The 56,325-nt window shown below is 59.2% G+C and carries 53 protein-coding genes and 6 pseudogenes; 20 read left to right on the top strand and 39 right to left on the bottom strand.

All coding sequences use genetic code 11. The annotated features are described in order from the left end of the window. Positions 1-323: 323 nt before the first annotated feature. From QO231_RS16455 to QO231_RS16445, 3 genes and pseudogenes are all read left to right on the top strand, one after another. A complete protein-coding gene (locus tag QO231_RS16455; RefSeq protein WP_316778793.1) occupies positions 324-1,361 on the top strand; it encodes an IS110 family RNA-guided transposase in 1,038 nt (345 codons plus the stop codon). 270 nt (positions 1,362-1,631) lie between these two features. Then, positions 1,632-1,868: pseudogene (locus QO231_RS16450) on the top strand (IS6 family transposase); the annotation flags it as partial. A gap of 68 nt (positions 1,869-1,936) precedes the next feature. Continuing rightward, on the top strand, positions 1,937-2,962 hold the full coding sequence (locus tag QO231_RS16445) for an IS110 family RNA-guided transposase (protein ID WP_316778790.1): 1,026 nt from the start codon (positions 1,937-1,939) through the stop codon (positions 2,960-2,962). Positions 2,963-3,288: 326 nt separating this feature from the next. Here the strand turns inward: QO231_RS16445 and QO231_RS16440 are convergent, their stop codons facing one another. Continuing rightward, complete coding sequence (locus tag QO231_RS16440) at positions 3,289-3,876, bottom strand: mobile mystery protein B (protein ID WP_316778787.1); 588 nt, start codon at positions 3,874-3,876, stop codon at positions 3,289-3,291. A gap of 68 nt (positions 3,877-3,944) precedes the next feature. Between QO231_RS16440 and QO231_RS16435 the strand changes: the two genes are divergently transcribed. Continuing rightward, positions 3,945-4,298: a c-type cytochrome gene (locus QO231_RS16435; RefSeq protein ID WP_316778785.1), complete on the top strand. Its 354-nt coding sequence runs from the start codon at positions 3,945-3,947 to the stop codon at positions 4,296-4,298. A gap of 24 nt (positions 4,299-4,322) precedes the next feature. Here QO231_RS16435 and QO231_RS16430 read toward each other — a convergent pair whose 3' ends face one another. From QO231_RS16430 to QO231_RS16400, 7 genes are all read right to left on the bottom strand, one after another. Further along, a complete protein-coding gene (locus QO231_RS16430; protein WP_207013790.1) occupies positions 4,323-4,520 on the bottom strand; it encodes a heavy-metal-associated domain-containing protein in 198 nt (65 codons plus the stop codon). A 23-nt stretch (positions 4,521-4,543) separates the two neighbouring features. After that, on the bottom strand, positions 4,544-6,877 hold the full coding sequence (locus tag QO231_RS16425; protein ID WP_316778778.1) for a heavy metal translocating P-type ATPase: 2,334 nt from the start codon (positions 6,875-6,877) through the stop codon (positions 4,544-4,546). 61 nt (positions 6,878-6,938) lie between these two features. Further along, positions 6,939-8,252 (bottom strand): APC family permease, encoded by a 1,314-nt coding sequence (locus QO231_RS16420; protein ID WP_316778775.1) that lies wholly within the window; start codon positions 8,250-8,252, stop codon positions 6,939-6,941. After that, positions 8,252-8,923, bottom strand: coding sequence for a TVP38/TMEM64 family protein (locus QO231_RS16415; protein ID WP_316778772.1), 672 nt, complete (start codon positions 8,921-8,923; stop codon positions 8,252-8,254). The genes QO231_RS16420 and QO231_RS16415 overlap by 1 nt, the downstream gene beginning before the upstream one ends. Before the next feature lies 1 nt (position 8,924). Beyond that, a complete protein-coding gene (locus tag QO231_RS16410; RefSeq protein WP_263765598.1) occupies positions 8,925-9,311 on the bottom strand; it encodes a DUF302 domain-containing protein in 387 nt (128 codons plus the stop codon). Positions 9,312-9,377: 66 nt separating this feature from the next. Further along, positions 9,378-9,863: a DUF305 domain-containing protein gene (locus QO231_RS16405; RefSeq protein ID WP_316778765.1), complete on the bottom strand. Its 486-nt coding sequence runs from the start codon at positions 9,861-9,863 to the stop codon at positions 9,378-9,380. 290 nt (positions 9,864-10,153) lie between these two features. Then, the gene (locus tag QO231_RS16400) at positions 10,154-10,645 is read right to left on the bottom strand and encodes an EF-hand domain-containing protein (protein ID WP_316778762.1); all 492 of its coding nucleotides are present in this window, start codon (positions 10,643-10,645) and stop codon (positions 10,154-10,156) included. Between the two features lie 180 nt (positions 10,646-10,825). Between QO231_RS16400 and QO231_RS16395 the strand changes: the two genes are divergently transcribed. Next, positions 10,826-11,551 (top strand): response regulator, encoded by a 726-nt coding sequence (locus tag QO231_RS16395; protein ID WP_316778759.1) that lies wholly within the window; start codon positions 10,826-10,828, stop codon positions 11,549-11,551. Further along, the gene (locus QO231_RS16390; protein WP_316778756.1) at positions 11,548-12,951 is read left to right on the top strand and encodes an ATP-binding protein; all 1,404 of its coding nucleotides are present in this window, start codon (positions 11,548-11,550) and stop codon (positions 12,949-12,951) included. Before QO231_RS16395 ends, QO231_RS16390 begins: the two co-directional genes overlap by 4 nt. 601 nt (positions 12,952-13,552) lie before the next feature. Here the strand turns inward: QO231_RS16390 and QO231_RS16385 are convergent. Together QO231_RS16385 and QO231_RS16380 are read right to left on the bottom strand one after the other, a co-directional pair. Continuing rightward, a pseudogene (locus QO231_RS16385) lies at positions 13,553-14,137 on the bottom strand (Tn3 family transposase); the annotation flags it as partial. Positions 14,138-14,191: 54 nt separating this feature from the next. Next, positions 14,192-15,155, bottom strand: a pseudogene (locus QO231_RS16380) (IS5 family transposase). A 380-nt stretch (positions 15,156-15,535) separates the two neighbouring features. Here QO231_RS16380 and tnpA point away from each other — a divergent pair. Beyond that, the gene (tnpA, locus tag QO231_RS16375; protein ID WP_394356613.1) at positions 15,536-15,970 is read left to right on the top strand and encodes an IS200/IS605 family transposase; all 435 of its coding nucleotides are present in this window, start codon (positions 15,536-15,538) and stop codon (positions 15,968-15,970) included. 80 nt (positions 15,971-16,050) lie between these two features. On the opposite strand, the gene QO231_RS16370 is transcribed toward tnpA, so the two are convergent. After that, entirely contained in the window at positions 16,051-17,073 is a 1,023-nt protein-coding gene (locus QO231_RS16370) for an IS110 family RNA-guided transposase (protein ID WP_316778750.1), read from the bottom strand. Between the two features lie 460 nt (positions 17,074-17,533). Here QO231_RS16370 and QO231_RS16365 point away from each other — a divergent pair, with 460 nt between their 5' ends. Then, positions 17,534-18,883, top strand: coding sequence for a Fic family protein (locus QO231_RS16365; RefSeq protein WP_316778745.1), 1,350 nt, complete (start codon positions 17,534-17,536; stop codon positions 18,881-18,883). Positions 18,884-18,906: 23 nt separating this feature from the next. Here the strand turns inward: QO231_RS16365 and QO231_RS16360 are convergent, their stop codons facing one another. Beyond that, on the bottom strand, positions 18,907-19,191 hold the full coding sequence (locus tag QO231_RS16360; RefSeq protein ID WP_316778742.1) for a hypothetical protein: 285 nt from the start codon (positions 19,189-19,191) through the stop codon (positions 18,907-18,909). 96 nt (positions 19,192-19,287) lie between these two features. Here QO231_RS16360 and QO231_RS16355 point away from each other — a divergent pair, with 96 nt between their 5' ends. Together QO231_RS16355 and QO231_RS16350 are read left to right on the top strand one after the other, a co-directional pair. Beyond that, the gene (locus tag QO231_RS16355) at positions 19,288-20,673 is read left to right on the top strand and encodes an IS701 family transposase (RefSeq protein WP_316778739.1); all 1,386 of its coding nucleotides are present in this window, start codon (positions 19,288-19,290) and stop codon (positions 20,671-20,673) included. Between the two features lie 75 nt (positions 20,674-20,748). Then, a pseudogene (locus QO231_RS16350) lies at positions 20,749-21,039 on the top strand (DUF1403 family protein); the annotation flags it as partial. Here QO231_RS16350 and QO231_RS26290 read toward each other — a convergent pair. Further along, a pseudogene (locus QO231_RS26290) lies at positions 20,990-21,116 on the bottom strand (IS5 family transposase); the annotation flags it as partial. The pseudogenes QO231_RS16350 and QO231_RS26290 overlap by 50 nt on opposite strands. A 584-nt stretch (positions 21,117-21,700) precedes the next feature. Here QO231_RS26290 and QO231_RS16345 point away from each other — a divergent pair. Then, entirely contained in the window at positions 21,701-21,916 is a 216-nt protein-coding gene (locus tag QO231_RS16345; protein ID WP_316778733.1) for a hypothetical protein, read from the top strand. A gap of 219 nt (positions 21,917-22,135) precedes the next feature. On the opposite strand, the gene QO231_RS16340 is transcribed toward QO231_RS16345, so the two are convergent. Then, positions 22,136-22,486: a hypothetical protein gene (locus QO231_RS16340; RefSeq protein ID WP_316778731.1), complete on the bottom strand. Its 351-nt coding sequence runs from the start codon at positions 22,484-22,486 to the stop codon at positions 22,136-22,138. A gap of 102 nt (positions 22,487-22,588) precedes the next feature. Here QO231_RS16340 and QO231_RS16335 point away from each other — a divergent pair, with 102 nt between their 5' ends. Next, a complete protein-coding gene (locus QO231_RS16335) occupies positions 22,589-23,470 on the top strand; it encodes an ArdC family protein (RefSeq protein ID WP_316778728.1) in 882 nt (293 codons plus the stop codon). Between the two features lie 131 nt (positions 23,471-23,601). Here QO231_RS16335 and QO231_RS16330 read toward each other — a convergent pair whose 3' ends face one another. Next, positions 23,602-23,808 (bottom strand): hypothetical protein, encoded by a 207-nt coding sequence (locus QO231_RS16330; protein ID WP_316778724.1) that lies wholly within the window; start codon positions 23,806-23,808, stop codon positions 23,602-23,604. Between the two features lie 846 nt (positions 23,809-24,654). Between QO231_RS16330 and QO231_RS16325 the strand changes: the two genes are divergently transcribed. From QO231_RS16325 to QO231_RS16305, 5 genes are all read left to right on the top strand, one after another. Continuing rightward, positions 24,655-25,206, top strand: a complete 552-nt coding sequence (locus QO231_RS16325; RefSeq protein ID WP_316778721.1) for a hypothetical protein — start codon at positions 24,655-24,657, stop codon at positions 25,204-25,206. Then, positions 25,203-27,656 carry a relaxase/mobilization nuclease domain-containing protein gene (locus QO231_RS16320; RefSeq protein WP_316778718.1) on the top strand — a complete coding sequence of 818 codons (2,454 nt, stop codon included), beginning with the start codon at positions 25,203-25,205 and terminating at the stop codon, positions 27,654-27,656. Before QO231_RS16325 ends, QO231_RS16320 begins: the two co-directional genes overlap by 4 nt. Beyond that, positions 27,653-29,665, top strand: coding sequence for a type IV secretory system conjugative DNA transfer family protein (locus QO231_RS16315; protein ID WP_316778715.1), 2,013 nt, complete (start codon positions 27,653-27,655; stop codon positions 29,663-29,665). The genes QO231_RS16320 and QO231_RS16315 overlap by 4 nt, the downstream gene beginning before the upstream one ends. A 457-nt stretch (positions 29,666-30,122) precedes the next feature. After that, the gene (locus tag QO231_RS16310) at positions 30,123-30,719 is read left to right on the top strand and encodes a pyridoxamine 5'-phosphate oxidase family protein (protein WP_316778712.1); all 597 of its coding nucleotides are present in this window, start codon (positions 30,123-30,125) and stop codon (positions 30,717-30,719) included. Between the two features lie 140 nt (positions 30,720-30,859). Beyond that, a complete protein-coding gene (locus QO231_RS16305; RefSeq protein ID WP_316778709.1) occupies positions 30,860-31,480 on the top strand; it encodes a tyrosine-type recombinase/integrase in 621 nt (206 codons plus the stop codon). A 158-nt stretch (positions 31,481-31,638) separates the two neighbouring features. Here QO231_RS16305 and QO231_RS16300 read toward each other — a convergent pair whose 3' ends face one another. Genes QO231_RS16300 through QO231_RS16290 form a run of 3 tightly spaced genes read right to left on the bottom strand, consistent with a single transcriptional unit; the run spans position 31,639 to position 33,978 of the window. Continuing rightward, positions 31,639-32,169 carry a GFA family protein gene (locus tag QO231_RS16300; protein ID WP_316778705.1) on the bottom strand — a complete coding sequence of 177 codons (531 nt, stop codon included), beginning with the start codon at positions 32,167-32,169 and terminating at the stop codon, positions 31,639-31,641. Positions 32,170-32,185: 16 nt separating this feature from the next. Further along, on the bottom strand, positions 32,186-33,421 hold the full coding sequence (locus tag QO231_RS16295) for an NAD(P)-binding domain-containing protein (protein ID WP_316778702.1): 1,236 nt from the start codon (positions 33,419-33,421) through the stop codon (positions 32,186-32,188). Next, a complete protein-coding gene (locus QO231_RS16290) occupies positions 33,418-33,978 on the bottom strand; it encodes a carboxymuconolactone decarboxylase family protein (RefSeq protein ID WP_316778699.1) in 561 nt (186 codons plus the stop codon). The genes QO231_RS16295 and QO231_RS16290 overlap by 4 nt, the downstream gene beginning before the upstream one ends. A gap of 144 nt (positions 33,979-34,122) precedes the next feature. Between QO231_RS16290 and QO231_RS16285 the strand changes: the two genes are divergently transcribed. Then, entirely contained in the window at positions 34,123-34,824 is a 702-nt protein-coding gene (locus tag QO231_RS16285) for a winged helix-turn-helix transcriptional regulator (protein ID WP_316778696.1), read from the top strand. On the opposite strand, the gene QO231_RS16280 is transcribed toward QO231_RS16285, so the two are convergent. The 14 genes from QO231_RS16280 to QO231_RS16215 all read right to left on the bottom strand — a co-directional run bounded on the left by QO231_RS16280 (position 34,821) and on the right by QO231_RS16215 (position 47,970). Beyond that, the gene (locus QO231_RS16280; protein ID WP_316778693.1) at positions 34,821-35,825 is read right to left on the bottom strand and encodes an NAD(P)H-dependent flavin oxidoreductase; all 1,005 of its coding nucleotides are present in this window, start codon (positions 35,823-35,825) and stop codon (positions 34,821-34,823) included. The two genes, QO231_RS16285 and QO231_RS16280, sit on opposite strands and share 4 nt — an antisense overlap. Positions 35,826-35,939: 114 nt before the next feature. Beyond that, entirely contained in the window at positions 35,940-36,506 is a 567-nt protein-coding gene (locus QO231_RS16275; RefSeq protein ID WP_316778690.1) for an OsmC family protein, read from the bottom strand. Positions 36,507-36,997: 491 nt separating this feature from the next. Further along, on the bottom strand, positions 36,998-37,624 hold the full coding sequence (locus tag QO231_RS16270; protein ID WP_316778687.1) for a CoA transferase subunit B: 627 nt from the start codon (positions 37,622-37,624) through the stop codon (positions 36,998-37,000). 124 nt (positions 37,625-37,748) lie between these two features. Then, on the bottom strand, positions 37,749-38,447 hold the full coding sequence (locus tag QO231_RS16265) for a CoA transferase subunit A (RefSeq protein ID WP_394356610.1): 699 nt from the start codon (positions 38,445-38,447) through the stop codon (positions 37,749-37,751). Positions 38,448-38,461: 14 nt separating this feature from the next. After that, complete coding sequence (locus QO231_RS16260; RefSeq protein ID WP_316778684.1) at positions 38,462-39,295, bottom strand: BKACE family enzyme; 834 nt, start codon at positions 39,293-39,295, stop codon at positions 38,462-38,464. Beyond that, positions 39,292-40,095, bottom strand: coding sequence for a dioxygenase family protein (locus QO231_RS16255; protein WP_316779006.1), 804 nt, complete (start codon positions 40,093-40,095; stop codon positions 39,292-39,294). The genes QO231_RS16260 and QO231_RS16255 overlap by 4 nt, the downstream gene beginning before the upstream one ends. A gap of 105 nt (positions 40,096-40,200) precedes the next feature. Beyond that, a complete protein-coding gene (locus tag QO231_RS16250) occupies positions 40,201-41,262 on the bottom strand; it encodes a maleylacetate reductase (protein WP_316778681.1) in 1,062 nt (353 codons plus the stop codon). A 40-nt stretch (positions 41,263-41,302) separates the two neighbouring features. Further along, positions 41,303-41,602: a Dabb family protein gene (locus QO231_RS16245; RefSeq protein WP_316778678.1), complete on the bottom strand. Its 300-nt coding sequence runs from the start codon at positions 41,600-41,602 to the stop codon at positions 41,303-41,305. 89 nt (positions 41,603-41,691) lie between these two features. Next, entirely contained in the window at positions 41,692-42,777 is a 1,086-nt protein-coding gene (locus QO231_RS16240) for a Gfo/Idh/MocA family protein (protein WP_316778675.1), read from the bottom strand. 22 nt (positions 42,778-42,799) lie between these two features. Then, positions 42,800-43,792 carry an inositol 2-dehydrogenase gene (gene iolG, locus QO231_RS16235; protein WP_316778672.1) on the bottom strand — a complete coding sequence of 331 codons (993 nt, stop codon included), beginning with the start codon at positions 43,790-43,792 and terminating at the stop codon, positions 42,800-42,802. A 56-nt stretch (positions 43,793-43,848) separates the two neighbouring features. After that, the gene (locus QO231_RS16230; protein ID WP_316778669.1) at positions 43,849-44,727 is read right to left on the bottom strand and encodes a sugar phosphate isomerase/epimerase family protein; all 879 of its coding nucleotides are present in this window, start codon (positions 44,725-44,727) and stop codon (positions 43,849-43,851) included. Between the two features lie 71 nt (positions 44,728-44,798). Next, positions 44,799-46,007 (bottom strand): sugar ABC transporter permease, encoded by a 1,209-nt coding sequence (locus QO231_RS16225; protein ID WP_316778667.1) that lies wholly within the window; start codon positions 46,005-46,007, stop codon positions 44,799-44,801. Between the two features lie 32 nt (positions 46,008-46,039). After that, positions 46,040-46,849 carry an ATP-binding cassette domain-containing protein gene (locus QO231_RS16220; protein WP_316778664.1) on the bottom strand — a complete coding sequence of 270 codons (810 nt, stop codon included), beginning with the start codon at positions 46,847-46,849 and terminating at the stop codon, positions 46,040-46,042. 56 nt (positions 46,850-46,905) lie between these two features. After that, entirely contained in the window at positions 46,906-47,970 is a 1,065-nt protein-coding gene (locus QO231_RS16215; protein ID WP_316778661.1) for an ABC transporter substrate-binding protein, read from the bottom strand. Between the two features lie 170 nt (positions 47,971-48,140). Here QO231_RS16215 and QO231_RS16210 point away from each other — a divergent pair, with 170 nt between their 5' ends. Next, on the top strand, positions 48,141-49,100 hold the full coding sequence (locus QO231_RS16210; RefSeq protein WP_316778658.1) for a LysR family transcriptional regulator: 960 nt from the start codon (positions 48,141-48,143) through the stop codon (positions 49,098-49,100). Positions 49,101-49,502: 402 nt separating this feature from the next. On the opposite strand, the gene QO231_RS16205 is transcribed toward QO231_RS16210, so the two are convergent. The 7 genes from QO231_RS16205 to QO231_RS16175 are packed head-to-tail and all read right to left on the bottom strand — an operon-like array spanning position 49,503 to position 55,725. After that, positions 49,503-50,501 (bottom strand): ATPase, T2SS/T4P/T4SS family, encoded by a 999-nt coding sequence (locus QO231_RS16205; RefSeq protein WP_316778656.1) that lies wholly within the window; start codon positions 50,499-50,501, stop codon positions 49,503-49,505. Position 50,502: 1 nt separating this feature from the next. Beyond that, the gene (locus QO231_RS16200) at positions 50,503-51,807 is read right to left on the bottom strand and encodes a TrbI/VirB10 family protein (protein WP_316778653.1); all 1,305 of its coding nucleotides are present in this window, start codon (positions 51,805-51,807) and stop codon (positions 50,503-50,505) included. A gap of 1 nt (position 51,808) precedes the next feature. Next, on the bottom strand, positions 51,809-52,501 hold the full coding sequence (locus QO231_RS16195) for a TrbG/VirB9 family P-type conjugative transfer protein (RefSeq protein ID WP_316778650.1): 693 nt from the start codon (positions 52,499-52,501) through the stop codon (positions 51,809-51,811). Further along, positions 52,498-53,253: a virB8 family protein gene (locus QO231_RS16190; protein ID WP_316778647.1), complete on the bottom strand. Its 756-nt coding sequence runs from the start codon at positions 53,251-53,253 to the stop codon at positions 52,498-52,500. The genes QO231_RS16195 and QO231_RS16190 overlap by 4 nt, the downstream gene beginning before the upstream one ends. A 33-nt stretch (positions 53,254-53,286) precedes the next feature. Next, the gene (locus QO231_RS16185) at positions 53,287-54,363 is read right to left on the bottom strand and encodes a type IV secretion system protein (protein WP_316778644.1); all 1,077 of its coding nucleotides are present in this window, start codon (positions 54,361-54,363) and stop codon (positions 53,287-53,289) included. 10 nt (positions 54,364-54,373) lie between these two features. Next, on the bottom strand, positions 54,374-54,925 hold the full coding sequence (locus QO231_RS16180; RefSeq protein ID WP_316778641.1) for a hypothetical protein: 552 nt from the start codon (positions 54,923-54,925) through the stop codon (positions 54,374-54,376). Between the two features lie 14 nt (positions 54,926-54,939). Then, the gene (locus tag QO231_RS16175) at positions 54,940-55,725 is read right to left on the bottom strand and encodes a type IV secretion system protein (RefSeq protein ID WP_316778637.1); all 786 of its coding nucleotides are present in this window, start codon (positions 55,723-55,725) and stop codon (positions 54,940-54,942) included. 527 nt (positions 55,726-56,252) lie between these two features. On the opposite strand from QO231_RS16175, the pseudogene QO231_RS26285 reads away from it, so the two are divergent. Continuing rightward, positions 56,253-56,325 (top strand): annotated as a pseudogene (locus QO231_RS26285) (IS6 family transposase); the annotation flags it as partial.

The following is a 56,325-nucleotide window of genomic DNA, read 5'->3' as shown; positions in this document are numbered from 1 at the left end:
TTCGGATAATCCGCAATCTCCCAGTTCGTTCGCCGTGCAGCGAAGGTCGGTTTGATCCAAATCTATCGCCGTCCCAAGCTACGCAACCGGGCAAGCTGTGCCGGTTCTGTCGCAAGCTTTTAGAATATGGGCCTGCTTACCAAGCTGTGATAGGCGCCGACCTTTGAATTCGAAGGTGAGTATCGGAACGTGACGATTGACTTCAAAGATGGTGTATCGCGGCGGCTGCGATTTCGAATGTCGTATTTGGGTTGCAGCCCCTTCATTTAAGATGATGTGATCGGGGTCATCCTGACCTTGAGCATCAAGGAAGGAATGGCGATATGGCACATTTTGTAGGATTGGACGTTTCGGTACAAGAAACAGCGGTGTGCGTTGTCGATGAGGTCGGTAAGGTGATCTGCGAGCGCAAAGTCCCAACTGAGCCGGATGACATAGCTGCTCTGCTGACCTCGATTGGCGGTGATTATGCGCGGGTCGGGATTGAGGCAGGACCATTGTCGCAATGGCTGGTGAACGGGCTGCCCGAGGCGGACCTGCCTGTCATATGCGTCGAGACACGGCATATGAAAGCGCTGCTCAAGGCCCAGCAGATCAACAAGAGTGATCGCAATGACGCCCGCGGGATCGCCCAGATGATGCGCGTGGGATTGTTCAAGCCGGTGCATGTCAAGACGCTGGCCGCTCAGGAACAAAGGATGCTGCTGACCAGTCGCAAGCTGCTCCAGCGCAAATTGCTCGACATCGAGTGCGACATGCGCGGCACGCTACGCAATTTCGGCCTGAAGGTCGGTGTGGTCAGCACGAAGAACTACGAAGCGCGTATCCGCGAGCTGGTTGAAAGTTTCCCCAGACTGGCCGCAATCGTTGATCCTCTGCTGACGGTCCGGCAAGTGATGCGCCAGCAATTGGCAACCCTTCACAAGATGCTACTCAATATGGTGCGTGACGATCCGGTGTGTCGACGGTTCATGACAGTCCCGGGTGTTGGTCCGGTTGTTGCACTGACCTACCGAGCATCGGTTGATCAGCCGCACCGCTTTGTGCATTCCCGGGATGTCGGCGCGCATGCCGGTCTGACGCCAAAGCGATATCAATCAGGCGAGATCAACTATGACGGCGGCATCTCCAAATGCGGTGACGCCATGCTGCGGAGCATGCTCTATGAGGCGGCACAATCGATGCTGACTCGTTCCAAAAAATGGTCATGGCTCAAGGCTTGGGCCATGCGGGTTGCACAGCGACGCGGCATGCGGCGCGCGACCGTAGCACTTGCCAGACGCATTGCTGTCATTCTCCACCGCATGTGGATTGATGGCACCGACTTCCGCTGGAGCAACAGCGCTGTAAAGGCGGCCTGACAAACACGCTCTGGTCCCGAGATCTGCCTCGGCAGAATGATGTCCTCACGGGGACGACGGGTGGAGCGAGTTCGCACTGGCTGCAGATCCTGCTGCGTTTGCAGCAAGGGCGCTTCAAAGATTGAACCACTCCATCCTTCTTACCCCATCATGAGGCGGCCACACGCCGACCTCGAAGAGAAGCACGAGCTCCGTGACGGCACATCGGCTAGGCAGATCAATAGCTCAAAGGAACATAACATGACATGACATGATAAACCCACTCTTGACATAGGCCGCGATAGAGAAGGCAGCCAGTATCCGAAAAATGTCATCCTGTACGCGGTGTTTTTCTATGTTCGATATGCGGTTTCCTATCGCGATTTGGAGGAGATCATGGCGGAACGAGGTGTCGAAGTTGACCATGCTAGCCTGAACCGGTGGGTCTTGAAATATGCCCCGTTGATCGCCGTAAACGCCCAGGCTAGGAAGCGACCAACCGCCGTTTCCTGGCGGATGGATGAGACTCTGAGTAATTGAGCGACTGCTCTCTATGTCGGTGCATACTTGCATCGAAACAATGACAGGAGAGCGAAATGGAAAAGTGTTATGTTGGGTTGGACGTTTCGAAAGAGGAAACGTCGATTTGCGTCTGCAATCAAAGTGGCGATGTGTTGTCCGCCGCACGGGTGGTGACCGATCCGAACACAATTTTGCGGGCACTAAGCAAACACACAGGGTCAATGCAATGTGTGGTCCTTGAAACCGGCCGGATGGCGAATTGGTTGTACAATGAACTATGTGATCGAGGGCTGCCAATGGTTTGCATCGATGCCCGACAGGCACACGCGGTCCTCAGCCAGATGCACAACAAGACCGATGCAAATGATGCAGCCATGTTAGCAGAGTTGGCGCGGACCGGGTTCTACAGGAAAGTAGAAGTCAAAAGCCGAGGGGCCCAGGAACGCCGCGCCTTGCTGAAAGCCCGGGAAGTTGCTCTGAAATCCCGCGTGAATGTTGAGAATACCATTCGTGGACTTCTGGCCAGCTTCGGGCTGCGCCTCCCAAAACACTTGTCGACCTACGAACAGCGGGTTCACGCTCTCTTGCGGGACCAGCAGGTCTTGTCGGGAATCGTCCTGCCTCTGCTTGAATTACGCACAGCGGCTCTTCGTCAGGCTGCCGCGTTGACCAAAGAAATGGCCAGATATGCAAAAGAGGATGAGGTGTGTCAGCGTCTCATGACAATCCCGGGCGTCGGACCGGTGAGTGCTGTAACCTACGTTGCCACGATTGATGACCCGAGCCGGTTTTCCAAATCGAGATCAGTTGGCGCGTATCTTGGTCTGACGTCACGGCGCTATCAATCAGGTGACATGGACTATGGCGGCAGAATATCCAAACGGGGTGACGCCATGTTGCGCTCAACTCTGTATGAAGCCGCCAGCAGTTTGCTCAATCGCGTGAAGCCCGGCAAGGGATCGGGATTGCAGAGCTGGGCCAGGGCCCTCAAAGCGCGAACCAGCCACAAGAAGGCGGTTGTTGCATTGGCGCGAAAGCTTGCAGTTCTGATGCACGCCATCTGGATGAATGGAACGACGTTTCAAACGAAGGAGGCATAGTCAGCTAAGTAAACGCAGCGAAAAGTCTGCTCACGAGTTGCCGTACCGACCAACACGGCAGGCAATCGACCGAACCCGTTCGATCTACATGCGGCCCCAAAGGACAGGACCGCGCATGAGACCTTAGGGGGTCGAAGCCTTGAACGCCGAGATGAAGCGCCAAACGGATGACTTCGGAAAGAACCTTGCAGGTGGTCGATACGGGAGTAAACTCACCGAGTGCAGTCACTCAATTAAAGAACTTACATCAAGGTCAAAGGCAAGTGGGTAGAGGTGGTCCTGGAATTTCGACCAGTTTTCTGCCGCAATAAGCTATAGCATTGGTTTCATGTCAGGCGGCAGCCTTCAAGCACGGGGTTGGGGTACCTTGCGAGTGACCGCACGAGTGCCACCAAGGGCTCGAAGTCGTGCTGATCGGCGGCTCTGAGAGCTGCGATGTAGGCTGACCGGTGTGCACTTTCGGCGTTCAGCGTTCCACCACCAGACCAGTCGAGGAAGATGTCCGGATCGATCTTCGCCAAGTAGGCGTCCGCCATGATCCGCGCCCAACGTCCATTGCCGTTCGCAAAGGGATGGATCCAGACAGGACGGTGATGCAGGCGCGCCGTGGCTTCCAGCGGCTCGAAGCTTTTGTGGTCGCGCCAGCACCGCGCATCATCGAGGCAGGTGCGCAGCTCTGTTGAGATGTGCCAGACCGGTACCCCTATGTTCTTGTCTGTCAGACGGAAAACGCCGGCCCAGTCCCAGGCTTCCCCGAACAGGCGTTTGTGGATTTCGCGCACTGTGGCATCTGTCAGGACGTCAAACGATTTTGGGCGTCGGTCGAGCCAGGTCAGGCCTGAGATGATGTTCTCCCCTTCCAGTTCGTTCAGCTCGCCGCGCGTCGCAATGTGCTTGGCCTTGAGGCCCGGCATCCTCATTCTGGCAGGGATCGTCCTTTTGGGGACTGCCTGGGTCGCGATCTATCTGTTTGCGCGCGACGGTGGCGCGCGGCCGCGTCCTTTACGACACGAACTGCGCCGTCTGCCACGGCCGAAATCTGGAGGGTCAGCCGGACTGGCAAAGCGCGGGGTCTGACGGACGTCTCCCCGCGCCGCCCCATGACGCCACAGGCCATACCTGGCATCATTCCGATGCCGATCTGACCGCCTATATCGCCCTTGGTGGCGCGGAGGCGCTGGCGCATATGGGTGTGACCTTCGATAGTGCCATGCCGGGTTTCGGAGACGTGCTCAGCACCCAAGAAATCGCGGACATCCTGGCTTATATCAAATCGCATTGGCCCGAGCGCGAGCGCCAGGTCCAAGCGGAGCGTAGCGCGTCCGACGGCAGATGACCGAACGACGCACCATGGGGCGGCTCAGACCGAAGCCGCAGGATATCCGGCCTCTGCCAGCGACGTCTTGACACGCGCCGCGTCAGTGCTGCTCTCGACCGATATGCGTCGCGCCGCCATATCGAACTCGATGCGTGCCGCCGGGTCGAGGGCGTGGATCGTTTTTTCGACCGTCGCCTTGCAATGGCCGCAGCTCATGTCGGGAATGTGGAACGTTATCATGCATATCTCCTTCTTTGGTTTGTCTATAGATCAACGCGCCGCAACCGCAGTGCATTCGTAATAACCGAGACCGAAGACAAGCTCATCGCCGCCGCCGCGATCATCGGCGACAGCAACAAGCCTGTGACGGGATATAGCAGCCCTGCCGCGATCGGCACGCCGACGGCGTTGTAGGCGAAGGCGAAGAACAGGTTCTGCTTGATGTTGCGCAGTGTGGCGCGGGCCAGTTTGCGTGCCCGGACGATGCCCATGAGGTCTCCACCGAGCAAGGTGATGCCTGCGCTTTCCATCGCGACATCGGCACCCGTGCCCATGGCGATGCCAACGTCCGCGGCTGCCAAGGCGGGGGCGTCATTCACCCCGTCGCCCGCCATCGCGATCTTGTGGCCATCCTTGCGCAACTGGTCGATCAACTTTTTCTTGTCTTCCGGCAGGACGCCCGCGCGCACCTCGTCGATGCCCAAGGTCGCTGCTACCGCTTGCGCCGTGCGCTCATTGTCGCCGGTCGCCATGATCACACGCAGCCCTTGGGAGTGTAGTTCCTTGATCGCCTGTGCGGTTGAGTCCTTGATTGGATCGGCTACCGCCACGATGCCCGCAAGGGCGCCATCAACCGCGGCGAGCATCGCCGTCTTGCCCTCGGCACGCAGCGCATCAGCCTTTTCCTCGGCCTGAGTCGTCTCGAGGCCCATCTCTTGCATCATCGCGGTATTGCCGAGGGCGACGGCGTGCCCGCCGACGTTGCCGCGCACGCCCTTGCCGGTAACAGCCTCAAAATCCGCAGCCTCCTGCCGTGCAGCGCCTTGCGCTTCGGCCCCTTCGACAATGGCTTCGGCCAGAGGATGTTCCGAGCCACGTTCAAGCGCTGCGGCCAGCGAAAGAATATCAGTCTCAGTGACATCGCCAAGGGTAACGGTATCGGTCAGCTTTGGCTTGCCCATGGTCAGGGTGCCCGTCTTGTCGACGATCAGCGTATCGACGCCTGCCATGCGTTCCAGCGCCTCGGCATCCTTGATCAGCACACCTGCCTGCGCTCCGCGCCCGGCCGCCGTGGTGATCGAGATCGGTGTGGCGAGGCCAAGTGCGCAGGGGCAGGCAATGATCAGAACTGAGACGGCAGAGGCGATGGCAAAGACCAGCACCGGTTCGGGCCCGAAGATCATCCACATCACAAAAGCGAGGATCGCCACCCCGACCACAGTCGGCACGAAGATCGCCGAGACACGGTCGGCCATGCCTTGAATCGGAGCACGCGAGCGGCGCGCGTTCGATACCATGGCCACGATCTGCGCCAGCACTGTATCAGCGCCGACCTTGCCCGCCTCAATCACCAAAGAGCCGTTCTTGTTGATCGTGGCCCCGGTCACCGCATCGCCCGGACCCTTTTCAACAGGCATTGACTCGCCGGTCAGCATGCTTTCGTCCAATGAGGATCGCCCGTCGACCACCACGCCATCGACCGGAACCGCATCACCCGGCCGCACCCGAAGCCGGTCGCCCTCCATGATGTTTTCCAATGGTGCGTCGTATTCAGTGCCGTCTGGCAGAATGCGCCGTGCGGTCTTTGGGGCGAGGTCGAGAAGTGCGCGGATCGCGTCACCGGTGCGTTCCCGCGCTCGCAGTTCCAGCACCTGGCCTACGAACACCAGCGCGATGATCACGACCGCCGCCTCGAAATATGTGCCGACACCTTGGCCCATCCGGTAGACTTCGGGGAAGACGCCCGGCAGGAACGTCGCCACGATGGAGTAAAGATAGGCCGCCGCCACGCCGAGGCTGATCAGCGTCCACATATTGGGCGAGCGGTTGATCACCGAATTCCATCCGCGTTTGAAGAATGGCAAGGCCGCCCAAAGCACGATGGGCGTTGCGAGCACGAACTCCAGATAGCTGGCGTTTTGATGGCCGATCCAGTCCCGCACAGGCAGGCCAACGAGCTCGCCCATCGTCAGCACGATGAGCGGGACCGCTGCGGCCGCCGAGATCCACATCCGGCGCGTGAAGTCGGTTAGTTCTTCGCTGGGCTCGTCCGACGGCAGCATCGGCTCCAGCGCCATGCCGCAGATCGGGCAAGGCCCCGGCGCGTCGCGGACGATCTCGGGATGCATCGGGCAGGTGTATTGCACGTTAGCGGGTGCGGCCTTCTTGCGCCCTTCGGCGCGGCCCGAGGCGTAGAACCACGGATCGCCTTCAAACTTCGTCTGGCATTTTTCAGAGCAGAAATGGAAGGTCTTGTCCTCGAACTCTGCGTGCCGCGTATCGGACCCGACCGCGACCGTCATCCCGCAGACCGGATCCTTTGCCGTTTCAGCGCCTTCGGGAATGTTTGACTTTGCGTGCTGATGATCGTGGTCCATATCGTGCCGACTTTCTTTTGATTTGTTTCAGCGTGAGGCATCCAGTCACTGGAACATCAAGCTATTTTTTAAGCTGATCGTGATCGGTCTCGCCTACGGGATTGCGAGCGAGAAAGACGCCCACGAACGCGAACACCAGTGCCATGCCGATGACGCCAAGTATGACGATCAGCGGGTCGGATTGCCATTTCAATGCCGCGAAGGCGGTCAGGACCACGGCGTCCAGTGCGATCGCGGTCAACATCACCCAGCCGCGTGCCCCGATCTCGTGGCATAGGTTTCGGTAAACGCCCGCGTGAATGATCATGTCCATCACGAGATAGAAGAAAGCCCCAAGCGAGGCGATGCGGCTAAGGTCGAAGAAAACCGTCAGGACACCTGCAATCACGATGGTGTAGACCAGAGTGTGATCCTTGATCGTTCCGGGCATCCCGAAATGGCTGTGCGGGATCATCTTCATCTCGGTCAGCATGGCCAGCATCCGCGTGACGGCAAAGACGCTCGCGATCAAGCCCGAGGCGGTGGCGACAAGCGCCAGCGCCGCCGTCAGATAGAAGCCGGTCTGCCCGAGTGCCGGCCTGGCCGCCTCTGCCAAGGCATAGTCCTTGGCCGCTACGATGCGGTCGAGTGTCAGGCTGGAGCCGACTGCGAAGGCGACAAGCAGATAGACGATCACGCAGATTGCGATGGATAGAACGATGGCCCGGCCAACGTTGCGGTGCGGTTCGGTGATCTCGGCCCCGCTGTTGGTAATGGTAGTGAAGCCCTTGAACGCCAGGATCGACAGGGCAACAGAGGCCACAAAGCCGGTAGCACCCGTATCCCCACTGGTTGCCTCGAAGTTGAAGCCGCTTGCCCAGAGGCCTGCGACTCCGAACAACGCAATGCCGCCGACTTTGATAACAGCCATGATTATGGACAGAAGTCCGACAGAGCGGCTGCCTGATATATTGATAAGATATGCAACAATGATTAACCCGACGCCAATGATCGGGACGAGGACACTTTCCGGGTCGCCGCCAAAGGCCCGCAGCGTGTAGGTGCCGAAGGTCCGTGCGACGAGACTTTCGGCGATGACCATCGACAGTGCCATCAGGAGCGCTGCCCCCGCTGCGACCGTTGTCGGGCCGTAGGCTTTCTTCAGAATCATCCCGATGCCGCCCGCCGACGGAAAGGCGTTCGACATCTTGATGTAAGTGTAGGCACTGAACGCGGTCACGATCGCCCCGGCGACGAACGAGAGAGGAAAAAATGGCCCTGCAAGCTCAGCAATCTGTCCGGTCAGCGCGAAGATGCCCGCACCGATCATCACACCTGTGCCCATGGCAACCGCGCCCGACAGGGTGATGCTGTTCTCTTTATAGCCTTTCGCCATCAGGTTTCCTTTCCAGAGTGTTGCTTGGTTGCGATCCAGAGAAGGGGCAATCCGGTGATCAGGCCGAGCCCCAGCACCGCCCATGTGGTCCGACCAATATCGCCGCTGACAGCTTCACCGCCAAAATGCGCGAGGACAAAACTCGCCGGAATGATGCCCGCCAGCGTCGCCAGTGCGAAACGCCAGGCGTGCAGGCGGCTGAGCCCAGCTGCGTAGCTGATGATGTCGAAGGACACGAAGGGCATCAGGCGGCTGGCAAATACGGTTCCCGTCAGCGCGTTCTGCGATCCGAGCAGTCCGGCATCAACTCGATCACCGAACACCCGCCGCAAGACATCATGCCCCAGAACCCGTGCCAGACCGAAGGCAATCAGCGCCCCCAGTTCGGCTCCGATCACCACCTGCACTGTGCCCCAGACATGCCCATAGGCAGCACCTGCGGCCAGGGCGATCGGTGCGCTCGGAATGGGACTGGCGACCACCGCAACGGTCATGAGGCTGATGATCAGAACCGGCCCCCAGAGACCAGCGCGCGCCACCAATGTTTCAAGCGCTTTGCGGTCCAGAAGCTGCTGGGCATCAACCAGCAGCGACGGCGCAAACCACCACACCCCGAGAGCGACCAGCCCGAGGAATGCAATCGTCGCCAAGATGCCGGTGCGCAAGCGCATCTCAGATCGCCTCGACCGCCTTCTTCAGGAGATCGCGCACCTGACCGGCAACGGCATGCAGTTCGGTATTGTCTATCGCTTGCATAGACGCCACCGGGTCGATGGCGCTGACCTCCACACCGCCCTCGACCTCGCGCAGGATGACGTTGCAGGGCAGCATCGCGCCGACACGCGGTTCAATTCCAATGGCCTCGTGGGCCATTTTTGGATTGCAGGCGCCGAGGATGCGATAGGCAGGCATCTCGACATCCAGCTTCTTTTTCATCGTCGCCTTGACGTCGATCTCGGTCAGGATGCCGAATCCCTTGTCGGTCAATGCCGCGCGAGTGCGCGCGTCGACTGCGTCAAATTCAGCGTCCGCTATCAGGCGGTTGATCGTGTAGTCCATTGTCGTTCCTTTCGATTCTTAACTTTGATTCCAGCAGCGACATCTACTTTCCATCCGGCTTCGGCGTCATTCTAGTTCGGCGCGGGGTGTGCCTGCAGGTGCCTCGCCGTTCGCCTCGATGTTAGCGATATATCGCTTCATTTCAGCGATTTCGCTGAGCTGCGCTTCGATGATTGCATCTGCCAGTGCCCGGACCCTCGGGTCCGAGATATCGGCCCGCTCGCTGGTCAGGATGGCGATGGAATGGTGCGGGATCATCGCCCGCATCCAGGCGAGGTCGTCGATCGTCTCCTGGCTTCGAACGAGCCAGAGTGACAAGGCGAAGGTTACAGTGGCGCCTGCGAAAATCGCAAGATTGACCCTCTTGTTGGAATACATACCCAGCATGAAAGCGAGCATGATGATCGCCATCACCGCACCCATATAGATCGCCATCCACATGCGTGTTTGCGAGAAGAAGATGTGGTCGAGCGCGTAGGTGTTAAGATACATCAATCCAAACATCACGACCGTCGAAGTCGCGATCATTGCAAAGAAACGTACGTAGTTCATTTCTTACCTCCGATTAATTGTCGCACTTATCTCAACTTTATTCGGGCGCCTAACGTTCCCAAATCGAAAATGCCTGGGGCTTTGCAAGGTAGTGTAGCCACTATTTGCGCAGGTATTTGATCAACGCCGCAATTGCGAGACCGGCCAGCACAATGATTACGATCATCCAGAGCCAGCCAAAGCCCATTCCCAAACCCATACCATATCCGTTCATCATCGTTCCCTCCTGATCCGTGATCGGATTGCCCCGCCACACGCGGCGTCGCGCGACTGGCGGGGAAAATAGTGTGTCAGTTATTGCCCATCATGCCGTGTCCCGCGCCCGGCATGTCGCCCTGCCGTCCACTCATGTGGTCTTGCATCATCGCAGCCATTGCCGCCATTTCAGCGTCCGTCACCTGCGCGTCGCCGTCCGCATCATGCATCTGGAAGGCGCGCAAAGTCATCGGTCGGGTATGAGCCGCGTGCATCACCGCAAACTCCTCCAGCGAAAGTGTGCCGTTGGCGTCGGTATCATAGGTCGAGAGTTCGGCCTGAATGCCCGCTGTCATTTCTTCGGGGCTGAGCGTGCCATCGCTGTCGGTGTCAAACGTGGCCATCGCGTAGCTCCCGGACCCACCCATCATCATGCCCATTGCGCGCACCATCGAGTTGTCATGGCCGCCCATCATACCCATTCCGCCGTGCTGCATTTGGGTCTGCTGGGCAATTACCGGCACCGCGACGGCGCCAAGGCCGAGGGCAGCAACAGCGGCGAAGGCGAATTTGCTTGAACGTTTCATTCTGTTTTTCCTCTATTGGATTGTGATGAACCCAATTTGGGGCGCAGGTGTCCCATTAGTTTGTCAGCCGGGACGGTCTTTTGTATCAAACTGTCGCAAACAGCAGCGCAGAGAGGATTTGCGACAATCTTCTGTGCGCGCTGTCAGCAGCTTCGGCTAAGGATGTCATCAGGAGACATTATGACGCCCCATCCGCCCAACATTCTGATTGTCGATGACCACCGCGAGATTCGCGATGCGCTGGTGAGGTATCTTGAAAAGAATGGCATGCGGGCGACTTCGGCCGCAGACGCCGTGGCTATGGACGCGGCGATGAAAGTCGGACAGTTCGACCTGATCGTGCTCGATGTGATGATGCCGGGCGAAGATGGTCTGTCGGTCTGCCGCCGCTTGCGCGCGCAGGGCGGGATCCCGATCCTGATGTTGACCGCCTTGGGCGATGAAACTGACCGCATCGTGGGGCTGGAAGTCGGGGCAGATGACTACCTGCCAAAGCCGTTCAACCCGCGCGAGTTGCTGGCCCGGATCAAGGCAATCCTTCGCCGGTCCGACCGGGCCGAAGTCGTGGGCGGCAGTCTGGCCGGCCGCCGGCTGGCATTCGATCGGTGGGTGCTGGATACCGATCGTCGGACCCTTTCGGAAGCCGACGGCGCCGAAGTGGCGCTCACCACCGCCGAGTTCCGCCTGCTCACGGCGTTTCTGGAACGCCCGCGCTTTGTACTAAGCCGCGAACAACTGCTCGACCTGACCTCGGGTCGCGCGTCGCAAGTGTTTGATCGAACTATCGACAACCAGATCAGTCGCCTGCGTCGCAAGATCGAGGCCGACCCCGCCAAGCCCGCATTGATCGCGACCGTATGGGGGGGTGGCTACAGCCTTGCCGCCGATGTGAGGGCGCTTCCATGAAACAGCGGTTCTCCTTTCTACGCCAGATCTTCCCGCATTCCCTGGGGGGTCAGTTGCTCGCCATGCTGTTGCTGGCATTGGCCATCACGCAGGGACTGGGCCTTTTGTTGCTAACAGATGAGCGCAACCGGGCCGTGCGCGCGGCGCTGGGGTTGGAGGCGGCGGGACGTGCGGCGAATGTGGTATTGTTGCTGGACGATGCCCCCGCCGATCTGCGCCCTTCCATCTTGCGGGCCGCAGATTCACCACTGGTCAGGTTCGAACTGGGGGCCGAACCGGAGGCGCAGCACACTAGCAGCGATGCTGATGTCGTTCTGCGCCAAATCCGGCAGGTCCTCGGCGAACCGGAGCGGGAGGTCCGGGCCGATGTCCATGCCCTTGCAGTTGATCCATTTCCCACACCCGACGGCATGCCTGAAGCAATGCGCCCGATGCACGAAGCAATGATGGCGGGACGAACCGACCCTGTCGAGATGACACTGTCGATCCGTCTGGCGGGGGGCGAATGGTTGAACGTGCGGACGATGTTTCATCGGCCTGGCCTGCAGCTTTCACCGCAAGCCTTGTTGCCACTGCTGCTGATGGCGGTAGCCGTCGCTTTGGTTGCATGGTGGACTGCGCGTAGGGTGGTTGGCCCGATGCGCGTCCTTTCAGTTGGCGCCGACCGGCTGGGCCGAGGGCTTGAAACGGATCCGTTGCCGATAACGGGTCCGGCCGAGGTGCGTGATACCACGCAGGCCTTTAACCGGATGAAAGATCGCCTGACCCGTTTCGTGAACGAGCGCACCCATATGCTTGCGGCCCTGAGCCATGACCTGCGTTCCCCCCTGACTGCGATACGGCTCAGGATTGAAATGCTGGACGAAACCGAAGACAGTAACCGGCTGAAGGCATTGGTCGAGGAGATGCAGGCGATGGTCGAGGCCACGCTGGAGTTCGCGCGCGGTGTCGCCAAGGCAGAGGCCACCGTCACGGTCGACCTTGCTTCGATGCTAGGGGATCTGGTGAACGATGTTGGGGGCGATCGCGCAACCCTCGCACCCATCGAGCCGCTGTTCACGACCATCCGTCCCCACGCTCTTAACCGCGCCCTGCGCAATCTGATCGACAACGCGATCCGCTACGGTGGCGTCGCCAAAGTGACCCTGACGCAGGAACCGGGGGCGGTTATCATATCCATCTCTGACAAGGGTTCGGGATTACCCGATGATCAGCTTGAGGCTGTCTTTGAACCCTTCGTGCGGATTGAAAGTTCGCGAAACCGCGACACAGGCGGCGTCGGCCTGGGCCTCGCGATTGCCCGGACCATCATTCAGGCACATGGTGGTTCCGTCGTGCTACGCAACTTGCCAGACCACGGACTGGAAGCCGTTGTTCGCTTGCCGCTCGGAGAGGAGTGATCAAACCGGACCGCACCCCGAAGCAGGTTCCAACCATACGTCGTCGTTTTATCGAGACACTGCGGCGCATTGAATTCATTCGCTTTTTTCGGGACCGTTCCAAGAGTGGGGGTTATGCGACTTGTTTGGCCTCTGCCAACCTGTCATTGATATTTGCCGTTCGGACTTGGAGAAGGTTGTAGGCACCCTTTGTCGTCCATCGCATATGCTGTGATTTCGCCATCCGCGCATTAACGATGAAATCCGCGGCGCCCTCCACCAGAGAGGTTACCAATCGCTTACCTTCAGCCTTTCGAGTGCAATAGTCGACGATCCGTGCGTCTGAATTCTTCACATAAGTGGTCGTCCTGAACAACTCATATCTAGTTGAATCTATTTGATAACAGTACGATTTTGTTGGGTTGAAAGTGCAGGGTTTGGTATTATGGGGGCAGAAACCCTGCAATTTTGAGCCGTAAAATGAAGCCACGAAAGCCACCTCCGGAACAGGACGACCGCCGGCGTTCCCGATTGGTTGAAATGATCGACATGCGCCATGAACTGGTGAAGCTGGGAACCCTGGGGTCGACTCCGGCTGAGTGCAGAATAGGGCGCTAAGACATTACGACTGCGTTTTTCTCCACCGGTATTCGCCTGTGAGGAGGATGTGTACCCATCCGAGAGGTGAGATGTGAGCTAAGAGTTCAGGCGAGCAACCCAAACCGGCCCGTTTCCGCTGCGCCACTGCAATGCCGAGCTGTTTGGTATTCCAATAGATGATGATGGCGGTTAGCAAGTTCAGACCAGCGATGCGGAAATGCTGGCCTTCAGTGGTACGATCGCGGATTTCGCCTTGCCTCCCGATCCGTAAGGCACCCTTCAATGCATGATGCGCTTCGCCTTTGTTGAGGCCTATCTGGGCGCGGCGCTGCACCTCGGTGTTGAGCAGCCATTCGATGATAAACAATGTTCGTTCGACCCGCCCGATTTCGCGCAACGCGAGTGCCAGGTCGTGTTGCCGTGGTCGTGCAGCCAGTTTCTTCAGGAGGTGGCTGGGTTGCATCTTGCCGGAAAGCATCGTTGCAATGCAGCGCAGAACATCCGGCCAATTGGCGATGATTGTGGTTTCCCGTATCCTGTCGCCCGTGAGCCCTTTCAATTCCTTTGGGACAGCTTGCGGGTCAAAGACATGCAACCTCTTGGAGGACATATGTTGCACAGATCATAATCCGCTCGGAACGCGCCCTACCCGAAACGGATTTCAGGCGGTGCGTTCAAAACTTGGGCGGCCAAGTCCGGTCATTCGATTGAGAACCCCGACGCCAACCTTGGCTTCTGTATTCTGATTTTTGAAGTTGCGCGCCTTTAGCTTGGGCCCAATGACAGCCTTCCAGCGGCCCACGAGAGTTTCGCCACGGCTGCGTTGATTGTATCCGGTGGCTTTCTGCCAGGCCATCCGCCCATGGGCTGCGATCTCGGCGATATGGCGGTCACGTGCCGTCGGATCTTTGGCCGCATCAGGGCTCAGGATCGCGTTTTTGGGGGGGTGGGATCCTCACCTCGATCAACGATCCGAACCGAGCGGCAAGCAAATCAGATGTTGGTTCTCCATCATAAGCGCCGTCCGCCAGAAAGTGAGAGATCGGCCCGGTGACTTGATCCAGGAGACCTGGCAGCGCCGTTGGATCACCGACGTTTTCCTTGGTGAGATCAGAGCAGACGATCTCGCCGCTGACAAGATCGAGACCGAGGTGGAGCTTCCGCCAAGAGCGCCGTTTGCGCTTTGTTTTATGTTTTTGCTCAAGCCATTCGCCCTCGCCAAAGATCTTCAAACCGGTGCTGTCCACAATCAGTTGCACTGGTTTGTCGCTCCTGGATGTCGGCTTTGTGCGCAACGTCAGCCCATTGCCCCGGCGCGACAGAGTGGAAAAGTCAGGCACTGCGATCTCACCCCCAGCAGCCTCGCAATGGAGCGCATCAAGCCTTGGGTTTTTGAAGACCAGGCCCAGCGTCAGGCACATCTCAATCGCCGAATCAGAGTAGTGTGGCTGTCCGCCGCGCGTGGTTCGGCGCGGTGCCGCCCACAAAGCGAGTGCGTCTTCGCTGATCCAAACCGTCAGATCACCGCGCCGCCGCAGGCCCTCGTTGTACTCAGACCAGTTGGTCACCCGATGCCTTTGCTTGGGGATCTTGTCTCGCCGACTGGCGTTGAATTTGTGCGGCATTCACAGCATCCTGAAAAGAACAGACCGCTCCGATACCAGTGGCGGGACGATCCCTGCAACATATGTGGATACCCCCTTCGTGCAAGTTTCTTTTGAGCAAAGTGAGCGTGTGATCGGTGCGGTCATATGTCAGGCCTCATTGTGCAGCTTTCATATGCCGCCGGCCGGTATGGATTGAGCGGGTTGGGTCCCTATCAAGGCCGCGAGCGCGAAGCTCGGTGTTGCACTCGGGTTTTCCCATCCTCTCAGTGCCGATCTCTTACTCCATAAAACTCTCCAGACGTCTCACACGCGGTTGTTCCGGTTTAGAGTCCCCGATAGGGGATCTGTAAACCCCACGGCTTTAGCCGGCCGGGATCGCGGCATTTGCGTTAAGATGCCTGATTATGGATTCTTACAAACGCGGCAGCCATACGGTTTGGGACTGCAAATACCACTTGGTGTGGGTGACGAAGTATCGCTACCAGGTGTTGGGCGGCGATGTCGGCAACCGCTGCCGTGAGTTGCTGCGCGAGACAGCGCGGGCGCACGAGATGATTGTACATGCCGGTTCGATCAATCGTGACCATGTGCATATGCTTGTGTCGATCCCTCCGAACCTGTCGGTGAGCCGGGCAGTGCAATATCTGAAAGGGCGAAGTTCGCACAAGCTGCTGAGCGAGTTCGGGATATTACGCAAAAGGTATTGGGGTCAGCACCTGTGGGCGCGTGGCTATTGGGTTGCGAGCAGTGGCAACGTGACAGACGAGGTATGGGCGGAATACATCAAGAACCAGACGCCCCCCGAGCCCGACGATGATTTTAACGTGACATGAGTCCGCCGTATGGCGGACCGATCCGGCTTTAAGCCGTAACCTGAAGCCACCGGCTTTCAGCCGGTGGAGTATTCACGCGATCAAGTCGCTACCGGAATTTGGTAGTCCTGTTTCTTCGTGACGGTCGCCCAGATCATGCGTGCCATTTTGTTAGCAAGGGCTACGGCCGCCACCAGCCGAGGTTTGCGTGCGAGCAGCCTTGCGATCCAAGGGTTGGCGTCATCACCTTTTCGTATTTCCCATCGGATCACGGCCATAGCGCCGCCGATGAGCAATCTTCGGATGTCGCGTTGCCCCATTTTGGAAACTCGGCCCAGCCTCTCTTTACCGCCGGTCGAATGTTGCTTTGGCACAAGTCCAAGCCAGGCCGCAAAGTCGCGGCCGCGTCTGAAGCTTTCCAGTGATGGTGCGAAGGCTTCAATCGCGGCCGCTGTAATCGGGCCGACACCTGGAACAGTTCGCATGTAGGCCGTCTTTTCATCTGCGGCGGTTACTCGCTGCAAGGTTCGATCCAGAACGGCAATCCGGGCTGTCAAATCCTCAATCATGTCGAGGTGATCGTGAGCCAATTGTCGCGCAAGTCCAGGAAGTTCCGTTTCAGGAACGTCGATGGCGGCTGCCAGCTTTTTGATCTGCGCAATGCCTTGGGGTGCAACAACGCCGAATTCTGTCAAATGACCCCGCAGCGCATTGATCAATTGCGTGCGTTGCCGGACCAGCATGTCGCGCGAGCGATATGCCATGGCTTGGGTCTGCTGCGTCTGGGATTTTACCGTAACAAATCGCATTGTCGGGCGTGAAGCTGCTTCGGCAATCGCCTCGGCGTCCGCTGCATCGTTCTTATGCCGCTTCACATATTGCTTGGCGTAGACAGGTGGAACCAACCGCACCTCATGACCAAACCCCGCAATCAACCGACCCCAATAGTGGGCGCTTCCACATGCCTCCATCGCAACGATGCAGCGCGGGAGGCTTTCTATAAATTGTCCAAACTGGGTCCGAGACAGCTTCTTGCGAAACATAACCGAGCCATCTGCAGCCGCGCCATGCAAATGAAAAACTCTCTTGGCCAGGTCGACCCCAATCAGTGTAACATTGTCCATGGATACCCTCCTCGTTGCTTGGTGATACTTCACCATTCTGGCACATTGCGATGCCGTTGAGCGGGGGTATCCACACCATCAAGGCCTGCCTGAGGGCTCCATTCCCGCCAAATGGCGCGAGGCGGGTGTTTAGTGATGTCATTGGCATTCCCTCCCTAGTAACCGTTTTCACGATTTTTTTGTGTTAGGAACACATTTCATGTGTTAGGAACGTTTTTCGGGACATCTCGCTTTTTGCAACGATATTCGCACAGGAGAAACGAAAATCAGCACCCAACCGGCAGAGGTTCAATTTTCAGGGCCCGTGAACACAATTCACCAGCGAAGGTTACCAGAGAACGCTATTCCCGCAGGCTATGGCGCGCTTATTGACGCCTATTCCCTCGCAGTCCCTATCCCACACCAACTCTCTGCGATCGGAGACCGGCACCGCGTTGTGATTTCGGATGAATGGCGCATCATGACACCGCGCCATGAACCCCAGGCTACACTACGTGGTCATCTGACATTCGCCCTGAAATATGAAGGGCTCGACCTCGCCATTCTCAAACGTTTGTTTGAGGCTGTTGGCGATGAGCCAATCATCGCATGGGTCAGTGATGAACCCAATGGTAGCTATGCGCGGAGGATTTGGTTTCTCTATGAATGGCTCTTCCAAACGCTGATCCGGCTGGAAGACGCAACTGGCGGACGCTACGTCCAAGTGCTGGACAACCGTCTTCAATATGGATCGACCGAGTCAAACTCGTCACGGCATCGGATAAAGAACAATCTGCCCGGGACACCAGACTTCTGTCCTCTGGTGTTTCGCACGCCGGAGCTTGAAGCTTTCTGCGCGATGGACCTTGCGCGTAGAGCCCAACAGATCGTCGACGAAGTGCCCCGCGATCTTTTGGCGCGTACAGCCGCATTTTTGCTACTGAAGGACTCTCGATCCAGTTACGCCATTGAAGGCGAACGCCCCCCCCAAGATCGTATTCAACGTTGGGGCCGCGCCATTGGCGAGGCAGGCCGACAGGCCCTTGATCAAGACGAACTGCTCCGTCTCCAACAGATTGTCATTGGGGATGACCGTTTCATAAAGTTGGGCTTTCGACAGGAAGGCGGCTTTGTTGGATCGCATGATCGCGAAAGCCAGATGCCTCTCCCGGATCACATAAGCGCCAAGCATGAAGATTTGGGCGACTTGATTGCCGGCATGGTCGCGTTTGACCGCACGAGTGGGCAGACCCTCGATCCAGTGATTGCCTCTGCTGTGCTCGCGTTTGGCTTTGTCTACATTCATCCGTTTGAGGACGGGAACGGGCGTCTGCACCGATACATCTTCCACCATGTTTTGGCCGAGCGCGGGTTCAATCCGCCAGGTGTCGTATTCCCGATCTCGTCAGCAATCCTTGAACGGATAGATGACTATCGTGTTGTCCTCGAAAGCTATTCAGCACGGCTTCTGCCTTTCATCGAGTGGACACCAACTGAAAAATTCAATGTCGCAGTCACAAACGACACGGGCGATTTTTACCGCTTCTTTGATGCCACGCCACATGCCGCGTTTCTCTACAGCTGCGTCCAAAAGACGATCGAAGTTGACCTCCCCTATGAAACAGAATTCCTCCGTCGCTACGACCAGTTCCGCGCTGCAATAGATGACATGTTCGACATGCCCGGGCGCACCGTCGATCTTTTGTTCCGTTTTTTGCAGCAGAATGATGGCCAGCTCTCTGCGAGAGCACGTGGCAAGGAATTTGCAGCCCTGACAGATCACGAAGTCGAGCGGGTCGAGAACATTTATAGTAATTTCAATGCTTCCTGAGCTCGACTTTGTACGTTTTTGGGTCAGGTCCATGTCCAGAAGATGGACTCGTTCGCTATGAACTCGAGCGCATCGTCGAGGGGCAAGACGACCCCGCCCATATCATCGACATCCTCCCATTTGCGCCGGTGTGACCAGTATCCGAGCCAGACCTCGTCACCGTTGCCTGTCGGCTTCAGCCGGGCGATCGGCGCCTCCGTATCCAACAGGTAGAGGTGGTATGCGCCCTTGTCCTTGTAGGAGCCGACGCCACCACCATTGGCGTGGTCGAAGGCTTCGATGCGGGCGGCGATGTCGTCATGCTGCATGCGCCGATCATAGATGGGAGTACCTTCAAGCGCATGATTCACTTTGCCGCGGGTCCCCGACTTGCATATTGAGCGGCCCGGGAGTCGAAACATGGAATGCCGCATTATTCCAGTTCCCCACCGCCAACAGGCGATCCCGTTCCCCGGATTCTGCGTGATTGGCTGCACGCGTTTCGATCGGGCTTTACCGCTCCCAGCTGGGAGCACGTGCTTGTTCTGGTGATGGGCGCAGTGCTGGCATCGGGCAAGCGCACCGTCAGCGCCTGCCTGCGGATGACGGGACGTGCCGGGGCGCAGAGCTTCTCAAGCTATCATCAGATCCTCAACCGTGCCCGGTGGTCCTCCCACGCCATGGCGCGACGCCTGCTGGCCATGGTCGTCGGCCGCCTCGTGCCGGATGGTCCTGTGGTCATCGGGATGGATGATACCATCGAACGCCGGTGGGGCCGCAAGATCACCGCGCGTGGCATCTACCGTGATCCCGTCCGCTCCAGCCATGGCCATTTCGTCAAGGCCAGCGGCCTGCGTTGGTTGAGTTTCATGGTGCTGACGCCGGTCCCGTGGGCAGGTGTGGTGAAAGCCCTGCCAGTGTTGACCCTGCTCGCGCCGTCGGAGCGCTCCAATCGCCAGCACGGCCGCAGGCACAAGCTGCTGACCGACTGGGCCCGCCAGGGGGCGCTCCAGCTCTGCCGCTGGTTGCCCGACCGCGACATCGTCTTCGTCGGCGACAGCAGTTTCGCCGTCCACGAACTGGCCCACGCCATCACCGCCCGGGCAACCCTCATCAGCCGGCTGCGGCTCGATGCCAATCTCTTCGCGCCCCCACCAGAGCGTCATGCACGCTCCATCGGCCGCCCGGCGCAGAAGGGCGCGCCATTGCCCAAGTTGAAGACCTTGCTCTCGAACCCTGCTACGCCATGGCACAGAATAACCGTGTCCTCCTGGTATGGCCGCAAGCAAGGTAAGACGCTCGAGATCGCCTCGGACACCGCGCTCTGGTATCGCCGCCCCGGCACACCGCCAACACCAATCCGCTGGGTGCTTGTCAGAGACCCCGAAGGCAAGCGGGACCCGCAGGCCTTCTTCAGCACCGACACCGCCCGCGCGCCAGCCGACATCATCGCACTCTTCGTCCGCCGCTGGCAGGTCGAGGTCACCTTCGCAGAAACCCGGGCACATCTCGGCGTCGAAACCCAGCGGCAATGGTCCGACAAGGCAATCGCGCGAACAACGCCCGCCTTGCTCGGCCTCTACAGCCTTATCTCGCTGTGGGCGTGCGATCTGCTGAGTACGGCCAGCACGCCCTATGCCGCAGCCTGGTATCGCAAAACCAACCTCACCTTCACCGACGCCATCGCTTCCGTGCGCCTCGCATTGTGGGTCGGAGATGTTTTTCAACACTCTCCGCCAAACCGGGAACCGCAAAAAACCCCGCCCGACCGCCTCATCCGAATGGCCGAGGCACTATGCTTCGCCGCATAATGTACAAAGTCGAGCTGAGGTCACCTATGTATTTGTCAAACCTAACCATCAGCGGATTCCGAGAATTTGCACAAGGCCACACAGTTGGCATCCAAACTGACCCGGCGAACGGCGCGACTGAATGCCGTCGCCCCGAAATTGCGCGCCAAAGGGGCAGGGGCGGCAGTGCAGATTTTTCTGACGCAGGATGCAGTGGCACCAGCGGCATTGCCTTTGCTTGATCGCGCGCCGCTGCGGTTTTGTGATCGACTGGTTGAGCTGAGTCGTGTTGCACAGATCAACGGCATCACGGAACGCGCCCTCCCCGAGATGGAATCTAGGCGGTGCGTTCAAAACGTGGGCGGCCAAGTCCGGTCATCCGGTTGAGAACCCGGACGCCAATCTTGACTACTGTCTTCTGATTTTCGAATGCGCGCCTTCAGCTTGGGCCCGATAACGGCTTTTCACCGGCCCATTACAACGGTATCTCTCCATATACTTGCCTTCGCTGATCGATCTTATCCGTGATGATAATCAGACCGAGTTTCTTTTTCGGCTGACCCGAGATCGCGTTGCACACGTTAGAGGCCCTGCATTGAGAATCACCGTTGCCGCTTCCGGTTCGTCGTTACCGATTGCCGCCGACCCGGGCTGTAGTGATCAGATGCGTTCCGTATCCATAGGTTTCCTTCCAGGGCGCCGCTTGACGCGCGATGTTCAACGCGCGCCGGTGATCCAGCCTGGCCAGACTTAGTCGTTCGGGGCGTGGTTCGCGCTGTTTTCGAACTATGTCATGCCAGCTCCGCCCGGATATTCGCCTGCCGTCCATACTGAGGACGGGAGCCGGGACGTGTTGAAGGGGTCCTGACTGATCCCCTTTGTTTCTCGTTGATGGTTTATCGCGGATCGCGGCCCGGGCGTGCCCTCCGCATTGCTCCGGCAAGCTGAAATACGGTTTCCGCTTTGCGGACCCTCCGTATTTCAGCTTGCGCCCTGCCCCGTTGCGATCCGCCAAAGAAGGGTCATCGAAACAAAAGGAGACCTCCAGATGACCAACTTCGTCCTCACCGTTCCCGTCACCTTCACGAAAGACGGCCAGGAAAAAACCACCTACCGCCGCGTCGGCGCCGTGTTCGAAAACACCAAGACCGAAACCGGCGAAACCTACCTTTCGATCAAGCTGGATTTCCCCGTCGCCGTGACCGAGCTGGTAGCCTTCCAGCCCAGGGAGAAGGAAACCGAAGAAGGAGGCGATCAGGTCTGAAGCCCTTCGGGCTCCGGGGCGGCGGAAACGCCGTCCCTCTTTTTTGCGGAGTTCCGTGGCCGTTGCGTTTCACTTTGACGTCCCTTTTGCCAGCATTTCTAGCTGGGTCCTGCTTTCAGTCACATGGACATAAGCCGGGTGATGTTGCAGCCGACGAGATGTTCGAGGAACTGCCGTTTCGGGGGCCCCCGCCCAGGCCATGGGCCAGGGCACCATGCCCTAGGCTTCGTCCAGCAGGCTGGTCTGCGCCCAGAACGTCACGCCCCGTGCGCGCTGATCCAATCGTCCTGGTCGCATCTCTCTGATCCGCGCCCCGTCCTTTGTCTCATGCCCGCCCCGGGTCGCGCCGATCTGCCCATTCGGGTGGCGGTCGCTGGGGCTGCGGATCTTCGATCCTGAGCTTTTGATGGTCCCTGGGGGTTTCGGCTTTGCCGAACGCCGCTGCGGGACGAAAGCGGCAGGGATGCCGCCGCCCGCAAGCGAAACAGACATTCCCGTGTTGGCGGCTGCGCCGCCGGCCCGCGCCAGCCATGTCGGTTTCGCCTGCGGGCTCCCAATCCTGTCTTTCATCGCATTCGAGGTTTCAGGAGCAGGCGCATTCGCGCTGTCCAGTAACCCCGAAGCCCATTTTCGGCACCAGGCCGCAGAGGGCGCACCACAAGGAGACCAGAAATGGCAAAAGCACGTTTTGACATCAAACAGCACGTCACGGATACGATCATTGCGCAGATCGAGGCAGGGACGCCGCCATGGCGCAAACCGTGGACGGGCGATGTGGCCGGCGCCTCTTTTCCCCTGCGGCACACTGGCGAGAAATATCAGGGCGTGAATGTTCTGATGCTCTGGGCCACGGCGATGATGCACGGCTACCAGTCCGCGCGCTGGATGACGTTCAAGCAAGCGCTCAATCTGGGCGGATGTGTCCGCAAGGGCGCGAAATCCGCGAAATCTGTCTACTATTCCACCTACGAAAAGGAGGTCGACGGCGAGACCGAGACCCTGCGCGTGGCAAAGTGGTTCAATGTGTTCAACGCAGATCAAATCGACGGTTTGCCGGAAGACTATTATATCCTTCCTGAGCCGCCCCGCGATCTTGGCACCGAGGCCGACCCGGCGCTTGACGCATTCTTTACCGCCATAGGTGCGGAGATCATCACCGGCAACGCGCCGAAAGCCTACTATGATCCGGCCAAGGATCACATTCACATGCCGCCGATAGCGACGTTCTATGATGCCGCCGGATTTTATGGGACTTTGAGTCATGAAGTTGGCCATTTCGTTTTAGCGGAGCATCGTATTGGTACGCAGAAGAAGTTCGCGAACCGGACTGAGTATTCGATGGGTGAACTCGAAGCCGAGATATTCAGCGCCTTTCTTGCGGTGCATCTTGGGTTTGAGCCACATTTTGACCAGACAGCCGCATACGTTGAAAGTTGGTTGAAAATTATCAAGGATGACTCGACCGCCATTTTCAAAGCCGCTGCACAGGCGCAGAAGGCTTTTGACTATGTGCTGAGCAAGCAAGCCCTGTCCGTAACATCAGACGCGGCATAAACAGCGAGTTCCAGTGCCGGCACCATCCCGGGGTAGGGCGCGCCTGCGCGCCGAGGGGCTGGCCCCTGTTGCCTTGCGGGAAACGCGCGGGGCGGCCACTGGTCGCCCCATGGCCGCCCCTTGACCGACTTTCAGTCGGCGTCTTCGCCTTCCCTCGATTTTGGTTGGAACGCGACCAGTTCGGTGACGGCGATCGGAAAGTCCAACTTGATCGAAAGGTAGGTTTCGCCGGTATCGCGTTTGGTGTTTTCGAACACGGCTCCAACGCGGCGGTAGGTGGTTTTTTCCTGGCCGTCTTTCGTGAAGGTGACGGGAACGGTGAGGACGAAGTTGGTCATCTGGAGGTCTCCTTTTGTTTTGATGACCCGTCTTTGGCGGATCGCAACGGGTCAGGGCGCAAGCTGAAATACGGAGGGTCCGCAAAGCGGAAACCGTATTTCTTCTTGCCGGAGCGTCAGCTGCGGGCACGCCCGGGCCGCGATCCGCGACAGGTTCATCCGTCGACAAACAAAGGTGCGCCGTTCAAATGGCCATTGCGTCAACGGGCTGTCCCCGACGCGGGAAGACTGGCCGCAGCCGCCAATCCGGTTTGGGTGCAGGGAATGACACTCACCAGACAATGCCGGCAACCCTGGCGCAGTGCGTAAGCGGCGCTCTCCGGGTTCGAGGCGCCTGGATGCGCTGGCGAAGGCAACCTGGGATCGGCGACGACGATTGAGTAGGGTCAGGGCTGAAATTTCAGAGAGGCGAACGACCGGAACGCTGAGCGGGTCAGGGCGACAAAATCGCGTTGCCTGTGGCAACAATCCATTATGGCTTTTCAGAATTTCGCTGCGTTTCGGGTCGCAATTGTCCGGAGGACACCGGAAGACGGCCCTGTGAGATCAGGGCCCTTTCAGGTGCCTGGCGACAGGGCGGAAGGCCGAGCAGCGCGCGGAGCAGGTGAGACTGAAAAAAGCGGCGTTGCCTGCGGTACCAAGTCCCATGACCCATTCCCGGCATTTCACGGCCGTCCCGACCTTGTTCCAAGGAGCGGGGCCCGGCCACGCCCTGACGAGTCCCATCCGTCGGAATGTTTTGCGGGCCAGCCTCAAAAGACGATAGAAGTTGCAAATGACGCTCGTTATGCAACTATAGGGGTAGCAGGATATGTAGACTGTATTACAAATTCGTCTTGGGACTCGATGGCACTGAAATCGTTCGCCTCAAAACACAAGAAAGACGCCTCCAACATGCTGTTGGAGGGTGCGTCGGCGAAAGCCGTGGCAGAGACGTTTGGCGTTCATGTTTCAACGATCTACGGGCTGCGCAAAGACATGGGTCACGGGCATACAAAAGCGGATCGAGCCTCGCATGTTGTGACCTTGCGCCTGTCGGACGAGGAGTTTCAGGCGCTCAACGCGTTCGTGCTCGACGCCGGTTTGCCGTCGCGGACAGCCGCCATCCGGTCCCTGATCCGAGCGGCCACGGGTTTTCTGGAACTGCGGCGTGAAGAATATCTCGATCTCTCAGAGGTGAGGGCCGAGTTGAAGGCACAGGGCCGCAACCTGAACCAGATCGCCCGCGCGCTGAACAAGGCCGCCTTCAAGGGTCAGGCGAAGCTGACCGCGCAGGACAAAGGCTTTTTGTCCGATCTGAAGCGCGCCTACGTGGCGCTCGATGGGCGTCTCGCGACGGCGTTTCGAGAGGTCCGGCAGAAGGGCAGGGACGCGCTGCACTCCGGTGACAGGACATGACGGCGTCCGGTTTTCTTGATGACATTCTGATCCGTGCCAATCGCGGCATGGGTCAGACGACCGTGGGAGGCGGGGCCAAGCCGCGCGCCGAGCGGGTTTGGAAAAGCCTTACATCGACCGGCAGTGCTTTTGTGAAACGTATTCCAGGCGCAGGTGTGCAGCACCCCAAGCAACTCGCAGGGCAGCTCGCCTATATCAATGGAAAGGCGAAAGGAACGTTTGCGTCCGCGACTCTTGTTCATGCTGATGATGACGCTTTTGAGCAGGCTGATCTTGACCAGATGATGCGCGCATGGTCACAGGACTGGAAGGGCCGTCCCCGCAACGGCCACACAAGTCACATGGTCCTGTCGTTTCCCGATGATGTGTCCCAGGACGCCGCGTTTCAGATCGCGCAGGATTGGTGCGCCGAAATGTTCGAGGACGAAACGCATGTTTCCGATACCTGGGAGTATGTTGCGGCGCTACACACCGATACCGCAAACCCCCATGTTCATATTGTCCTGAACAACCGCGGGCTTGGTGGCACCTGGTTTTCCATCTCATCGGAGGGCATTTTCAACCCGCAGATGATGCGCGACCGCATGACGGACATTGCTGATGATTTTGGCATCCGGCTGGAAAGCCTGAGCCGTGCCGACCGCGGACTGTATGGCAAGCCCATCACCAGTGAAGAAATATATGCAAAGCGCGAAGGCCGCAGCCTTTCGACAGAGGCCGTGAAGGCTGACATGACCGCCGAGTGGCGCAGGACCGACATGCTGCGCACCGCTGTTCTTTACTCTGTCCTGGCAGATTTTGCCCTGACCATCGGCGCACCGATGATTGCGGACCGTGCGTATATTTCAGCAGCCGCCTTGTTCGCCGGCGAAGAAATCCCGAAAGGACCGATGATGCAGATTGAACTGGATGTGAATGCTGACCGTGAGGACATTCGTACGTCGCTTATAGGGTGGGCAGAACAGAACCGGGAGCAGATCGAGGCGTTGCCCGAAACAGAACAAACAGAGATCATGCGAAAGATCGACGTGGCTCTGAACATCATCGAAACCGACGCAACGCCCGATCTGACAGACGACACCATCTGGACGGCCTTCAGGAATTCCCCATCGTCTTATCTCATTCCAGACGCAGGCGCTTTGGAGGCCCGCGCCGCGCTTTATGTCGATGAAGCCGACACTGCGTTGCTGCATGCGTTCGTCACCGAAAACGTGCTGGAGACCTATCTTGTCACAGGCGACGTGCCGTCCAGGTTTGCCACGGTCATGCCCGCAGTCGCCGAGGCCTACGAGGAAATGCACAGCCACCGGCTTGAAGACATCCCGAAGGAAATGAAAGCCTACGTCCAGAAAGCCGCCAGCATGGGGATTGACCCGCTGCAAATGCAGGAGCGGCTTATCAATACCATCGATGATCCGGTCGAGAACGTGAAAATGGAGCGCGAGGACATTGCGAGGATCGTGGCCGCGCGGGGCGCGACGGTCTTTCAGACCAGCGCGGGCCGCGCGTTCGCGTATGAGGGTGTTGAAGTCGAACGCCGCAAAGCGCTTGAAGAGGTCGAAAACGGTGTTCGCGCCGGGTTTGATGAACTCGCCCTTGATGAATTCACCAAATTCGAACCGTTGGTTGTTGCGCGGGCGATGGAGCCGCGCAAGTCAGGCGAGGTCGCCGCAGAAGCCCTGGATCTGCATGCACAACGCGAACGCGGTGACTTCAACGCAGCCGACACCGTGCGGGCCGATGCGCTCTTGAGGGATACGATGGATCGCTATGACGAACTGTTGCGCGGCGCAGATGTCGGCGACGAACAGCAGGCCCGGATTGACGCCATGCGGACCGCCATTCAGGACCGCCGTGATCTCGAGGAGATGACGATCCAGGCCGGGATCGATGCCGAAATTGGCCGTCTGCGGTCCCAGGGCTACAGCCGCGCCTACATTTCGGAACGCAGTATGGAGATAGAGGGCAGCGTTGTTGAAGGGGTTTACAGGGCAGGGGCCGCGCCCAAAGAGGCGAGCGATTATGTCGCTGCTTATCGGAAGGCCGAAGCCGACTACCGCGATTTGCAGCTCGAACTCGGCAACGTCGAGGACCGGATCATTGCAGACAGCAAAGTATATGACCGCGACGGCGTTGCGCGGGTTCTTCAAGACATGGCCAGCACAGCCGCCACCACGGGCCGCGCCGATCTGGCCGACAGTGCCGTAGGGCGGCACGTTCTGACCGCGTTTGTTGCGTTGGAGGGCAGGGGGGCGATGCAGGAGATCGCAACCGGCAACGTGGACTCGCTGTCTGAATACATCGACACCCCCGCCAATCAGCGTCTTGCCGCGAAAGAACTCCTGAAAAGCGCCAAATCCCTCGATGTCGGCCTGGAGCCAGATGAGATTGAGGGCGGGCTGGAGGCCGTCGATCCAAACTATTCGCGGAGCAGGGGGTATTCGATATGAAACTGATGTTCGCAAGCCTGTTGGCCGTCCTCTGCGGCCTTGTCGCCGGGTCCGGTATCGCCAGTGTCTATCTGACATTTGCCTTGCGCCGAGATATACTGAGCACCGATCTGATGCTGCATTCTCAAACCGTGATGGATGGCATCTGGTTGGCCCAGCCCTATCTGACGGCGCATCTTGTTGTGCTGGGGTGTATCAGCGTGTTTCTGATCGTCGCCATTGCGACGGTGATCTGGGATAGGCTGGTCAGCTACGGACAACGTCGCTTTCAATCTCTGTCCAGTCTGCGCCGCAACAAGATGGTCCAGCCGGTCGGCTATGGCTTCGTTCTGGGCGAGCAGATCACTCCACCGTCGCAGCGTCCGGACCGCCCTATCAAGGTAAAGGCGACCGATAGCAAACTGACCAAAGCCTTGCCGTTTCGCACTCGCAAGCTCCGTTACATTGCGGCTCTCTACAGCTCGGTCAGCAATGTGCTGATGGTCGCGCCAACCCGATCCGGTAAAGGTGTCGGCTTTGTCATTCCCAATGCCCTGACCTTTCCCGGTTCGATGGTCGTGCTGGACGTAAAAGGCGAACTCTGGGACGAGACAGCGCGGGCGCGTGAGCAAATGGGCGACAAGGTTTTCCGGTTCGCGCCGCTCGATTTCAAGAACCCCACACATCAATACAATCCCCTGGCGCGTCTATCGGGCATCGAGGATATGGAAGAACTGTGGACCGGGCTCGAACGCATCGCGCAGCTCTTCCTGCAAACGGACGGCAAGGACGATTGGCTCGAAGGGTCGATTATCTTGTTTGTCGCCGCCGGTATCCTTGCCGTGCAGCGCGATAATCCGACGATGGGTGAAATCTACCGCATCATCTTCGGAACCGGGCAGGGCACAGACCTTGGCAAATCATCGGCCGATCTCCTTCAAGCCGCAGCCAAAGAGTGCAAATATCCGAACGCCGCCCGCGAGTTGAACCGAATGGCGTCACTCGACGCCAAAATCCAGCAAAGCTATGTTTCCATTCTCAGTATCGCAGGGCTGGGACAGTGGGCCAACCCCAAGGTCGAACGGGTCACACGTCGCAACGATTTTGATTTCACGCAAATGCGCCGCGAACCAACGTCGGTCTATCTGATGATCCTGTCCGAAGATATGCAACGGCTCAACTCTCTGGTTCGCCTGTTTTTCGCAGACCTGATTTCCTTTCTGCGCTCGTCAAAACCTGGAGAAGACGAACCCTTGCCCATCTTCATGCTGCTGGATGAGTTCGACCAGCTTGGCCGGATGCCTCTCGTCGTCCAGGCGATGAAACAAACGGCAGGACATGGAGGACGGTTTGCCATCGTCACCCAATCCATTCCCGGTCTGATTACCGTGCCGTATAGCCCGGAGGAAATTCAGGCGATTGAAAGCGCCTGTCAGGTGAAGCTCTATATCGCGGCCAGTGAGGATCGAACCGCCAGCGAGTTGGAAACCGCTCTTGGCACGCGCACCGGCTCAACCGTCAGTCGGTCGCGCGAATTGCGGGACGTCGGGTTTGGGGCAGGCAGCGTGACCCGCAGCACCGAGCATCGCCCGCTCTTGTCCAAGCAGGAAATCCGCGACATGGACCCCGACAAGATCATCATTCTGCCGGAACGGCAGAACCCGATCCTTGCGGACCGGATCAAGTATTATGAGTCACGCGAAATTCTGAAAATCCATAGGGCTCAAGAGGGTCACGATTATCCCTACCCGACCGTCGATCAAGCCGCAAAATCAATGACCATGAAAGAGGTAAGAGAAGCGGCGCGTGTTGCGAAGGTAGAAGAGGACGCGGCGACGGAGGAAGCAATCTCCGGGATGACGGTGGACCGCAAAGCCGCAACGACGGCGCCAATCCACAAACGGTCCAAACAACCTGTCAAAAAGAAAAAGGGGGACAAGATGAGCCCAGACGCACATGCCGCTTATGCCGCGTCCGCTACAGAGGCCAAGGAGCAGCTTGAACGCAAACACGGGACAGAAGCTGCCTGAGCGGCATTTCTGGGGTCGCTCAGGCTGGAGATGGAGTTGTATCACCCGTTTTGATCATGGTATTGGCCACCACTATTCGCACTTGAGTAGGATATGCGCCCATCCGGGGCGTGAGATATGCGAGAGAAGCTCGGATGGGCTGTCCAATCCGGCCTTCTTCCTCTGCTGAACAGCTTTCCCAACCCGCGACAGCAACGTCGGACATTCATGCAGCGCGCGGCGAAGGTGTCGAGAGAGCCCAACCTGTAAATTCGATTTTCTCGCTGCGTGCGCTCGCAGCACAAAAATCGCGGCGCGAGCAAGACTTTCGATGCCGCCTTGCAGCGGGCGATGCGGCTATTCGTGCGGGTCGCAGCATAGATCAGAAGCCGAATTTACACATCGTGGACATTGCTGCCGCTCGCTGGCTTTGACTAATCCTGATATGCTGCCCTTAGGCACGGATGGAGGAACAAGAATGTCGTCTAATTCAAGCACCATGTTTCACGACGGTCACCGGGAGTTGCAGGACAAGTTCGACGGACGTCGAATGGCTGATGCTTTGGAAAAGCATCGTCGGTTTTCTGAATTTCGCGAGCAGGACATCACTTTCATAGAGGGTGCCGAATTTTTCTTCATTGCAACAGCTCATGGGCAAAGCGTCGATTGCTCCTTTCGAGGAGGTGCTGCAGGGTTTGTCCGAGTGACCGGTCCGACGAGCTTGGAGTGGTCTGATTTCGATGGAAATTCTATGTATCGGAGCCTTGGCAACGCACTGAGGTCGCCGCGCGTTGGACTGCTATTCATTGAATTTGGCGCACAGCCCAAAAGATTGCGCGTCAACGGTAATTGCACCCTTTCGGATAAATCAACGATTGCGGGCCACAAGATGACCGTGCAAGTAGACGCCGATGAGATTTTTCCCAATTGCCCGCGTTATATTCCCAATCTGACCAAAGCTGCGGCATCGGCCTATATCCCGGACGAGACTGGGGCTAGCGCCAAGCCGGATTGGAAAAGTGCTGAGGACCTGCGTGAAGCGCTTCCGGAAAATGACCCACACCGTGGTCAATAAGAGCTCAGAGCGGCCGAATGCATAGGCAGAGATAAAGCGTTCCCACGCCTTCGGACAACGGCCATTCAAACCACTGCTAGATTCCTCTCGTCAGCGCTGTGCTGATGTGTGGGTATGGAGGGCGGATCGGAGGGCATATTATGCCAAGAGTCCAACTTCCGGCAGTCACCCCAAAACGCAAAGCATGGAACAAGGGACGGATCATCGGTCAGAAACGACCCCTGCTTCCCAAACAGGTTTGGACCATTCGTGCCCGGCTCGAGCTTGCAGGCTACTTACGCGACCTCGCGCTGTTCAACGTTGCGATTGATAGCAAGCTGCGTGGTTGCGATTTGGTCAAGCTTGCGGTCACCGACCTGGTCAAAGATAATCGTGTTCGCGAAAGGGTTTCCGTGATCCAGAGCAAGACCAAGAAACCCGTTCAGTTTGAACTGACTGAAAACACGAGGGATACTGTCATTGCGTGGGTAAGATCACCCGAGATGATCGCTTGCGGCTTCATGTTCCCCAGTCGCTTTCATGACCGCCCGCATATCTCAACGCGGCAGTATGGCCGGCTGGTCCGTGATTGGGTTACCGCGATTGGTTTGGAACCCAGTGGATATGGCACACACTCGCTGCGCCGAACCAAAGCTGCGGAGATTTACCGAAAGACAGGCAACCTTCGCGCCGTCCAATTGCTACTTGGCCATACGAAGGTTGATAGCACGGTACGCTATCTCGGCGTCGAACTGGAAGATGCGTTAAGCATCGCAGAATGAATCGACATCTGAACGAAGTTGGCGGACGGCTACGGCCGTTCGCTAAACCAGAACGAGCCTTGATGCATTGCACAGCAGTCGGCAGAACAGAGCCCATATCCACCGATATAATGGGGCCGCAGCGAAAGTCTGCTTTGGCAATAATCAGGGCAAGTGGTTTATCCCGCCTTCAAGACCTTCGCTCTCCGGGCGAGGCTGTCATGCGACCATGTTTCACCAATCCTGTAGAATTCGGCAACTGCCGGAACGTTTTTGGGCAAGAGCAGCCAGGGCAGCTTGGTCGATGTGAAAATGTGGATGTCCGGTGGAAATGGTGTGGGATCGTCCAGGGTCCCGACCCTGAGAAAACGGATCCGTTCATTCATCTCATTCCTGTGATAGCAGCTCCAGACGGCAACGCGGCAGGTCGCACAGCGGGTGATGGTCTGCCCCTGCCCGCTGGGCGACGCGACCTTGAGGCTCTCGAGGTCACCCGACAGAACCTCGATGTTCTCGGCCTCCACAAGGGCGTTGGTGGCAAATGCGGTGCCTGTCTGCCGCTGGCACAGGCTGCAATGGCAACCGTGGGTGATGAGGGGTGTGGCCAGCAGGCGGTAGCGGACTTGCCCACAGGTACATCCGCCTTCGCAGGGCAGCGATACGGGCCGGGTGGCGTCGGCATGGTCCTTGGAATTGTGTGGTTGAGTCATCGGATCCTCCATTGGATCAGGCGGCCATGCGGCCTCGGGTTTCGGAAATGTGCTGGGCGAGAACGCGGGCATCGGCACCAACACCGCCCAGAAAAGTAGATTTTCGGGTGCGCAGGAACGGCAGCCCCAGCACGTAGAGACCGGGTGCCACGATGCCGCCCCGGTGCTGAAGCCGTCCTTTTTCGTCGAAGTGCGGCAGGTGCAGCCACAACATGTCGGGCTGAAAGCCCGATGCCCAGACAATGGTCGATATCTCGCCACCCGCGAGCGGCAGGGTGAGACGCGGCGTCTCCGGCACCGATGTCGGGGCAAAGCGGCGCGGTGCTTCGGCGAAGGTCAGGCCGCTTTGCTGTGCCCAGGCGTCGACCACCGACAGGGCCCGGTTCATCTTGAGGTCAGAGAGCGCCGCCGCATTCGCCAGCGCGCCGGAAAACTGGAACGTCCCCGCATGGCACCCGACCAGACGACCGACAACTTCGACCCCCATGCCTTGCAACACGTTGAGGTCGAGGAACCGGCGCGAGCGGTCCCCGATCAGTTGCAGCGACGGTAAGGAACGGGCCCGCGTTACGTCGTCTATGTCGTCAAGTGTGCTCGAGAACAGCCCGGATTGCTCCATCAGCCAGGTGATGTCATGGCCAAGGTAGTGTCGCGGCATGCGGATGTGGTTGCCCGTCGCAAGGGTGACCGGTCGGCCGGAGGCACGGATCTCGGCGGCAAGCTGCACGCCTGTTGCAGAGGCTCCCACGACAAGGACACCACCCGCGGGCAGCTCAGACGGGTTGCGATAGGACAGCGGCGATACCTGCGTGATCTCACCGGGGACCTCGTTCGCAAACGCCGGAATGGCCGGGCGATTGCAGGCCCCGGTCGCGATGACCACGTTTGTGGCGTGCCAGACACCCTTGTCCGTCGCCACCACAAAATGACCGTCCTCTCGCGTGACGGAGGTGACGGTCACACCAGCCTCGACCGGAGCGGCGGACTGCGCGGCGTAGGACTTCAGGTAGGCGACAACCTCGGGCATGGTCATGTAGCCATCCGGATCGGGGCCGGTGTAGCCATAGCCCGGCAGCCGGCTTTGCCAGTTGGGCGATTGCATGGTGAGGTTGTCCCACCGCTCCTGCGCCCAGGAATTGCCGATCTCGCCGCGCTCAAGCACGACATGCGGCTCGGACCGCTCGGCCAGACAGTGGCTCATGGCAAGGCCAGCCTGCCCGGCGCCGATGATCAGTGTGGAAATGTGCCTCATGCCGCCGCCTCCAACGGGGACCATGCGTAGGGCGCGAATGCGGCGTCCAGCGGCAGGTTCAGGAGGTTGGCCGTCATATTGCTGAGGGTCTTGTTGGCCACGCCGATGATGACCTCCAGCGCCTGTTCGGGGGCATATCCTGCCGCCAGAAACGCCGCATGTTCGCTGGTGCAGTTTCGGCCGCGATCTGTTGTCAGCTTCCGGGCGAACCGGGCCAGCGCGCCAAGCCGATCATCATCGGGGTCCTGGCCATTTCGCATCGCCTGAACATGGGCCCCAACTAGCCCCGCCTCGGCGGCAAAGGCCGTGTGGCCTGCAACGCAATACCGGCACTGATTGGCAACGCTGACTGCCAGCTGGATCACCTCGCGTTCGGCGGGTGTCAGGCTGCTGGCACCGAAGGCACCGGTGAGCCCGGCAAAGCCGGCCATCGCATCAGGAAGGGTGCCATAGACGGCGTAGACATTGGGGACAAAGCCGCGCGCCTGTGTGGTGGCATCGAAGATCGGGCGGGCTTGCTCTGCCGCAGTTTCAAGGGTGTGGATTGGTAGTTTCATGGGGTTTCTCCGCTTTGCGGCCCGCCAATGGGCCGCGTTATGCCACCAGAGATACCCGGAGTTTGTTTTGCCGGATGCTTTACAGGGTGGAGCAACTCACTATAGGAATTGATGCAGGTTACTACACATTCTGGAGTTAGCTCTATGTCCCACAGCTATGGCCAGTGGTGCCCCATCGCCAAATCAACCGAAATCCTTGGTGAAAAATGGACGATGCTGATTGTCCGGGAACTGTTGATGGGCAGCACCCGTTTCTCGGAGCTTCAACGGGGGTTGGGATCCATTTCGCCGACGCTGCTGACCCGTAGACTGGCGACGCTGGAACAATATGACCTTGTCTACAAGCGTCAGATACAGGGCGGACGAGGTCACGAATATCTACCGACAGCCAGTTGCAAACAGCTTCAGCCGATTCTGCTGGCCCTCGGCAGCTGGGGCATGGAATGGTCCAAAGCCTTTATGAAGGACTCTGATTACGACGTTGAATTGCTGATGCTCTATCTTCAACGCAGCGTTGTGACGGAAAACCTGCCCGGCGGAAAAACCGTTGTGCTGTTTCAGTTCACGGATTTCCCCGAGCAGCCGAAATGGTGGATCACGGCAGACGGTGAAAGCGTGGATGTCTGCACGAGCGATCCTGGGCTGGATGTCGACGTCTTTGTCACAACCAAGGTTCGCGCGATGGCGGATGCCTGGTTGGGGCGCACAAGCTACAAGGCCGCCAAGGCTTCGGGCGAGATGGAGATCATCGGGCCAGTTGCCCTGACGCGCAACATCTCGAACTGGCTATCGGATTGTGTTTTCGCAAGCCTGCCCAATGCCGAGGAAATCCTTGCGGGCAGTTAGCGTAAGCTGAGGATAGTCCGTGCCTCATCCATCACGCGCGCAACGATGGAACCGGCGGGTTCGACCTGCCTCACCAACCCGACGCTTTGGCCCGCCCACATGGACATGGCCTCGATCTCTCCCGTCATCTCGCGGTGTGGGGTTGTGGATTGATAGGTCCCGATATTTACCCCGCCGCGCTGTGCGATGGCGTCGTCGGCGCGATGCCTTGATCTGTTGTCCGGGCGCCCCTCTGCAAGCCAGCGCTCTGCCAGCGCATTGCGCAAGACGCGGTGCTGCGCGTTCGGCCAGCCGACATTGTAAAGGTCGGTTTCAATGAGCGTATCGCCGTGATCGGCTGCAATGAGCTGTGCGACGTACTCCTTGTGGGCCGCAGATTCCGGGGTTGCCAGAAACCGCGTTCCCATCACCACGCCACTGGCCCCAAGACACAGGGCCGCCGCTAGCCCGCGCCCGTCCGATATGCCACCCGCAGCCAACACCGGCACCGATCCCGCAACGTCAACCACGGCAGGGATCAGCGGCAATGTCGCGACAGTGCCCCGCACATGCCCGCCCGCTTCCCAGCCTTGAGCGACCAGCACATCCACCCCGGCGGCAACAGCCCGCCCTGCCTCTTCGGAATCCGAAACCGTCTGGATCACCAGCGCGCCATGTGCATGGACATGGCGCACGTAAGGGGCTGCGTCACCCCAGAAGAAATGCACGGCATTCGGCTTGTGGGACAGGCAAAGCTCCAACCGCGCGTCTTGGGGCATGGCAAGGCACAGATTGACGGCGAAGTGGGCCTTCGTCTTTGCGCGCAGGCTTGTCAGTTCAGCCTCGATGACGTCCTGCCCGCTCCATGAAAACGGCATGATAGGATAGCCACCCGCATTGCCGACGGCCGCCGCCAGATCGCTTTCAACTACGCCGCCCATGGGGGCCAGCGCGACTGGGTGCGACACCCCGACCAGTTTCGTAAAGGCCGTGCTGAATGGTCCGCTGGGGGATCCGGGCATTGAGACTCTCTCCAATGTCGCCGCGCGCGTTGCATCGCGAGCCCGGCCAAGCCGGCACCAATGATGGTGGTCGATGCAAAAAGCGCGACGCTCGCTGTGCTTTCCCGCCCGGGGTCAGGCCACCGCCACATGGACGTTGGTCGGGTTGGTCAGCAGATCGAAAACAGCCGACCGTTTTTGCGATTGAGCGACGATAGCACGAATATCGTCATCGCTGGCATCCGCTTCGATCTCGAAGGTGACACGCACGGCGCTGAAGCCATTTCGAATGTCCGAGTCCATGCCCAGAATACCGCGCATGTCCATGTCCCCTTCGACACGAGCCTGCACCCGGTGCAGCTGAATGCCTCGGTGCTGTGCCACGGCAGCGACGCCGCCGGTCAGACAGCTTGCGAGCGCTGCCAGGACAATCTCGGTCGGGGTCGGGGCGGTGTCGGGGGCAGCAAAAACCTCCGGATGATCCGAGATGATGGTGAAGGTCTGTTTGCGGCTGTGGTCCTCGCCAAGGCCGAAGTAGCCATTGATCGTGTTGCGGCTTTCGGAGCCAGCAACCCAATCGCAGGTGCTGCGAAAGGTAAACGCTGCGGCTTCGGGCATTTCGGCAAAGGCGCCCCGCGCCCCGATTAGTGCTTCGGTGTTGACGCCGTTGGAAACGGCTACGTTGTGGGTCTGTGTCGTCATTGTGGTTTCCTCATTGATGTGTTCCGCGCCGATTGATTTCAACGCCATGAGGGGACATTTAAGCAGCGCGCGTACCGCGAGATACTTCACGGTCGAAAGCAACTCACTACACAATCGGTAGCTAACCAAAAGAGTTCGAAAGGCAACTTCGCGGGAATGGCTGGAAAATCCCGCGTCTTGTCAGTTGGTGAGTAGTACAGCGGAGGGCGTATATCTCGAACTGGCTTTTCGTGATCCGCAAGGCGAAAGCTTACTGAGAGCCCGTTGCAGAAGTGACAAACCTTTGCTTCACGCGCTCGCAGACCCTCCCTCGCCGCAATGGCGCAAAAAATCCACACTATCCCGCAAAGTGAAGAGCGGTCGTTCATGCAGTCTGCAGAGAAATCTCAACTGGCGGCGAGCGGATCGCGGACCTCGCCGCCGTCTAAGGCGGCTAACTCATCGGGCGACGTCGGCGCTTCGCGACGAAAAGGGCGATGGGAACATATTCGTCACTCCACCAGTGTGGCTTCGGTTTGGGCGCGGACTACTTCCTTGTTGACGCCTGGGGCGAGTTCAATGACCCTGAGGCCGCCTTCGACCACGTCGAAGACGCCAAGATTGGTGATGATGCGGTCGACCACACCCTGACCGGTCAGAGGCAGGGTGCACTCTTTCAGTAGCTTCGCCTCGCCCTTCTTGTTGGCATGGTCCATGATCACAACAATGCGCTGCACGCCTGCGACCAGGTCCATGGCGCCGCCCATCCCTTTGACCAGTTTTCCGGGCACCATCCAGTTGGCGAGATCTCCGTTCTCGGCCACCTCCATCGCGCCGAGAATAGAGAGGTTGATGTGCCCACCCCGGATCATCGCGAAGCTCTGCGACGAGGAGAAATAAGAGGTCCGGCGCAGTTCGGTGATGGTCTGCTTGCCAGCATTGATGAGATCGGCGTCGATCTCGTCCTCGGTCGGGAATGGCCCCATGCCCAGCATGCCGTTTTCGGACTGCAGGGTGACGTCGATATCCTCACTGATGTAGTTCGACACTAGCGTCGGGATGCCGATGCCGAGATTGACGTAATTGCCATCTGCTAGCTCCTGCGCCGCCCGTTCGGCCATCTGATCGCGGCTCCACATGTCTTATCTCCTTTGATCCTCGGTCTCTCTACTTTTGCTGGGCCCCCGGCGCTGCTCGACAAGCCGACCGCCGGGGCCGGAGGATGAGTCTCCTGGGTAATCCCTGACTAAGCTCTGTCCCGCGTTACGCCGCGCGCGTGGTCCGCTGCTCGATCCGCTTCTCGAATTCTCCTTTGACGATCCGCTGGACGTAGATGCCCGGCGTATGGATCGCTTGTTTGTCTAGGGTTCCGAGCGGCACGATCTCCTCCACCTCTGCGATGGTTACCTTGCCAGCCGCGGCGCAGTCGGGGTTAAAGTTCATCGCTGTCTTGCGGTACATCAGGTTGCCCTGCTCGTCGCCCTTCCACGCCTTGACGATGGCGAGGTCGGCCTTGATCCCGCGCTCAAGGATGTAGGTTCTGCCGTCGAAGTCCTTGTGCTCCTTGCCTTCGGCTACCTTCGTTCCGACTCCGGTGGCGGTGTAGAAGCCGGGGATTCCGGCACCGCCGGCACGCAGCCGCTCGGCCAAGGTGCCTTGCGGATTGAATTCGATCTCAAGTTCGCCTGAGAGATACTGCCGCATGAACTCGTCGTTCTCGCCCACGTAGGAGCTGATCATCTTCATGATCTGCTTGGTGTCCAGCAGCATTCCGAGCCCGAAATGATCAACCCCGCAATTGTTTGATGCGACGGTCAGGTGCTTCACACCCGAATCGCGGATCGCCGCGATCAGGTTTTCGGGAATACCGCACAGACCGAAACCCCCAGCGGCGATGGTCATGCCGTCAAACAGAAGCCCTTCCAGGGCCGATGCGGCGTCACCGTAGATCTTGTTCACCATGTATCTGTTCCCTCTCAACCGGCCGACGGCAGGCTCAGCAGCGCCCGCGCCTCCGCGACTGTTGCTGCGCGGCGGCCATGCTTCTCGATGATCCCCACGCACTGCTTGACCAGTGCGGCGTTGGACGGGGCCAGCATGTCCTTGTCGAGGCGCATGTTGTCCTCGAGACCGGTGCGGCAGTGCCCGCCAAGCTCCGCGCACCAGTCGTTCAACGTCGCCTGATTCCGCCCGATCCCGGCGGCGCACCACGTCGCTTCCGGCATTAGTCGGTTGGTGGTCTCGACCATGAACTCGAATGCCCTGCGGTCGACCGGCATCGCGTTCTTTACACCCATCACGAACTGGACATGCAGCGGTGCCTTGAGGCGCCCGTCCTTCACCATGCCCGCGGCCTGGAAGATGTGGCTGAGATCGAATGCTTCGATCTCGGGCTTCACGTCGAACTTGACCATCTCCGAGGCCAGCCAGTCGACAAGGTTCGGATTGTTCTCGTAGACGCGGGTCGGAAAGTTGTTCGAGCCGACCGCCAGCGAGGCCATGTCCGGCCGCAGCGGAAGCATGCCGCCGCGCTCTTGGCCGGCACCAGATCGCCCGCCCGTCGAGAGCTGCACGATGATTCCGGGGCAGTGCTTGCGCAACCCCTCCATCAGTTCGCCAAACTTCGCCGGGTCGGAGGTCGCGGATCCGTCTGCGTTGCGTACGTGGCAGTGGGCGACAGTCGCACCTGCTTCGAAAGCTTCCTGGGTCGACTCGATCTGCTCCGGGATGGTGATCGGTACCGCCGGGTTGTTGGATTTCTGCGGCAGCGATCCGGTGATCGCGACGCAAATGACTACTGGGGTCGTCATTTGCCATCCTCTCGGCCCGTCGGGACCATCACGAAATCAAACTTCGACCGCCACTCCGTGTCGCGCCCGATGTGCTCGAACGGCGCGATCAGTGTCTCTTTCACCCCAAAAACAGCGTCGTCGAGAAGGTACGGATCTTCAGCCACGAATGTATGCGTTACGATGGTTTCATGGCTGGGCGCCGTCACCATGAAGTGCATGTGTGCCGGGCGGAAGGGGTGCCGGCCGATCTTGCCAAGCATCTGACCCACCGGGCCATCGTCCGGGATGGGATAGCTGACCGGCTTGATGCCCGTATAGCGATATTGCCCGTCAGGGCCGGTAATGAAGCGGCCACGATTGTTCCATTTCGGAATTTCGCCCGGCTTCTGAACGTCATAGAAACCATCGGCGTCGTCGGACCACACATCGACGCACGCGCCAGCGATCGGATCGCCGTGAATGTCGATGACGCGCCCTTCGAATTGGCAACTCTCCCCCTTGCCGTCGAGATTGATCGAGTCGCCCATTTCTCGAATGGGCGCGTTCGCGACGTGGAAAGGCCCACGGACCGTGCTTTCCGTCGCGCCGGACGGGCGCCGGTTGTTGATCGCGTCGGTCAGCATAGAAAGTCCGAGAACGTCCGATAACAGGATGAACTCCTGTCGCTCTTCCGAACATATCTGTCCGGTTTCGGTGAGGAAATCGATGGCGATGTCCCACTCCTCCTGGCGCAGTTCAATCTCCTTGGCGAAGGCGTGCAGGTGCTTGACCAGGCTGGCCAATACCTCTTTGAGGCGAGGGTCCGTGCTTGCACCCATTCGGGCGTTCACAACGTCAACCGAATGCTCCTCGGAAAAATGGCCGGTGTCATTCATGCTCAAGTCATTCTCCTTTACAGTTCTATCAACGAGACAGCACCCCTGTCAGGGTTGCGGCTCGGCCCCCTCCCAAGCGCGCTGCAACAGGTCGCGCATTGGTGCGGCTTCGATCGGGCGTGGGTTCCAATAGGGATCGGCAAGCGCGATTTCACAGGCGCGGTTCAGGTCAGTTTCCTTCATACCGATGTCGCGCAGCGCCATGGGGACCCCGAGTTTTGCCGCCATCCGGTGCAGGCCGATGGCGGCGTCGGAGGCGCCAATCGCCGCCGCGATCCGCTCCATGGCCTGGGGCGCCGCGGGGCTGTTGTAGGCCAGCGCATGCGGCAGGACGATAGTGTGCGTCTCTGCGTGGGGCAGGTTGAAGCTGCCGCCGAGCGTGTGGCAGAGCTTGTGATGCAGCGCCATCCCGACATGGCCCAGTACCGTCCCACAGAGCCAGGCGCCGTAAAGGCACCGTGCCCGGGCCTCCTTGTCCTGGGGTGCTTCGACCAACGCCGGCATTCCTTGCGACAGGGCGCGGATGCCTTCCTCGGCCATTAACGACATCACCGGGTTGCCGTCTTGGGCGTAGAGTCCCTCTGCGGCATGGGCGATGGCGTTCATGCCACTGACCAGCGACATGCCGAGCGGCAGGCTCATCGTCAGGTCGGGATCATAGATCACCGAGCGTGGCAGGACCCGCACGTCCCTACCGGTCCGCTTCAGCCCGTCTTCGGTGATCCCGTAGATGGGCGTCATCTCGGACCCGGCGTAGGTTGTGGGAATGGCGATGATCGGGACCGGCGCCTCTAGGGCGATCGCCTTTCCGAGGCCAATGGTGGAACCTCCGCCAATGGCGACGGCGCAATCCGCCTCAAGTTCGGCGGCGAGTTGCCGCGCCATGCGCGCGCCCTCGATCGGCACGTGCATTTCGGCGCCGTCATAAATGTCGGCCAGCCGGGAACCGAGAAGCTCCGCGACCTGTTCGGCCTGCGCCCTTTGGGGCGGCGTGCACAGCACCAGCGCCCGGGTCGCTCCTATCGCGTCGACTTCATCGCGGATCGTGGCGAGCTTTCCTGCGCCAAAGATCACCCGGGTTGGCAGAGCCGTGTATGTGAATTCCTTCATGACGGCATTCCTTTGCTGTCTGTGCCTGGGGCGCGAGCGATCACAGGGCGTAGTCCACCTGGTGACGCGCAATGCGTGACTGCCCTAGTTCGCCCTTCACCCGCAGATGCGCGGGATGCGTGGTGTAGGCATCGAGCGCCGCCTGGCTTTCGAACTCGGTATAAAGAACGACGTCGCAGGCATAGTCGACGCGGCTATGGTCGAATCCCACTTCGAGATGAAGAAGCCCCGGCACCTGGCCGCGCAAAGCCTCGAAGCGGGACCGCAGGAATTCGGCCGCCTTGCGGCGATCCTCGTCGGTATCCCCCGCCATGTTCCACATTACGATATGTTTGATCATTGTGCTGCTCCGAAGGATTTGGATGTATTCAGGCCTTGTTCTTCCATGCGCCCATGATGACCGTTGCGGTCGCGTCGGGGCTCTGGCGATCAGAACCGGACCTCCGCACCATCCTGCGACGAGGACTTGAAAAGTGCTTCGAGGATTAGGTTGATGTTGTGCGCCTGTTGCGCAGGCACGTTCGAGGGCGCACCGGTGCGCAGCGAGTTTGCAAAAGCGGCGGCTTCACGGTCGAAGTAAACCGGATTGCCGATCTCGGCGATCTCGGGCGAATAGACCGTCTTTCGCACCGCCCAGATCTCGGGAAAGCTGGTTTCGTTCCATTCGGTCCAGCCTTCGGGCAGCCCGTGCCTGCCGGTGCTGTAGAGCTTGTACGAGGCAGGCATCGGGCGCGCGTGCATCACGCCTTCAGTGCCATAGACGGCGACATCCCAGTTCTCGGTCCAGGGCAGAGGATCCCAGGACATGAAGTCGATGGTGATCATCTTGTCGTCGTAGTTCAGGATCGCCCCGGCCGCGTCTTCGCGGGCAGCCTCCGGCATCACGCCGTCGAACTTGGTGATCCGGGCGTTGACGGACCGCGGCATCCCAAAATGCAGCAAGAGCCGGTCGATCGTGTGACAGCCGATCACGTAGAAAGCGCCGCCGATGTCGCCGGGCTGACGCATGTGGTCGGTGTCCGCCTCGCCATGCGAGCAGCCGGCATGCGCACGCACCTGCAGCACCTTGCCGAGCTGGCCTTTGCGCAGCACCTCCTGCATCTTGTCGACCGACGGTGCGTAGCGCCAACAGTAGCCAACCTGGAAGAGCTGACCGGTCCGTTCCGCAGTTTTGACGAGCCGTTCAGTGTCGGTCGAACCGCGCCCAGCGGGTTTTTCACAGAGCACAGCCTTGCCCGCCTCCATCGCCTCGATCGCCCAGTCGGCCATCAGGTAGCTTTTGGGGTGGATCAGGACCGCATGAACGTCAGGGTCGGCGAGGATTTCTTCCTTCGTGCGTTTTTCGATGCCCATGGCCTCGACGAAAGGGTCCAGCAGCGGACTCTTGTCATAGGCGCCCAGCACCTTGGCGTTCGGCATGCGCTGGAACGCCTTCACGCGGCCAGAAGTGTGCGGATGGGTGATCCCGAGACAGGCGATCCCGATCGTTGCATCGTTTCCGATGGCATAGGTCATGTTTGATTCCTCCATGGTATCTTCAGACCGCGACGGCGCGGCCGGTGCGTACGGATTCGACGGCACATTCGGCCAGACGCAGGGCTAGGACGCCATCGCGCACAGTCGTGGGCATCGGCTTGTCGTCGGCAAGGGCGTCGATGAACGCGTCCATCTCCGACCGGTACGCCTGGGCGTAGCGCTCGAGAAAGAAGTTCAGCAGCGGCTCGCGGGCGTCGGTGGTTTCGGCGGTGGTCACGCGCATCGTGGTCGGACGCAGGTTGTCATGGGTCAGCATTCCCGTCGCGCCGAGGACTTCGACCCGCTGGTCGTAGCCGTAGACCGCCTCACGGCAGTTGTTGATATGGGCCTGCCGACCGCTCTCGGTCTGCAGCAGGACCATCGCCGTGTCGTAGTCCTCATATTGCTTTAGCGTCGGGTCGATCAGCCGGGCGCCGACCGCGCTGACGAGGACCGGCTCTTCGCCCAGCATCCAGCGCGCCATGTCCAGATCGTGAATGGTCATGTCGCGGAAGATGCCGCCCGAGGTTTTGATGTAGGAGGGCGGTGCCAGCCCGGGATCGCGGCTGGAGATGATGACCTGGCGGACGTCGCCGATGCGCCCGGCGTCGATGGCGCGGCGCATCTCGGCAAAGGTGCTGTCGAAGCGGCGATTGAAGGCCAGCATCACCCGACCGCCCACACGCTCGATCTCGGCTGCGGCGCTTTCGCTCTTCGCCATGTCGAGGTCGATCGGCTTTTCGCAGAGGACTGCTTTTCCCAGTTCGACCGCCTTCAGCAGGAAGCCGACATGAGTATCTGTGGGCGTGCCGATCACCACTGCATCGACGTCTGGTCGGGCGATTGCCTCCATACAGTCGTTCATTGCCTCCGTCCCCAGCGACTGCGCCAGGGGTTCGACGGCCTCCGGGAATGGATCGGCGACTGCAATGAGCTTCGCCTTGGGGTTCGCCGCGACACTGGCGGCGTGGATCTTGCCGATGCGCCCTGCGCCGAGAACTGCAATTCCAACCATTGTTATCTTCCTCGTGTTAGGTTTGTTCAGCGCATCGCGCCGGTTGAGGTTTGATTTCAGTCCGCAGGCAGATTGACGGCGTGGAACTGCTGCATCGTGGTGTCGAACGCCCGCTGCGCCGCGATTTCGAGCGGGAGGTGGCGATGGTAGGCGCTGATAATCTCGACGCCGAAATAGCCACGATAGCCAACGTCAAGGATCGCCTGCAACTGATCGGGAATGTCGATCGCGCCTTCGCCGCATGGACGGCGATAGTGGGTCGAGTCATTGAAGAGCGTGCCCAGGACCTCGGGGCCTGCGTCGTCCAGCTCGACGGCGCGGAGAAACTGAAGCGGCATCTTGCGGATGTCCGCAGCGGTCATGCCGCCGCGCTGGATGTGCCAGGTGTCGACGAGCAGCCCGCCGTTGGTCACGCCGAGCCCTTCGACGACTGCAAGCCCCCGCTCGATAGTGTTGATGCTGGCGAACGGCAGAAACTCGATGACGATGTCGATGCCGAGGGGAGCGGCACGTTCGCAAAGCTTGGCGAAAGCGGCGCGCATCGCAGGGATGTCCGGCTCGCTCTCCTCGAACACGCCACCGCCGACCTTGATCTTGCCGATGCCGAGCTCGGCGCCGACTTCGAGCAATCGGTCGTACATCACATCGGAGGCGCGACGCTTCTCGCCATCGAGGTGCCAGTCGAGAAGGAATTCGAGCTCGACATGGCGGATGCCATTGTCTGAAAAAATCTGGCGGACGGTGGGCATCCCGTAGTGGGCGATCGAGGCTTCCATGTCGTCGAGGACGAAGCCCATGCCGCGCCAGCCGATCCGACCCGAAACCTCGGCTCGGTCCTTCAGGGGGAAGGGGCTGACTTCAGTCGGTGCCCCCGGGTAGACGGCGCCGCTGACCGTCCAGTAAGTCGCGCAAAGCTCGATGTCTTCGATCTTCATCTCGGTAGCCTCGGGGAAATTTGTTGATCCAGGTCGTAGTATCGCGCCCGTCACCGGGCGCGACAGTCGAGTCAGAAGCTCTGCTGACCGGTGGCCTTTTCGATCAGCTTGTCGATCGATACGGCCAGGACGAGCAGGAGGCCGGTGACGATCAGGCGGATCTCGTTTTCGACACCCATCAGGTTCAGTCCGTTGCTGACGGTGCCGATCACCAGTGCGCCGAGCAGCGCCGCATGGATGGCGCCACGGCCACCAAAGAGGCTCACGCCGCCGATGACCGCCGCGGCGATTGACTCGAGCAGCAGTGTGCCACCGCCGACGCCGCCCCCGGAGAATACGCCGACCCCGAGGGTGCGGGAGGCCGCGATAACCCCTGCGAGAGCGGCGACACCGCCAGCGATGGCAAATGCGGTCATCTTGATGCGCGCCACATTGACGCCAGAACGCCGGGCCGCCTCGTCATTGTTGCCGACGGCGTAAAGGAACAGTCCGAATTGTGTCTCCTTGAGAACGTAGCCGCCGATTCCAAGCAGAACAGCGAAGATCAGCACAACCAGCGGGATGCCCTGATGTGCGGTCAGGATCGATACGACGATGATGCCGAATGCTGTGGCCGCCGCGATTGGCAATGCGACGGATTTCATGAACGGGGTTTCCAGACCCGCCTTGCCGCGGCTGGAAACGTCAGACAACACCAGCCCTGCCGTAGCCCCAATGCCGGCAGCCAGTACGATCCAGGCCCACACGCCCGAGATGTTGGTGAGGGCAATCCGCTCCAGTCCGGTCCCGTTCAAACTGTAGCGGGCTGTTTCCGGCAACAGGATCAGCTGAAGACCGTTGAGGGCAAGGCCGAGGCCGAGCGTGACCACAAAGGACGGAACCCCGACAAAAGTTACCCAGCGGGCCGAAAGGCTGCCGATCCCGGCACCGATCAGGACCGCAATCGGCACGGCGATCCACGGCGAGAAGCCGAACTCGACAATGAACTTCGCCATCAGCACGGATGTGACGCCATTGATGGCCGCCACGGAGAGGTCGATCTCCTTGATCAGAAGTACGAACATCAGGCCGAGCGCCATGACGCCTACCACCGTACTCTGCACAAGCAGATTGGAAAGGTTGCGCGGTGTCAGGAAGACGTCGCTCTGCAATGCGAAGAAGATCCAGAGTGCGACAAGACCCAAAACGATCGGAAGCGCACGAAGATCGGTGGTGAGAAGCTCGCCGAAACCGCGGCGCCGCGATGGAGGCGCGGTGTTGGTTGTGGTGGCATTGGCCATAGGGGGTTCCTCCGGTGATAAAGTGACCGCGGTTATCCCGCGAGGTTGACGCCTTCGTTTCCGCCAACCATTGCGTTGACGACCTGCTCGCCGGTTACTTCGCTGGACTTGAAGCTCGCCACGTTGGCGCCGAGCCGCAGTACCTCGATCCGGTCGGTGGAGTTCACCACGAAGTGGTGGATATCGTGGCTGACCACGACAATCCCCAGCCCCTGGTCGGCCAGAGTGCGGATAAGCGACGCGACACCCTCCGCCGCCGAATGGCTCAGCGCCGCCGTAGGCTCGTCGAGAATGACCACTTTGGGCGTCCACAGGATTGAGCGGGCGATGGCGATGTTTTGGCGCTGGCCGCCGGACATCGCGCCGACTGGCCGGCTGAGCGACATGTTGCCAAGCCGCATTCGGGTCAGAACTTCCCGCGCACGAACTTCGCTTTCCGCCCGGCGAATTCGACGACCACCCCACATCGAGCCAGTCAGCTCTCGTCCCAGGAACAGATTCTGCACCGCGTCGAGGTTGTGACAAAGCGACAGGTCCTGATAGACCGTCTGGATGCCGAGTTCGGTGGCATCGGTTGGCTTGGTGACACGGACCGGCTTGCCTTCGAACAGGTAATCGCCGGAATCGGAAGCATGAACGCCAGCCATCACCTTTACGAGGGTTGACTTGCCCGCGCCATTGTCTCCGACAAGCGCAACCACTTCACCCGCATGAACCTCGACCGATGCACCCCGTAACGCATGCAGCGATCCGAAGTGCTTGTGAATGTTGCGCATCGAGACCAGCGGCGTCCCATCTGAACGCTTTTCGGATCTCGGTCGCTCGGCTGTCACTGCCGTCATCTGTAATCCTCCCATGATTTTTGGAGTGGGCGACGCAAGGCCGCCCACGGCTCGGGCTAAAGGTTGGCCTCGCAGACCTCGGTGCTTTCGATACCCTGGCAGATCTCCTCCCAGGTCCAGACACCTTTGGCGACAACTTCATCGAGATTGTCGATCGAGATGCTTTGGACCGGTAAAAAAATGCCCGGGACGTCCACGTACTGATTATTGACTATCCCGTTCACCAGTTCCTCAGGCACCCCGTCTCCGGCGAGAATGCCAGCGGCCACGTCCGCGGCCGCGGCCGCCTCCAGCTTCAGGTCCTTCAGGATTGAGTTGTCCTGCCAGCCCTGGGCGATGTAGCGCAGCGCCTCGACTGTGGCGTCCTGGCCGCCGGTGACGACTTTCTCGCCCGGCTGATAGCCTTGACTGATCAGTGCCACAACTGATCCGCCGGTGGTGCCGTCGTTCATGCCGATGAACACGTCGACGTCACCACCCGTGCGGGTCAGGCAGTCCTCGGCGAACGACTGTGCCAAGGTCGGGTCCCAGTTCCGCGTGTACTGCTCGCAGACGACCTCGACCTTGCCGGAGTCAACCAGGGGCTGCAGGAACTCGTCCTGACCCTTTTCATACTGCGTGGTTCCGTATTCGCCCTGGTTGCCCTTGACACGGGCGACCTTGACTGGCGACTTGTCCATTGCCGCGATAAGCTCGGCGGCCCGCTTGCCCTGCGCCTGGCCCACTGCGAGCGAATCGAAGACGACGTGCGCTTCGGCCTTGCCCCCGATTGCGTCATGGTCGTAAAGCACGACCGGCACCCCGGCGGATTCAGCGGCGGCGAGGCCGCCGGCGACCAGATTGGCATCGGCCGAGGTCAGCATGATCAGGTCCGCGCCTTGCGAGATGGCATCCTCGATCTGGCGCTGCTGCTGCTGCGGGTCGCCCTGCGCATTCTGCACGGTGACCTCGGCGTTCGGCGCTTTCTCCTTCAGTGCTTCAACAAAGAACGGCGCGTCACGGCTTTCGAAGCGGATCGTGGTCGTGTTCGGCAGCAGGAAAAAGACCTTTTGCGTGTCTTGCGCCTGCACCGTACCGGCAATTGCCGTTGTCGCAAGAAGCGCTGTCAGTAGATGTTTCACGAGGGTTCCTCCCGTTGGAAATTTTGGTTTGCGCTTGCCGGAACTTTTTCTCCCCTGTCGGCCGCCTTTACGTACGGCTGCGCCAGTCAAGGTGTCCGACTGCGATCAATTTACGTGAGTGGTATCATGATTGGAAATGACTTCTCGGTCGGATACTATATCATGAAGTTATGAAAATCGATCCACGCCACCTGATGCAATTGTCCGCCATCGTCGAGACCGGCGGGCTTACCGAGGCGGCAACGCTTCTTGGCAGTAGCCAGCCAGCGATCAGCCGAATGCTATCTGCCCTTGAATTGAGACTAGGCCAGCCACTCGTCATCCGGGACCGCCGACCGCTGCAACCGACGGCGCTCGGCCAGGTGCTCGCCGAGCAGGGTGATGCCATCCGCCTCGCGGCGCGGCGCAGCGCTGAAGCAGCGGACGCCCTCCGTCGCGGAGAGCGCGGTACGATCCGTATTGGCGGCACCCCCTTCTTCACTGACGCGTTGATCTCGGGGATGATCGCCGAGTTCCATCAAACGCATCCGAGCGTCAGGGTCGACCAGCGGTACGGGTATACCACCGAACTGAAAACCCTCGTGAAGAGCGGGCAACTCGACCTCGCTATCTGCCCCGTCGAGTTGCTGGAAGAGGGCGACGAAGACCTGACCTTCGAAGAGCTCCTGCCCGGTCGGAACGTGGTCGCCTGTCGCGTGGGCCATCCCCTCTTCAAGACTCATCCGCTTCGCCCTGAAGCGCTGCTCGAGTTCCCCTGGATAGAGCCGCCGCCCGGGAGTGCGCTCATTGCCGACCTTCGTACGGCGCTCCTCGCAATCGGTGCGACGCATGTGTCAGTTTGCTATGCTGGCGGCTCTCTTGCGAGCATCGTCAACTATCTGAAAGTGAGCGACAGTTTGACTATCTTGCCCCATAGCGTGGTGTTTGCCATGCAGAACGCGAAGGAGATATCGGCCATTCCCCTCGATCTAGAACACCCGCGGCGCTCGCTCGCCATCCTGCGTTCGGGCGTGAGCCCGGCACCGGCAAGCTCGACGCGCTTCGCCAAGCATGTCATATCAGCGTTCCAGGAGTTACGCACGCTCATCCGCCAGCACGAGCAGGCCGTCGTCTGGGGAAGTGGCGACTGACGGGCGGTTTGAGATAGACTGAGACTGGCAGGGTTGAATGGCCGGATTGGAGATTCTCGTAGCGTCGCCGAAATTCCGTTTCTGCCTATTCGAACCCCGCATTCGCAACTCTGCGCTTGCTTCCGTTGCGCGCGGATAGATCCGGAAAGTCCACTACTTGCCAGTTCCAGCGGCTCGCGGCGAAAGAGCAGTGTGGGATCGGCCTCTGGGGAGGGGTTTCAACGACCGCTCTGGCGACATGAGCTGCGTCGCAGCAAGAGGCCTGCTGTGCATGCAAGGCAATGCTGCGTCAGCGAAGTTTGGAAATCCAAGGTCGGGAAAGTCCGCGACCTGTGAGTTCAAACGCGGCGCAGCGAAGGTCGGGAATGCCTTATGATACAATTTCGCCCCGAGCCGGACTCCTTACTGTTCCTCGTTTTCCAGATCGAGCGGCGGCATGTAAACCTCGACAATGCCGCGCTCGTTTCCGATCCGACCGGCCTGTATCACAACGTCGATGGTCGATCGAAGATACCGCATGACTTCCGCGTATCGAAGCTGTGTCCCTGTTCCCATTACCATGAGCGCCAGTCGGTCCATCGACTTGCGCGCGGTTTGAGAGTGAAGCGTCGTGAAGGAACCGCCGTGGCCGGTGTTGATCGCTTCGATAAATGTTGCCGCCTCCGGCCCCCGCAACTCGCCCACGATAATCCGATCCGGGCGCAGGCGCAGGGTCGCTTGCAGCAGTTTTTCCGCAGATCGCGGGCTATCCTCTGAGCGTTCCGCGATCAGGCTTACAACATTTGATTGGCGCGGACGCAGTTCCGACGAATCCTCGATCGTAACCAGGCGTTCATGGTCTTTGATGAGCCACAGCATCCGCCGTCCGAGTTCCGTTTTCCCGGTGGATGTTCCGCCGGAAATCACGACATTCAATTCCAGCTGCAGCACTTCTGTCAGGAAATCGTCAACACTGTCGCTGCCCGCTATACTCTGTAGCCCGCGCAGCTTCTGGACACGTTCTTCATCTTGGGACTGCATCACATCGCTGCGCAGAAAGCCAAACGTCTTTGGCTCGCCAGTATGGCCAGGCCGAAACACGCGGAAAGACAGAACCGTGCCGTTGGCCGAGGCGGGCGCAATCACGGCCTGGACCCGGAGCATCAAGCCAGCATGCTCAATCGCAGTGGACAGCAGGGGAGCGGTCGCCGTCAGCTTTGTATTGCTGTCGTTTGCGGCCATACCTGCTATATCTGCCGCCGCCATCGGATCTATGTCTTGTTCGTCGGCGCGAACCATCCGGGCGATCCCTTGTCGCTCGACAAAACAATGCCCATCGCCATTCACGACAACCTCGATCACAGTTTGATCCTCGAAAAGAGGATCAAACACCGTGAGGTATTGCGAAAGGTATCCGGCCATATCAGAACAATTCCAGGTCGTTCGTAACCATCACCATGATTATGTCGCCATGATCGACGGTGATGATCGGGCCAAGGGTCAGGTATTCTGCCACCACCTCGCTCGCGGTGTCGGCTGCGGCGCCACCAACGTTATCTATGACAACTTGTGTCTCTTCACTGTCGGTGTTGGCGGATGCGACTGCGGGAAGCGCTGCGAACACCGAAATGAGTGCGGCCGCGCCGAACCGCTGACCAAAGCGCGTGTTGACGTTGCCCGTCAGACCAGAACGGCCCAGACGATCCGATCCGTAAGCATCCAGATCAACCACCTGTCCATCGGGCGTCACAATCCTATCCCATGCGACCAGAACGCGGCGTTGCCCGAGAGATACCCCGTTGGAGTAACGTCCAAACATTTGTGAGCCACGTGGGATCAAGACCTGGTGCATGTCGAAGGACCAGATGTCGTGCGAAACCATACTGGCGATCGTGCCAGACAGTTCCGAGTTGATGCCTGTCGTCAGCGTGGCTTCGATCACGGTGCCTTGCATGACTGTGTTGGAAGGCGCACCGATCACTCGTGATTGTGTCGCCGTGATGCTTTTGGAACCGCTGCGAACGAAGGCTTCGTCGCCCTTGTATTCGCGCTCATTGCCATCTGCCGAGCCACCGGACAGGCCATCAATAGGACTGTTGATCTGCGCCTCTGAAATTGCCTGTGCTTCGGCGCGGCGGCGTTCGAGTTCCTGTCTGCGCAGTTCCTGTTCTTCGGCCAGCCGTTGTTCTTCGCGCGAGGCAGTGTCGGCCTGTTGCAGCCGCATTTCCATCCCTTCAAGTTCCGATTGTTGCCGTCGAACGTGGCGCCGGAGCTGGTCACGTTCGTCCGTGAGCGACGACATCTCAGCTTCCCGGCTTTCCATGTCGCGCGTCAGGCCATCAAGTTGTGCCTGTAGCTGTTCAAGCCGTTCTGTATCGACGATCGGCGAAGACGGGGTTTGGTTTCGGGCTTCTTTAAGGATTCTTTCGAGTTCGGCCACCCGTGACCGTAGCGCTTGTTCAGCGTCGCTCGGGCCTTGCTCTGTGGGCGGGAAGCCCGGCGAGATGACCGGACTCAAACCACCATTGGTATCACGCGGAAACTCGCGAGACTCTGACGTGTCCAGAACCGGCCCAGTCGGACCTCGATCCTGTTTTATCCAGTATGCGACACCAGCTCCACCTGCGGCGAGGCCAGTGACCAGGGCAACTGCGGCCAGAACGCCAGCATTTGGGGACTTCCTGCTGCCTTTCAGACGGGCGGTGCGGTTTTCCATTTGGTCAGCCATTTCACAAGTCTCCACTCTGGATGCAGATATACTGATCGCCATAGCGGATTACCCAGCGATCCGACCGCCGCCCGACCGTCGATCTGGTGCCATCGGTCCTGCCGTTGACGATGTATTCCCTGCCCTGGGCATCGGCGCGGTAGATGCTGGGCGTCGGCGCATCCGTTCCGAATTGAAAGTATGTCCGCTGGCCATCGTCCCACACTCGGATTGGCGCTATTTCCGCCCCCTTTGATTTTGTAGTGATGGCATAGGTTTTCGGCAAACCAGCAGGCACACTGGTTTTCGATGTGCCGCCACCGCTACCTGACGGGGCCGAGAAATTGACGGCATAGTGTGGGCGGCGACTGGCACTCTCATGCAGCTCGACCAGATAGAAACGCCGATTGGTCACGATCACGCCGTTGGTCACTGCACCGGCAATCACTGGTTTGACCAGTATGGCGTTCCCGCCGTCCGTGTCTGCAAACACGAAACTTTCCGTGTCACCAGCTTTGAAGTCCAGGAACCGTTCGCCAGCGGCCAGTGTAATAAGCGTCACACGCTTGAGCCGCGTGTTGATCTTGTACACCTGACCTTTCTGATAAACCGCCGTGGCGCTGCGCGCGTCCACGCGCATGGCTTTTGGTGTTGCTTCGGAGAGGGCGGGAGCGGCCAGACTTGCCAGAAGCGCGGCGCAAGCAAACTTTTTCATTCGGTCTTCCCTTCCGACGCAACACGGTAGCCTACAACCTGAAACCCGAATGGGTTCTGCCAAAGCAGAAGGTTGTTATCGACCGTTGAGGGGTTGAAAACATAGGTGACGGTGGCGACAAAATCGCCTTGTTGTGTTGGCGAGTTCGGACTCCGTAACGTCTTGGAAAATCGTACTTGTGCGGTATCGTCGTCGATCATCACCACATTGGTAATGGACACTTCAACCTTGCCATCGGTGCCATACAGTTCTGGCGGGTAGTTGCTGTGTCCGGGCGTCCACTTCTCTTCAAGCGGACGGCGCACATTCAGAGCCGAGCGTTTGAACACCGACAGGATGCGATATTCGTTGTCGTCCACATCGTAGGTTTCACGATCACGCACATAGCCATAGATCAGGCTTTCCACCACCGCCCTCTGTTGATCGATGGAGGCTCGTTGGACTGTTACAGCACGTTCCGCAATGCCGGTGTCCCGGTCAACGATCGCGAGGTAGGCTTGGGTCTCGTTCTTTGCCAGGCCATAGGCGCCGACGCCGATGCCGGCCAGACCCGCCACAAGCCCGATCACGGCCACTGACCACGCCCGCTTTTCGCGCTGGTGCAGCCCTAGAACCGTCTCGGCTATGAAGTAGCTTCCGCCGGCTTCGCTTGCGACGGCGACAGCCTTTTCCAATTCGGCACGATCGTTCGCCTCAACCTTTGCAAGCGTCAGTTTGAGAATCCTTCTTTGTTCAGCAGTCAGGCGTGCCATGCTGTTCTCCAATCTCTGTAGTCGTATTTGCGTTTACGTCTTGGCCTTCGCCCGGTGGCGCTCGTTTGACTCTCGCGCGAACTGCACGTCGCGCCTTCGCTGGACGTAACGCCCCGCCGCGTTATCCGACAGACGCGCACCGGCGTTCGCCAGCTTCATATCCATGGCCGATCCGAACCGGCGCGTTTGGGCTGCGCGTTGAGCTGTCTCGCCACCCGTGGACGCGCCGCTTAAAATCTGTCGGCCAGCGCCTTTGGAGATTTCACCGGCTTTGACCATTGGACGACCCACGATGCTGAGGGCTTGTGGGGCGATGCCGCCAAGGTTGAGCTGACCCGTGATGTTGGATGCAATCTGCGGAATGGTCAGGAGCGCGTAGATGCCGACGATAATAATGACCACGACACCTGTGATTCCGATCAAGGTTGTATTCGAGCTGGTGTCGAAAGCACGCGTTGCGACGGAGGCTATAAACCCCATCACGCCAGCGGCAGCGACAGGATACATGAAGTATCCGATCAACGACGAAACCCACGCTTCAAAGAGAAACTGCGTTCGGTTGAGGCAGGTGGCGGCAATGGCGAATGGCGCGAGGCCGATCAGAATCCCGATCATGATTTTCGCAAATCCGGCAACCAGAATGTAAGCCGCTTGAAGGCCCGCCAGCATCAGATACATGATCGCGCCAAGAAATCCGCGAGCGATGGCGCTTTCTGCCTTAATCACCGAGGCCGCTGTTTCCTGCGCTTGATCGGCAAAGCCTTCCGCCAGAGCGACAGAAGATGCAGCACCGCTTCCGTTTGCGACGGAAAACAGCGCCGTCACCAAGGCATCGCCGGTATTTGTCAGGGCGTCATAGATTATCTCGAAGTTGGCCCAAGAAAGGCCAAAGGTGAAAATAAGGATGATCCGAAGAACCAACTGCGTCAGATCACCCGTCCGAACCGCAAATACACCAAGGCCAACGGCCAGCCCGAACATGGCAAACGCGATCGTCGCAACAACGGTAATCATGCCACCAAAATTGGAGGCGACGGCGACGAATGTGCCCTGCGCCGCACCAGTTACCGCGCTGTCGATAAAACCCATAATGTCGGCGACGATTGCCATTCAAAACGCCTCAGTCGATCGTCATGCCAAGATCGCACATCTGATCATAGTCTCGCTTGATCTCATTGCGCACTCGATGTGGAACAGTGGTGTATATCTTGAAGTTTTCGATACCTTTCACCAACGTATCAAAAGCAGCGATGGCGTCTTCCCAATCCGCTCTCAATGTTTCGCAAGTGCATTCTTGCGCTGCGATTGCGTTGCCATAGGCCATCCATTCGTAAATGAACGCCTTGGAGATACCGATATTGGACAGTCGCCAATCGTCGCTCCCGGAAAAGTCGTGCGCCGGGCGGTATTCGGCGTCGTGGCCATTGCAATCCGACACCTGACGAGGACGGTTAGCGTGATCCGCCCCTTCGCTTTTCTGTGGCACCGACCAACTAAAAAAGCCCATTTCAATAGCCCGGCTCTGGATCAAATTCGCGTATTCATTCTGTGTGCTTTTGTCTTTCGGCGTCAGGTGACGCTCTCCGTTGCGCATTTCAGATTGGTTGCTTTGCGCCAGGGCAGGGGCGGTCAGAGCGGCAATGGTTACGCTGGTCAAAAGAAGGTGTTTCATGGTTCGGTTCCTTTCTAATCGGCGGTGTCGGTGGACATGAGATCGAGATATTTCTGCTCTTCGGCCAGGGTAGCCGCAGACATGACGCCTGCCTGGCCGAGACCAATGGTCTGGGCCGCTTCGAGCTGCCAGATGTTCGCCAGTGCCATACCCATTTCCGCTGTCATACGGGTGTTCAGGTCGATGGCGGCCTTCATGCCCTTCGTGTCCGGTATATTGCCCGTCAATTTCGTAATACGGTCGAGACTTTTGCTGGCCGCTGCCTGCGAGGCTTCTGCCGCGACACCCATCATGGCGCCGGTATTCCCTTGCGCGCCGATCCGAGCCTTTGCCGGTTCGGTGCTGTTCGCAAGCGCCGCCATTTGTTCTGTCGTTGTGCCAACGCTTGTGAAGATCTGATCGACAATCGTACTGGTTTTGGTATCCCCGATTTTCCCATCGGTGCCGACAGCATCCCACTGGCCACGCAACGCATCTTCCACCGTGGCCCGGAGATCGGGAATTTCCGGGATCAGGTCTTTGATCCATTCACCGCTCAACAACATCTTTACCTGATCGTAGCTGTCACGCAGTGCTGCAATCTGATTTTCCATCAGCTTTATTTGCTCGATCATCTTGAGCGTTTGATCGTCCAGCTTGAGATTCTGCTTGATGGCCTCGTCGAGCTGCAACTGAGCTTCCGTCAACATCTGCTTGAGTTGAACGATGGACGATATGTCGATTGTGGGAACACCCTGGGCAGCGGCTGAGCCACCGGTTACGGCCAGGATCAATGCAGATGTCGCGAGAAACGTCTTCATTGCGTCAGTCCTTCCATAAATTTCTGGTCGCGCGCGTATGCCGCATAAATCGAGCTGTATTGCGCCCACTCCGCACGGCGCTTCGCCGCCATGAGGCGCGTCAGAACGGCGCTCATCCGAGCAACCTCCGCCTTGGCGTAGGTGTTGAGATCCATCGCTTCCTTGGCTGATGCCGATGCTGAAATTTTTTTCAATATCTCCTGCAACCGCGACAGCGATTGAATGAGAATTTCCTGGCTGTGCCCGGCATAGGATATGGCCGCGTCAGAAATGTTCGACATTTCCGCAAGCGCAAGATCTTCCGGTGCCAGCGTCCCAACCTGGTCCGCACCGCTCATCCGGGCGGCATACTCATTGTAGTAGCCCGTGACCCGAACAACATAGTCCTGCGTTTCACGATACGGCGGGATGCCATTGTATTTCATCACGGCACCGGGACCGGCGTTGTATGCGGCCAAAGCAATGGGCATGCTCTTGAACGGTATTGCCAAGTTGTTGACTGGGTTTGGTAGAGGTATGTCTGCCTCATGAACATTCCAATCGATTTGCCGCCCCTGAAGGGCTTTCGCTACCCACGTGAAATCATCGCGTTCGCTGTCT

The organism is Sedimentitalea todarodis (assembly GCF_032595355.1).
In the GTDB taxonomy this organism is placed as follows: Bacteria; Pseudomonadota; Alphaproteobacteria; order Rhodobacterales; family Rhodobacteraceae; genus Sedimentitalea; species Sedimentitalea todarodis.
Note: the sequence above shows the minus strand (reverse complement) of the source record. Positions and strands in the feature narration are given on the sequence as shown.

Bases quoted from the DNA above. Each gene is read 5' to 3' on its own strand.
- QO231_RS16240 (WP_316778675.1), bottom strand. From the start codon at position 42,777: ATGACCTATGCCATCGGAAACGATGCAACGATCGGGATCGCCTGTCTC.
- QO231_RS16345 (WP_316778733.1), top strand. From the start codon at position 21,701: ATGACCAACTTCGTCCTCACCGTTCCCGTCACCTTCACGAAAGACGGC.
- QO231_RS16225 (WP_316778667.1), bottom strand. From the start codon at position 46,007: ATGGCCAATGCCACCACAACCAACACCGCGCCTCCATCGCGGCGCCGC.
- QO231_RS16360 (WP_316778742.1), bottom strand. From the start codon at position 19,191: ATGCAGCATGACGACATCGCCGCCCGCATCGAAGCCTTCGACCACGCC.
- QO231_RS16265 (WP_394356610.1), bottom strand. From the start codon at position 38,447: ATGGTGAACAAGATCTACGGTGACGCCGCATCGGCCCTGGAAGGGCTT.
- QO231_RS16295 (WP_316778702.1), bottom strand. From the start codon at position 33,421: ATGAGGCACATTTCCACACTGATCATCGGCGCCGGGCAGGCTGGCCTT.
- QO231_RS16185 (WP_316778644.1), bottom strand. From the start codon at position 54,363: ATGGCAATCGTCGCCGACATTATGGGTTTTATCGACAGCGCGGTAACT.
- QO231_RS16320 (WP_316778718.1), top strand. From the start codon at position 25,203: ATGACGGCGTCCGGTTTTCTTGATGACATTCTGATCCGTGCCAATCGC.
- QO231_RS16355 (WP_316778739.1), top strand. From the start codon at position 19,288: ATGCCGCATTATTCCAGTTCCCCACCGCCAACAGGCGATCCCGTTCCC.
- QO231_RS16420 (WP_316778775.1), bottom strand. From the start codon at position 8,252: ATGGCGAAAGGCTATAAAGAGAACAGCATCACCCTGTCGGGCGCGGTT.
- QO231_RS16210 (WP_316778658.1), top strand. From the start codon at position 48,141: ATGAAAATCGATCCACGCCACCTGATGCAATTGTCCGCCATCGTCGAG.
- QO231_RS16340 (WP_316778731.1), bottom strand. From the start codon at position 22,486: ATGAAAGACAGGATTGGGAGCCCGCAGGCGAAACCGACATGGCTGGCG.
- QO231_RS16275 (WP_316778690.1), bottom strand. From the start codon at position 36,506: ATGACGACACAGACCCACAACGTAGCCGTTTCCAACGGCGTCAACACC.
- QO231_RS16415 (WP_316778772.1), bottom strand. From the start codon at position 8,923: ATGCGCTTGCGCACCGGCATCTTGGCGACGATTGCATTCCTCGGGCTG.
- QO231_RS16365 (WP_316778745.1), top strand. From the start codon at position 17,534: ATGACACCGCGCCATGAACCCCAGGCTACACTACGTGGTCATCTGACA.
- QO231_RS16305 (WP_316778709.1), top strand. From the start codon at position 30,860: ATGCCAAGAGTCCAACTTCCGGCAGTCACCCCAAAACGCAAAGCATGG.
- QO231_RS16395 (WP_316778759.1), top strand. From the start codon at position 10,826: ATGACGCCCCATCCGCCCAACATTCTGATTGTCGATGACCACCGCGAG.
- QO231_RS16390 (WP_316778756.1), top strand. From the start codon at position 11,548: ATGAAACAGCGGTTCTCCTTTCTACGCCAGATCTTCCCGCATTCCCTG.
- QO231_RS16455 (WP_316778793.1), top strand. From the start codon at position 324: ATGGCACATTTTGTAGGATTGGACGTTTCGGTACAAGAAACAGCGGTG.
- QO231_RS16310 (WP_316778712.1), top strand. From the start codon at position 30,123: ATGTCGTCTAATTCAAGCACCATGTTTCACGACGGTCACCGGGAGTTG.
- QO231_RS16330 (WP_316778724.1), bottom strand. From the start codon at position 23,808: ATGACCAACTTCGTCCTCACCGTTCCCGTCACCTTCACGAAAGACGGC.
- QO231_RS16230 (WP_316778669.1), bottom strand. From the start codon at position 44,727: ATGAAGATCGAAGACATCGAGCTTTGCGCGACTTACTGGACGGTCAGC.
- QO231_RS16200 (WP_316778653.1), bottom strand. From the start codon at position 51,807: ATGGCTGACCAAATGGAAAACCGCACCGCCCGTCTGAAAGGCAGCAGG.
- QO231_RS16315 (WP_316778715.1), top strand. From the start codon at position 27,653: ATGAAACTGATGTTCGCAAGCCTGTTGGCCGTCCTCTGCGGCCTTGTC.
- QO231_RS16290 (WP_316778699.1), bottom strand. From the start codon at position 33,978: ATGAAACTACCAATCCACACCCTTGAAACTGCGGCAGAGCAAGCCCGC.
- QO231_RS16205 (WP_316778656.1), bottom strand. From the start codon at position 50,501: ATGGCCGGATACCTTTCGCAATACCTCACGGTGTTTGATCCTCTTTTC.
- QO231_RS16180 (WP_316778641.1), bottom strand. From the start codon at position 54,925: ATGAAACACCTTCTTTTGACCAGCGTAACCATTGCCGCTCTGACCGCC.
- QO231_RS16175 (WP_316778637.1), bottom strand. From the start codon at position 55,725: ATGAAGACGTTTCTCGCGACATCTGCATTGATCCTGGCCGTAACCGGT.
- QO231_RS16430 (WP_207013790.1), bottom strand. From the start codon at position 4,520: ATGATAACGTTCCACATTCCCGACATGAGCTGCGGCCATTGCAAGGCG.
- QO231_RS16445 (WP_316778790.1), top strand. From the start codon at position 1,937: ATGGAAAAGTGTTATGTTGGGTTGGACGTTTCGAAAGAGGAAACGTCG.
- QO231_RS16280 (WP_316778693.1), bottom strand. From the start codon at position 35,825: ATGCCCGGATCCCCCAGCGGACCATTCAGCACGGCCTTTACGAAACTG.
- iolG (WP_316778672.1), bottom strand. From the start codon at position 43,792: ATGGTTGGAATTGCAGTTCTCGGCGCAGGGCGCATCGGCAAGATCCAC.
- QO231_RS16410 (WP_263765598.1), bottom strand. From the start codon at position 9,311: ATGGACTACACGATCAACCGCCTGATAGCGGACGCTGAATTTGACGCA.
- QO231_RS16300 (WP_316778705.1), bottom strand. From the start codon at position 32,169: ATGACTCAACCACACAATTCCAAGGACCATGCCGACGCCACCCGGCCC.
- QO231_RS16285 (WP_316778696.1), top strand. From the start codon at position 34,123: ATGTCCCACAGCTATGGCCAGTGGTGCCCCATCGCCAAATCAACCGAA.
- QO231_RS16255 (WP_316779006.1), bottom strand. From the start codon at position 40,095: ATGGGTGCAAGCACGGACCCTCGCCTCAAAGAGGTATTGGCCAGCCTG.
- QO231_RS16405 (WP_316778765.1), bottom strand. From the start codon at position 9,863: ATGAACTACGTACGTTTCTTTGCAATGATCGCGACTTCGACGGTCGTG.
- QO231_RS16190 (WP_316778647.1), bottom strand. From the start codon at position 53,253: ATGGCACGCCTGACTGCTGAACAAAGAAGGATTCTCAAACTGACGCTT.
- QO231_RS16440 (WP_316778787.1), bottom strand. From the start codon at position 3,876: ATGCCGGGCCTCAAGGCCAAGCACATTGCGACGCGCGGCGAGCTGAAC.
- QO231_RS16270 (WP_316778687.1), bottom strand. From the start codon at position 37,624: ATGTGGAGCCGCGATCAGATGGCCGAACGGGCGGCGCAGGAGCTAGCA.
- QO231_RS16370 (WP_316778750.1), bottom strand. From the start codon at position 17,073: ATGGACAATGTTACACTGATTGGGGTCGACCTGGCCAAGAGAGTTTTT.
- QO231_RS16325 (WP_316778721.1), top strand. From the start codon at position 24,655: ATGGCACTGAAATCGTTCGCCTCAAAACACAAGAAAGACGCCTCCAAC.
- QO231_RS16250 (WP_316778681.1), bottom strand. From the start codon at position 41,262: ATGAAGGAATTCACATACACGGCTCTGCCAACCCGGGTGATCTTTGGC.
- QO231_RS16220 (WP_316778664.1), bottom strand. From the start codon at position 46,849: ATGACGGCAGTGACAGCCGAGCGACCGAGATCCGAAAAGCGTTCAGAT.
- QO231_RS16195 (WP_316778650.1), bottom strand. From the start codon at position 52,501: ATGAAAAAGTTTGCTTGCGCCGCGCTTCTGGCAAGTCTGGCCGCTCCC.
- QO231_RS16400 (WP_316778762.1), bottom strand. From the start codon at position 10,645: ATGAAACGTTCAAGCAAATTCGCCTTCGCCGCTGTTGCTGCCCTCGGC.
- QO231_RS16425 (WP_316778778.1), bottom strand. From the start codon at position 6,877: ATGGACCACGATCATCAGCACGCAAAGTCAAACATTCCCGAAGGCGCT.
- QO231_RS16335 (WP_316778728.1), top strand. From the start codon at position 22,589: ATGGCAAAAGCACGTTTTGACATCAAACAGCACGTCACGGATACGATC.
- QO231_RS16260 (WP_316778684.1), bottom strand. From the start codon at position 39,295: ATGACGACCCCAGTAGTCATTTGCGTCGCGATCACCGGATCGCTGCCG.
- QO231_RS16245 (WP_316778678.1), bottom strand. From the start codon at position 41,602: ATGATCAAACATATCGTAATGTGGAACATGGCGGGGGATACCGACGAG.